Source organism: Tropicibacter sp. S64 (assembly GCF_049803835.1).
In the GTDB taxonomy this organism is placed as follows: Bacteria; Pseudomonadota; Alphaproteobacteria; order Rhodobacterales; family Rhodobacteraceae; genus Pacificoceanicola.
This window is the reverse complement of the sequence record NZ_JBNAGK010000007.1, coordinates 163,594-221,264: the sequence shown is the minus strand read 5'-3', so window position 1 is coordinate 221,264 and position 57,671 is coordinate 163,594. Positions and strand designations below refer to the sequence as shown.

Sequence of the window (57,671 nt, the reverse complement as noted above, 5' to 3'; positions counted from 1 at the left end):
GTGCCCCTGCCCGGCGGGGACTTCCCGGTCGACGGGGTCGCTGCGCTGGTCTCGGACCTGAAGGGCCGCTACCCGTTCCTGACCGATTTCTGGGCCCGGCGGCTGGTGCGGGCCTATGGTACGGAAGCGAAAGGCGTTCTCGGCAAGGTTGAAGACCCGGCCGACCTCGGACGGGACTTCGGAGCCACGCTGACGCAGGTGGAGGTTGCCTGGCTGATGGAACACGAGTTTGCGCGGACGGCCGAAGACGTGGTCTGGCGCCGCAACAAGCTCGGCTTGCGGCTGACGGGCGAACAGATTCGCGCTCTAGACGACTGGATGGCGGCACATCGCCAATCCACGTCCGCAGCAGCAGAATGAGGAGGAGGGCGCGATGACGCTGGAACTTAAGGGCGTATCGAAGACCGTCGAGGGGCAGACGCACATCCACCCCACGGATCTGACGCTGGAAAAGGGCACGATGAACGTGCTGCTCGGGCCGACCTTGTCCGGGAAGACCTCGCTGATGCGCCTGATGGCCGGTCTCGACGTGCCTGCGACCGGCCAGGTTTTCTGGAACGGCGAGGATGTGACCGGCATGCGGGTGCAGGACCGCAAGGTCGCCATGGTGTATCAGCAGTTCATCAATTACCCGTCGATGAGCGTTTACGACAACATCGCCTCCCCCATGCGCCTGATGGGCGTGGCAAAGGCGGAAATCGACCGCCGCGTCCGCGAGACCGCCGAGCTGATGAAACTCACGCCGATGCTGTCCCGCAAGCCGCTGGAGTTGTCGGGCGGCCAGCAGCAGCGCTGCGCCCTCGCCCGGGCGCTGGTCAAGAACGCCGGTCTGGTGCTGCTCGACGAGCCGCTGGCCAACCTCGACTACAAGCTGCGCGAGGAACTGCGCGTGGAGATCCCGAAGATCTTCGAGGCCTCCGGCTCGATCTTCGTCTATGCCACCACCGAACCGGAGGAGGCGCTGCTGCTCGGCGGCAATGTCGCCACGCTCTGGGAAGGCCGGATCACCCAGTTCGGGCCGACGCCGACGGTCTACCGCAAGCCGGTGGATGCCACCACGGCGCGGGTCTTCTCCGATCCGCCGATGAACTTCCTGCCGATCGCCAAGACCGGCTCCCGCCTCATGTTCGGCGACGGACAAGGCACCACCGCCACCGGCAAGTTGGCCGAACTGGCGGATGGCCGCTACACCGCCGGGTTCCGCCCCAACCATCTGGAGATCACCCGCCATTCGGCGGATGCCATGCAGTTTTCCACCACGCTCTCGGTCACGGAACTGACCGGCTCGGAGACCTTCGTGCACCTCGATCATGCGGGGCAGCGCTGGGTCGGGCTGATCCACGGGGTGCATGACCTCGACCTCGGCGCACCGCTCGATGTCTATCTCGACCCCCGGCATGTCTACATCTTCGGCGAGGACGGGGCGCTTGTCTCCCCTGCCGCCTACGCGCTCGCGGCCTGAGGGAGGACGCCATGGCCAAGATCACCCTCGACAACCTCGCGCACTCCTACCTCGCCAATCCCGCCGGCGAGGACGACTTCGCGCTGAAGGAACTGAACCACGATTGGGACGACGGCGCCGCCTATGCCCTGCTCGGCGCGTCCGGCTGTGGCAAGTCCACGCTGCTCAACATCATTTCCGGGCTGCTGCACCCGTCGCAGGGGCGCATCCTGTTCGACGGCAAGGACGTGACCCACGCCCCCACCGCCGAACGCAACATCGCGCAGGTGTTCCAGTTCCCGGTGGTCTACGACACCATGAGCGTGCACGACAATCTCGCTTTCCCGCTGCGCAACCGGGGCCGGGACGAGAAGTATGTCGCGGAGCGCGTGCAGGAAATCGCCCGGATGATCGGCATGGAGGACATGCTGCGCAAGAAGGCGCGCGGGCTGACGGCGGATGCCAAGCAGAAGATTTCGCTGGGCCGGGGCATGGTCCGCAAGGACGTCAACGCCCTGCTGTTCGACGAGCCGCTGACCGTGATCGACCCGCACATGAAATGGGAGCTGCGAACCCAGCTGAAAAAGCTGCACCGCGATTTCGGTCATACGATGATCTACGTCACCCATGACCAGACAGAGGCGCTGACCTTCGCGGACAAGGTAGTGGTGATGTACGATGGCCGCGTGGTGCAGATCGGCACGCCCGAGGAACTGTTCGAGCGGCCTGAACACACCTTCGTCGGCTATTTCATCGGCTCGCCCGGCATGAACGTGATCCCGGCGCGCGTCGAGGGGGACAAGGCCTATATCAACGGCTCCCACGTGCAACTGGCTCAAGGCTACGCGCCGCCCGAGGGCAAGGTCGCCATTGGTGTGCGCCCGGAATACGCCCGGCTGTCCCAGACCGAGGGCCTGCCGGTAAAGGTGCGCCGGGTCGAGGACGTTGGCCGCCACAAGATCATCCGCGCCGAATTCTTCGGCTTCGACATCAACATCATCGCCGGTGAGGACGAGGCGGTCAGCGCCGACATGAACCGTGTCACCTTCGATGCGCCCCATGTGAACGTCTATGCCAACGACTGGCTGGTCACCCCGCAGGGGCACGCTCAAACCGCGGGAGCCGCATGATGGAAAAGACCGTCAACCAGAAAGCCTGGTTCCTCGTTCTGCCGGTACTGCTGCTCGTCGCCTTCTCGGCGGTGATCCCGCTGATGACCGTGGTCAACTATTCGGTGCAGGACACCTTCGGCAACAACCAGTTCTTCTGGGCCGGGCTGGAGTGGTTCTCCGAAATGCTGGACTCGGAGCGCATGTGGAACGCGCTTGGCCGCCAGCTGATGTTCTCCGCCATCATCCTCGCCATCGAAGTGCCGCTCGGCGTCTTCGTCGCGCTCAACATGCCGAAATCCGGCTTCTGGTCCAGCTTCTGCCTCGTGCTGATGTCGTTGCCGCTGCTGATCCCGTGGAACGTGGTCGGCACGATCTGGCAGATCTTCGGACGGGTCGACATCGGCCTGCTCGGCCATACGCTCGACGCGCTCGGCATCAGCTACAACTACACGCAGGACACCCTTGCCGCGTGGATCACCATCGTCGTCATGGATGTCTGGCACTGGACCTCGCTGGTGGCGCTGCTGGCCTTCGCCGGGCTCAAGTCCATCCCCGACGCCTATTACCAGGCGGCGAAGATCGACCAGGCGTCGCGCTGGAAGGTCTTCCGATACATCGAGCTGCCCAAGATGATGGGCGTGCTGATGATCGCGATCCTGCTGCGCTTCATGGACAGCTTCATGATCTACACCGAGCCCTTCGTCGTCACCGGCGGTGGCCCCGGCAACGCCACGACGCTTCTGTCCATCGACCTCGTCAAGATGGCGCTGGGGCAGTTCGACCTCGGACCCGCCGCCGCCTTCTCGATCATGTACTTTCTCGTGATCCTTCTCATCAGCTGGGTGTTCTACACCGTGATGACCAACCTCGACAAACGGGAGGGCTGAGCGATGGCCGACGTTTCCGCACCCCGCACCGCATCGCGCGGGCTGTCCCTGCCGAAGATCAACGGCCGCGCCGTGGTGATGACGCTCTACCTGCTGTTTCTGCTGCTGCCGATCTACTGGCTGCTGAACATGAGCCTGAAGACCAACACGGAGATCCTCAACAGTTTCACGCTCTGGCCGCGCGATCTGACCTTCGACAACTACGCCACGATCCTCACCGATCCCGCGTGGTACATGGGCTATGTCAACTCGCTGATCTACGTCAGCATGAACACGGTGATCTCCCTTGCCGTCGCCCTGCCCGCCGCCTACGCCTTCTCGCGCTACAGCTTCATGGGCGACAAGCACCTGTTCTTCTGGCTGCTGACCAACCGCATGGCGCCGCCAGCCGTCTTCGCCCTGCCCTTCTTCCAGCTCTACTCCTCCGTGGGCCTGTTCGACACCCACATCGCCGTCGCGCTGGCGCATTGCCTGTTCAACGTGCCTTTGGCGGTGTGGATCCTGGAAGGCTTCATGCGCGGCGTGCCGAAGGAGATCGACGAGACCGCCTATATCGACGGCTACGGCTTCGGGACGTTCTTCGTGAAGATCTTCACGCCGCTCATCGCGTCCGGGATAGGCGTCGCGGCCTTTTTCTGCTTCATGTTCAGCTGGGTGGAGCTGCTGCTCTCCCGCACCCTGACGACGGTGGATGCCAAGCCCATCGCCGCCATCATGACCCGCACCCAGGGCGCCTCCGGCATCGACTGGGGTGTGCTGGCGGCGGCGGGCGTGCTGACCATCGTGCCCGGCGCACTCGTGATCTATTTCGTGCGCAACTACATCGCCAAGGGCTTTGCCCTCGGGAGGGTGTGATGAGCGACTCAATACTGAACGAAAGCGAGCGGATGATCGCAATGATAATCGGCCATCTTGCAGATGGCGGTGTCACTAGGCAGACATTTTCTGTGAGAGAACTTGGGTATGAGGCAAACGATGACAGTCACCGGCTGTTTCGGGACGCAGTGTTGTGGCTTGGATATGAGGGTATAATCGCCTCAGGCTATACCGAGCGAAAAAACCAGTTTTCTCAGAAAGACAACACAATCTTCGCCCGAAGTTTTTTTCTAACTTCAAAGGGCTTCAAACTGCTTTCTGAAAAGTTTGACGGTGAGCTGACCTTAGGTGCGGCGGTGAAGGAAGCCAACTCAAATGGCACCGGGTATGCTAACGCCGGAACGTTCTTTGGAGGCATTCTGGGCGGCTTTACGAAATCTATCAGCGGATAAAGGAGCGCATAACATGGACTGGATGGCCTGGACCCTGCCGACCGCGATCTTCTTCGCCGTCATCGCCGCGTTACTGATCACCTTCACGGTGCTGGCGATCAAGTTTCCGGAGACGCCGCGCACCGGCGTGCTGCGCATCGAAACCACCAGAGGCGACCGCCTCTTCATCACGCTGCTCGGCAGCGCGTTCATCAATCTCGCGTGGCTCGGCCTTGTCGGCCCCGACACGCAGCCGTGGGCCCTGGCGGTCTGCGCGGTCTACGCGGCGGCGGTGTTCCGCTGGGTATGACAGGAAACGGCGGCGCCCCCGAAACAGGGTCAGGAGAACCCCGGGGACGCTACCCAACACAACCAAAGTTCGACAATGGGAGGACCAACATGAACTTGGCATTGAAATCGACCACCGCATTGGCGGTGGCGCTCGCCCTCACGGGGAGCGGCGCGTTTGCGGACATGGAGGCGGCGAAAGCCTTCCTCGACGCGGAAATCGGCGATCTGTCGTCGCTGTCCCGCGCCGAGCAGGAAGCGGAGATGCAATTCTTCGTCGACGCGGCCCAGCCGTTCCAGGGCATGGAGATCAAGGTCGTCTCCGAAACCATCACCACGCATGAATACGAAAGCCAGGTGCTCGCGCCGGCCTTCACCGCCATCACCGGCATCAAGGTCACCCACGACCTGATCGGCGAAGGCGACGTGGTGGAGAAACTCCAGACACAGATGCAGTCCGGCGAGAACATCTACGACGGCTACATCAACGACAGCGACCTGATCGGCACCCACTGGCGCTACCAGCAGGTGCGCAACCTGACCGACTGGATCGCCGGAGAAGGCGCCAGCGTCACCTCGCCGACACTGGATCTCGACGACTTCATCGGCCTGAGCTTCACCACCGGCCCGGACGGCAAGGTCTACCAGCTGCCGACCCAGCAGTTCGCGAACCTCTACTGGTTCCGCTACGACTGGTTCAACGACGAGAAAAACAAGGCCGACTTCAAGGAGAAGTACGGCTACGACCTCGGCGTGCCGGTCAACTGGTCGGCCTATGAGGACATCGCCGAATTCTTCACTGGGCGCGACCTGTCGCACATGGGTGTCGAAGGCGAGGTCTTCGGCAACATGGACTACGGCAAGAAGGACCCCTCGCTCGGCTGGCGCTACACCGATGCGTGGATGTCCATGGCCGGCATGGGCGACGTGGGTGAACCGAACGGCCTTCCGGTCGACGAATGGGGCATCCGCGTGAACGAGCAGTCCCAGCCCACCGGCTCCTGCGTGGCCCGTGGTGGTGCGACCAACGCCCCCGCTGCGGTCTATGCCGTGACCAAGGCGATCGAGTGGCTGCAGAAGTACACGCCGCCCGCCGCCGCCGGCATGACCTTCTCCGAGGCAGGCCCGATCCCGGCGCAAGGCAACATCGCCCAGCAGATGTTCTGGTACACCGCCTTCACCGCCGACACGGTCAAGCCGGGTCTGCCGGTGATGAACGAGGACGGCACGCCGAAGTGGCGCATGGCCCCCTCGCCGCATGGCGTCTACTGGAAGGAAGGCCAGAAGGTCGGCTATCAGGATGCAGGCTCCTGGACGCTGATGAAGTCCACCCCGGTGGATCGGGCGCAGGCGGCCTGGCTCTATGCCCAGTTCGTCACGTCGAAGACCGTGGACGTGAAGAAGTCGCACGTCGGCCTGACCTTCATCCGCGAGTCGACCGTGCAGCACCAGAGCTTCACCGACCGCGCGGACAAGCTGGGCGGTCTGGTCGAGTTCTACCGCTCACCCGCCCGCGTGGCCTGGTCGCCGACCGGTACCAACGTGCCGGACTACCCGAAGCTGGCGCAGCTGTGGTGGCAGAACATCGGCGACGCGATGTCCGGTGCCAAGACCCCGCAGGAAGCGCTTGATGCGCTCTGCGCGGACCAGGAACGGGTTCTGGAGCGTCTGGAGCGTGCCGGCATCCAGGGTGACATCGGTCCGAAGCTGAACGAGGAGCGGGACGCGCAGTACTGGTTCGACCAGCCCGGAGCGCCCTACCCCAAGCTGGAGAACGAGGACGAAGAGCCCAAGACCGTCAGCTATGACGAGCTGATCGCGTCCTGGAAGTAAGACGATCCGGGCCGGGGCGTTGCGGCGCCCCGGCCCAATCGCGCCGCAGGGCACCTGTCCCGGCCCTGTCCTTCATGACCGGCGCATGATCCGCGGAGCGGACAACCGTTTTCGGGACCGGATCGACACAGGCTTTCGCATCGAAACATGACGGCCCTGCACCCTTTCGGCAGGATACCACCAATGACAATAAAGCCAAACCCACGGGTACCGGTATTCCGCCGCGCCCCGTCCTGTTCGTCACGATGTCATTCTCTGACCTTCCCCTTTCAGGTCTCCGTCCTGTGACGTCGCCGCAGCAATATAGCGGGCGATCATCAGGTCGAGGTGGGCGCCGCCGCCATTCTTGAAGACCGTGATCGCCTCAGGCGACGTCCGTGCCGACGCGCCGCCGTTCACAAGGTCATACAGATCCCCCAACACGCTCGCCTCCGTGATGACGCCGCCGGCCATCGGGATCATCAACTCGCCAATATGCCCGATCGTGGTCTCGCGGCAGTCGACATAGACCGAGGCGCGCGCCATCAGGGTGTCATCCGCCTCGCGCATATCGGGGGTGTAGGCGCCGATCAGGTCGACGTGGGTTCCGGGTTTGATCCAGTCGCCATGCAGCACCGGGGCGCGGGCCAGCGTTGCCGTGCTGATGATGTCCGCCTGCCCGGCCGCGTCGCGCAGGTCGGTGACGGCCTCGACGGTACCGTCGAACTCGGCGGCCAGTGCCTGCGCCTGTTCGGGGCGGCGGGTCCACAGCGAGATACGGTCGAGACCGGGGAACGCCGCCGGGTAAGCCTTGATCAGGCTGCGGGCGACCGGACCGCCGCCAACGATCAGCAGGTGCCGGCTGTCGGGCCGCGCGAGGCACAGAGCGCCGAGCACGGAGTCGGCGGCGGTCTTGATCTCGGTCACCAGACTGCCATCGACCACGGCCTCCAGCGCGCCATTGACAGCGTCAAAGACCAGCATAGCGCCCTGAATCGTCGGCAGGCCGTGCTGCGGATTTTCGTTGAAGATCGTCACGGATTTCACACAAAAGCCCAGGCCCTCGATCCAGGCACCTCGGCTCAGCAGGTTGCCCGTTGCCTCGCCCAGAAACATGTCGGCGATCTGCGCGCGCGGCAGACGGTGACCCGCCCGCAAGGCCTCGACCGCGTCGGGCCAGGACAGCCGCGCAATCGTGTCGTCATAGGAGATGTAGCGCATGGGTTTTTCGCGGGTCAGAGGGCAGGATCGAATTTCAGACGGGCGTGAAAGCGGGCCAGTTCGCTGTCAGTCGGCGCCTGGCCGCAGAACGTCTTCACGTAGCCCGGCGCCCGCGCCATCCGCACGCCGACGCTCTCCCGCACCTGCATCGAGATATAGCCAATCTGCGTCAGGTAGACCGTCCGGGCGCGGACATCCGCCTCGTCCTCGGCGAACCCGAACCGTGCGAACATGGCGCGGATCGCGTCGATCCTCACCTCGTCCGCCGCATGGACCCGCGCCGCCACCCCGTCCGACTGATGCGCCCAGCCCCGGATCGCAAAATCGAGCTGCGGCTCGAACAGCGCCTCGTCTTGGAACACGACGATCAGGTTCAGAATCGCCTCGGAAATGGTCTCGGCATAGGCCGCGCAGGCGTCGACGAAAGCGCCGGTGTTCTTGGCGTCCCAGTCTTCGAGCAGCGCCTCCAGCAGCGCCTTCCGGTCCTTGAAGAACCAGTAGAAGCTGGTGCGCGACAGGGCCAGCCCGGTGGCCAACGGTTGGATTTTGACCGCGTCGACGCCGGACTGGATTAAGGCTTGGCGTGCGGCGGCCAGCCAGACCTCGCGCGAGCCGCGCCAGCCGGTGGTCTTTTCGTCGGAGAGGGTCTGGTCTGTCTGGTCTGTCATGAGGCGCAGCGTAGCCGCCGGGGCGGGCCTTCACAAGGGAAATGGACATGGGTGATCTTTTAATTGACACATGTGAACATTTCTCGAATGATCAGGCCATCACTCCCGAAAGGCACGCCCATGTCCACCGACCCGCTCCTCCAGCCGTACCAGCTCAAGCACCTGACGCTGCGCAACCGCATCATGACCACCAGCCACGAACCGGCGTATCCCGAGGACGGCATGCCGAAGGCACGCTATGCCGCCTACCACGCGGAACGGGCGAAGGCGGGCGTGGCGCTGGCGATGACCGCGGGCTCGGCGGCGGTGTCGAAGGACAGCCCTCCGGTCTTCAACAACATCCTCGCCTACAAGGACGAGGTGGTGCCTTATATCAAGCAACTGACCGATGCCTGCCACGATCACGGCTGCGCGGTGATGATCCAGCTGACGCATCTCGGCCGCCGGACCCGCTGGGACAAGGGCGCGTGGCTGCCCTCGGTCTCGTCCACGCTGCACCGCGAACCGGCCCACCGCGCCTTCCCGAAACGCGCCGAGGATTGGGATATCGAGCGCATCATCACCGATTTCGCCGATGCCACCGAGCGGATGATGGCGGGCGGCATGGATGGCATCGAGTTGCAGGTCTACGGCCACCTGCTCGATCAGTTCTGGTCGCCCCTGACCAACGATCTGGACGGTCCCTATGGTGGGCAAAGCCTCGACAGCCGGATGAAGCTGCTGATGGATGTGCTGAGCGGCATCCGCAAACGGGTGGGCAACGACTTCATCGTCGGCATCCGCTACACGGCAGACGAGGCCGAGGCGGGCGGAATCACCGCCGAAGAGGGCATCGAGATTTCGAAGAAACTGGCCGACTGCGGCATGGTCGACTTCCTCAACGTGATCCGCGGACGCATCCATACCGATCCGGCGATGACGGACGTGATCCCGGTGCAGGGCATGAAGAACGCCCCGCATCTGGATTTCGCCGGGGCGGTCAAGGCGGCGACGGGCATGCCCACCTTCCATGCCGCCAAGATCCCCGACGTGGCAACAGCCCGTCACGCGGTGGCCAGCGGCCTGCTGGACATGGTCGGCATGACCCGCGCCCACATGGCCGACCCGCATGTGGTCAAAAAGATCATGGAGGGGCGCGAGGACGACATCCGCCCCTGCGTCGGCGCGACCTACTGTCTGGATCGCATCTACCAGGCAGGTGAGGCGCTGTGCATCCACAACCCGGCGACGGGCCGCGAGTTGACCATGCCGCACACCATCACCCCCGCCGCAGAGGCAAAGAAGGTGGTGATCGTCGGCGCCGGTCCCGCCGGTCTCGAAGCCGCCCGCGTGGCCGCCGAGCGCGGCCATGCCGTGACGGTCTTCGAAGTGCAACCCGATCCCGGTGGCCAGGTCCGTCTGACCGCGCAGAACCCGCGCCGCCGCGAGATGATCTCGATCATCGACTGGCGCATGGCGCAATGTGCGGCGCGCGACGTGACCTTCCACTTCAACACCTGGGCCGAGGCGGCGGACGTGACCGCGCTGAACCCCGATGTGGTGATCGTCGCCACCGGCGGCCTGCCGAACACCGGCCTGTTCGAGGACCGCAGCGAACAGCCGCTCGTGGTCTCCGCCTGGGACCTGATCTCGGGCGACGTGAAGCCCGGGCAGGACGTGCTGATCTATGACGAGAGCGGCGACCATCCGGGCCTGATGGCGGCGGAAGTCGCCGCCAATGCCGGGGTGAAAGTCGAGGTCATGACCCCGGACCGCACCTTCGCCCCCGACATCATGGCCATGAACCTCGTGCCCTACATGCGGGCGCTGCAGGACAAGGACGTGACCTTCACCGTCACCCGCCGCCTCAAGGCGGTGGAGAAGGACGGCAACCGGCTGAAGGCCACCGTCGGCACGGATTACAGCGGATTCACCAGCGAGAAGACCTACGATCAGGTTGTGGTGAACTACGGCACGCTGCCGCTGGACGACCTGTATTTCGACCTGAAGGACCTGTCGTCGAACGGCGGCGCGGTCGACCATGACGCCCTGATCGAGGGCCGCCCGCAGACCGTGATCCGCAACGCGCAAGGCACCTTCCAACTGTTCCGCATCGGCGACGCCGTCAGCGCCCGCAACACCCACGCCGCGATCTACGACGCGCTGCGTCTGGTCAAGGACATCTGACGATGCGGTCGTTCAGGACCACTCATGTCCGAAAGCATGGCGGCGTGAAGCGTCCGATTTGGCGCAAGATACACACAGGGATCGACGAGGAACCGCTGGATGTCGGGACCATGGAGGTGACGACGCGCCACATGGGCGATGCGCCCCTGTTGCCGGAGTCTCGGTCAAATCCCGTCCCGTCCGTCCATCGAGTCAGGCCATCGGATCCGTGACCCCCGGGTAGCCTGCGACACACGCGGACGCCGTGACGCGATTGCTGGCGCGGCACCGCTGCCATCATTCCTCCGCGCAAGAACGCCAAACCTTGGAAACCATCAGCGCCGGGGCCGTTGCCCGCGACGAGGCCGTCAAAGCATCGCGATACCCCGGCCCCGCCGCCCGGCGGGGGTGGAGCGGATACTTCCGAAGACGCCGTGTGACCACCAGGACGCATGGCATAAAGTTGCCGGGGCGAGGTCTCACATACGGGACTTCGAGCGTCAGGTCGCGGAAATCCAAACCGTGTCGGCATCCCTGATAGGGACACAGCCCCTGGCATACCCGTTGCCGAGGTCATCGGCGAAATCCACCCGGGGACTGGGACGTATGCTCACCCGTTTCTTTGCGCAACAGCGCTCTGACTGGTGATTGATTTCGATTTCTCGTCGTTCGTTACGCTATCCGGGCGAACAGCCGCGACTGGCATGGGATGTTCTGCAGGACATGGACGGGCACTTTCGGCGAACCGGATAAATCAATTCGCCAGATGCCTGCGGAGTTGCGTCTCTGGCCAGAAAAATCGGCATCACGGAATTCGCAGACCCGGCCACAGCGGTTTCGACTCCCCTGTGCCGTCCTTCGCGGCGGCCGCGAAACACCTCTGGCGGAGGGGCCGCGCTACCGCGGTGGTCAGCCTTTTTGCAACAGAACCACACGCCTGCATAATACCCCTGGCAAGACATTCGCGCATTGATTGCACACGCTCCAACGGCTCGCCCAGATGCCCTCCCGGGGCGCCCAGTCACGCGGCACGGGATATCGTTCCAAAAACATCATTTGATTCAAAGTATTGACAATCCATCCTCTGCACCCCGATCGGGGCAGCCCTGACCCTCACGACCCACGAAATGCGGGATCTCTCCCGGAAATCGGGAAACCCCATTTTTTTTTGACGCAACGGCAAGCGGCCATGGTAGCATTTTCGAAGACATTTCAAATATTGGGGGGTGGTGTCATGGGTTTTCCGTTCAGCTCTTCGTTTTTCTCGACCGTATCAGCCGGGCAATCCGGCAAGGGTCCGGACATTGCGACATTCCGGTTTCAACTTCCATGGAATTCTGACGGGACGGCGTCGGTGCCGGACGTCTTCAAGGCATCTCAGGGCGGATCGTCTTCCGGTGAAGAACCGGGCAGCGCGACCCAAAGCGTGTCGGTCGGTCAGAACGCCTTTCTCATCGCGGGGGACGCCGGGGGCAACACGCTGACCGGCACGGACGAGGACGACAGGATCCAAGGCAAGAAGGGCAATGACTCCATCCTTGGTCTGGACGGCGACGACAACATCTCTGCCGATCAGGGCGACGACACCGTCAAGGGTGGCCCGGGCGACGATTTCATCGACGGCGACAAGGGTTTCGACACGGCGGTCTACGACGGCTCGATCCTCGACTTCGTGTTTTCACCGCCGAGCGGCGGCACGAACACCGTCTTCATCACCGACCTGAACACCACGGACGGAAACGAGGGTACGGACGAGCTGAAGAAGGTCGAGGCGCTGCAGTTCGACGACTTCCTGTACCTGATCGGGCAGGACAACGCCCCGCTGATCACCAGCGCGGGCGGCAACACGAACGAGGACAGCCCCGGGACCTTCATCGTAAACGCCTACGACTTCGAGGGGGATGCCCTGCAGGCCCCGGTGGTGACCTACGCCGGTCCCGGCACCATCACGCTTGTCTCCACGACGCCGCTGACCCCGGCAGTCGGCAGCGGTTCGGCCTTCGAGTTCCAGTTCGATCCGGCGGGCCAGTTCGAGTATCTCGCGGCGGGCACCAGTGCCGTGGAACTGATCAGCGTCCAGATCGCCGACGCCAATGGCAATACTTCCATGGTCGAACTGGCGGTCACGGTCACCGGCGTGAATGACGCGCCCGTCGCGGAGGATGACGCGGCAACCACCGACGAGGACGTCGCCACCCTGATCGACGTGCTGGGCAACGACAGCGACGTGGACCTGGGCGACATCATCGGCGTCACCGCGGCCAGCGCCGCCAACGGCACTGTCGTGGTCCAGGCGGACGGGCAGTTGCTCTACACGCCGGACCCGAACTTCAACGGCACCGACACCATCACCTACGAGATCACCGACCTCGGCGGCCTGACCTCCACCGCCACGGTGACCGTCACGGTCAACCCCGTGCCGGACGCGCCGGTGGCGGAGGATGACTCGGCGACAACCGACGAGGACACCGCCGTCACCTTCGCCGTGCTCGGCAATGACTATGACGTCGACATCGGCGATACCATCAGCGTTACGGACGCCTCCGCGGCGAACGGCACGGTGGTGATCGAACTGGACGGCCAACTGACCTACACGCCGAACCTGAACTTCAACGGCACCGATACCATCACCTATGAGATCACCGACAGCACCGGCCTGACCGATACCGCCACGGTGACCGTGACGGTCAATCCGGTCAACGATCCGCCGGTCGCCCAGAGCGACACGGCGACGGTCAACGAGGACACGCCGACACTGATCGACGTGCTCGGCAATGACAGCGACGTGGATATCGGCGACACGCTGACCGTAACCTCGGCCACCGCGCTCAACGGCACCGTCGCGGTACAGGCAAACGGGCAGTTGCTCTACACGCCCGATCCGAACTACTTCGGCAGCGACACCATCACCTACGAGATCACCGACAGCGGCGGGCTGACGTCGACGGCCACCGTGGCGGTCACGGTGAACCCGGTCAACGATGCGCCGCAGTCGCTCGACATCCCGGTGACAATCAACGAAGGTGATGGCGTCACGATCATCGACCTGAGCACGCAGGCCACGGACATCGATGGCGACGCGCTGACCTTCTCCAACATCGTCCTGACCCGGGACAGCGCGCCCATTCCCTTCACCCTCGTCGGCCCCGGGCTGATCCGGATCGACCCGGCGGACCTCGGGCTTTCGGATGGTCAGAGCGTCTCGGTGACCTTCCAGTACCTCGTGACCGATGACAGCGGCGCGGCCAACAACAGCGATAGCGGGATCGTGCCGGTGACGGTGAATGGCGGCGACACCCCGCCACCCGTGAACGCGCCGCCGGTCGCCTCGGCGATCACGGTCGTCGCCGACGAAGGCGACGGCCCCGTGTCCGTCTCGCTCGCCGGACTGGTCTCCGACCCGGACACCGCCACCGGAGACGTGCTGACCATCACCAGCCTGACCCGCGACATCGGCGGAACGCCGGTTGCGGTGCCGTTCAGCGGCGGCATCACCGCGGGCGACGGCGGCACCCTGTCCTTCGATCCGGCGATCTTCGGGCTGGAAGAAGGCGAAACCGGCACCTTCGTGCTGACCTACGTGGTGCGCGATGCCGCGGGTCTGACCGCGACGAACACCATCACGCTGGATCTGACCGGGGACACGCCGGGGACCGGCAACACGCCGCCCACCGCGATCAGCCTGCCCACCGGGCCCGAGCCGACGGACATCATCATCGACGATCCGGCGTCGACCACGCTGACCGTCGACATGTTCGCCCTGATCGCCGATGCCGAGACCGCCGACGCTGACCTCGTGGTGACCATCGGCGGGCTTCAGATCGGCTTCGACGAGGCGACCGGCCAGCCGATCCTCGCCGATGGCGCGCTCAGCTACAACGATGTCACCGGCATCCTGACCGTCGATCTGACGGCGATCCCGGTGCCGGATGGCGATTCCCGGATCGGGGTGATCGGGTACACGGTCTCGGACGGCACCGCCTCTGCCGCCGGTCAGATCGTCTACAACTACGTGAACCCGGCGGACGGCCCCGCGCCCGACACCACCTACGTGCTCGACTTCGAGGAGTTCCAGTTCGCCGATCCGGAGTTCCAGGGCCCGGTCCCCGGGAGCATGGGCTTCGACTTCAGCGGCGTCGCCACGGCGATCGAGACCGACGAACTGGGGGGCGACGGACGTGCGCCAACCGGCATCGTCGGCGGACAGACCACGAGCGGCGGGGGCAATGTGCTGGTCGGGACCTACTCGACCCAGACCGTCGTGACGCCGGTACTGGACGAATTCGGCCAGCCCGTGCGGGACGAGGAAGGCAACCCGGTGCTGGAAGTGGTCGAAGTACCGGACGAGGATTTCGCAATCCTCGCGCCCGGCCTGCCCTTCGGTGTCGGCGGGCCCGGTCAGCTCATCGGGACCACCCTGCCGGGACAAAGCATTCCGGTGCCGGCGATTGCGGCCACGGCGTTCGACGTCAGCAGCCTGTCGCTCAACCCGGTGGCCGGTGACGGGGTGACGGTGACGATCACCGTCTACACCATCGGTGTCGTGGAGACGGCGAACACGAACAACCCGGGCCTCTCGGACTACTTCGCCTCGCTCGTCGCGGTCGACAGCTTCGACTTCATCGTGGACGCTTCGACCCCGGCAAGCCAGATCGACTTCACCGCCCTCGACTTCGGCCTCGGCCTCACCGGCGCGAACCCGGACCCGACGATCTTCGACGACATCTACGCGATCAGCATCACCACCGCGGACGGCACCGCCATCGTGCTGGACGATGTCGTGCTGACCGCCTGACCCGACAGGACAGAAGGGCCGGTTTCCCGGACCGGCCCTTCTGTCCGCAGTTGCCTCCACAGGCCGCGATCGCTCCCACGATCGGCAACCGGCCCATGTCCCGGTGTGCCCCAAACCGTCCCGCGCCCCGCGACGAAACCGCGCTGCCAGTTGGTGGCGGGCGTCACGCGCCCGGCGGAGCATTGACCCGCATGCGCCTTTGGACCAACCATCGCCCCGACGGCGCCGGGCCAGGCCCAGAGACGGAAGGGCACAGATGAAACAGACCACGCGTGCCCCCGGGGCTACCCTGCGCCTGCCCGCGGGGATCTGGGTGCTCGGCTGTGTTTCCATGCTGATGGATGTCTCCTCCGAGATGATCCACGCACTTCTGCCGGTCTACCTGACAGCCGGTCTCGGGGCGACGGCCCTCGCCGTGGGCGTCATCGAGGGCATCGCCGAAGCCACCGCCGCGATCACCAAGGTCTTTTCCGGTGCGCTCTCGGACCGCATCGGGCGGCGCAAGGAACTGGCGGCACTCGGCTACGGACTCGCGGCGCTGACCAAGCCGGTGTTCCCGCTGGCGTCCTCCATCGGCTGGGTGATCGCCGCCCGTTTCATCGACCGCATCGGCAAGGGCATTCGCGGGGCGCCCCGCGACGCGCTGGTGGCCGACCTCGCGCCGGAGGGCCTGCGCGGCGCCGCCTTCGGTCTGCGCCAGTCGCTCGACACGCTGGGCGCCTTCCTAGGGCCGCTGCTGGCCATCGGACTGATGGCCCTCTTCGCCAATGATTTCCGCAGCGTGTTCTGGGTGGCGGTGATTCCCGCCGTCCTCGCGTTTGTCCTGATCCTCACCGCCGTCCGCGAACCGCCGCGCAGCCCGGACCTGCGCCCCGTGCGCCATCCGCTGTCCCGGGCGGAGCTGCGCCTGCTCGGCAAACCCTACTGGTGGATCGTCGCCGTCGCGGCCCTGTTCACGCTGGCCCGGTTCAGCGAGGCTTTCCTGATCCTGCGGGCCGAGGACAGCGGCCTGCCGCTGATGCTGCTGCCGCTGGTCTTCGTCGGCATGAACGCGGTCTACGCGCTCTCCGCCTGGCCGGTCGGGGTGGTCTCGGACCGGACCGGACGCGCCGGGCTGCTCGCCGTGGGGCTGGGCCTGCTGGTGGTGGCCGACCTCGTGCTGGCGCTGGCGCAGGGGCTGCCCGGGCTCGCCGCCGGGGTGCTGCTCTGGGGGCTGCACATGGGCTTCACCCAAGGGGTGCTGGCCGCCCTCGTGGCCGAATCCGTCCCAGCCGAACTGCGCGGAACCGCCTTCGGCATGGTCAACCTCGTCACCGGCCTTGCGCTGCTGCTCGCCAGCGTGATCGCCGGGGCGTTGTGGCAGGGTTTCGGCGCGGAATGGACCTTCCTCGCGGGCGCCGGCTTTGCCGCGATCTCCCTGGTCGCGCTGCTGCCGCTCTCGCGGCGGCTGGGCACTGCGGGCCGCAAGGCCTGACCCGACTCGCGCCCCGCATCGCAGATCGGGGCGCACGGGCTTTTGCGCAAGGAAGTCGGCCTATCCCGCAATGATGCTTTCCATTCCGGCACGGGACCGGGTAACCACACCCGGGCAACGACCTGGCAAAAACGATGCGGAGTGCGGGATGGCCCGACTGACCCTTCAATCCCTGCGACACGCGGCGCCCATCGCAATTGGCGCGGCGCTGTTCGCGGCCGGTCTCTACGCGCTCTACCACCTGCTCAGGCCCGTCGACCCGGCGGACATCGCGGCGCAGATCCGCGCCACGCCCACCGCCACGCTGGCCGCCGCCCTCGCCGCCACGGCGGTCGGCTATGTGGCGCTGATCTTCTATGACTGGTTCGGGCTGCGCTTCATCGGCCGCTCGCTGGATCGCAGCGTCGTCGCCTTAGGCGGCTTCCTCGGCTACGCCTTCGGCAACACCATCGGCGTCAGCGTGGTGTCCGGCGGCGCGGTGCGTTACCGGATCTACTCCGCCTTTGGTCTCAACGGCTTCGAGGTGGCGGCGGTCTCCGGCTACATCGGCCTCGCCCTCGGCACCGGGCTGACCCTCGTCGGAATCGCGGCGCTGGCCGTGCATCCCGGCGCGGTCGGAGTCTGGCTGCCCTACAGTCCGGGGACCATCCGTCTGGTCGCCGCGGCGATCACCGTGGTCTCGGTGCTCGCCATCGGCTGGCTCTCCGTGTCCCAGCGCAGCATCGGCATCCGTGGCCACCAGCTGCGCATGCCGCCGCCCGCCGACCTCTTCGGCCAGCTGGTGGTCACCCTGATCGACGTCGCCGCCGCCGCCTTCGCGCTCTGGGTGCTGCTGCCCGCAGGAAAGCCCGATTACGCCACTTTCATCGCCGTCTATGCCGCCGCCATGATGGTCGGTGTCATGAGCCACGTGCCCGGTGGCGTCGGCGTCTTCGAGACCGTGGTGATCGGCACCCTGCCCGCCTCCGTCCCGGTCAGCGACGCCGCCGCCGCGCTGCTGCTGTTCCGGCTGGTCTATTACCTCCTGCCCTTCGCGTTCGCCTTCCTGATCGTCACGCTCAACGAGGCCCGGCTGGCCAGCGGCATAGGGGCGCGCCTCTGGGCGCGGGCCCCGGGGATCCAGCCCGCGATTGCCACCCTGCATGGCCTCGCGCCCGGCCTCGTGGCGATCGTCGCCTTCGGGTTCGGCGCCTACCTGCTGCTCGTCACCATGATCCCCGCCGTCCGCGCCGACGCCATCGCCGAGCGCGATCTCGTCGGCGAGCTGCTGCTGGAGGGCGGCACCCTCGCCTCCGCCGTCGCGGGCGTGGTGCTGCTGATCACCTCGCACGGGCTCGCCCGCAAGGTCTCCTCCGCCTGGTGGTTCGCCATCTGTGCACTGCTGGTTGGCACCGCCGCCTCGCTGCTCAACGACTTCGGCATCGAGAATGCGGCGATCCTGCTGATCGGTGCACTGGCGCTGCTGCCGTTCCGGGGCGCCTTCGACCGTCCCGGGCGGCTGACCTCGGGGGTGTTCGAGCCGATGTGGTTCGTCACCGTCATCGGAACCGCCATCGTGGCCGCCGCCTTCTTCTTCTTCATGCACAAGGCGGTCCCCTTCTCCAGCGACCTCTGGTCTGAGTTCGCACACGATTCAAGCACGCCGCGCACGCTGCGGGCGGCGCTGGCGGCAACGGCGGTGCTGCTGTTCTTCGGGGTCTTCCTGCTGACACGCCCGATCCGCCGGACGGCCCCGGTCGATGCCGGCGCGGATGTCCTGTCGCGGGCGGCCAGCCTCTGTGCACAGGCCGACGATCCGCATGCCTGGCTTGGCCTGACCGGCGACAAGCGCTTCCTGTTCTCCGAGACCGGACGCTCCTTCATCATGTACGCCGTGCGCGGTGCATCCTGGGTGGCGCTCGGCGATCCGGTGGGCGATCCCGCCGAGTTCGAGTCCCTGGCCTGGTCCTTCGCCGAGCAGGCAACCCGCGCCAATGGCCGCCCGGTGTTCTACGAGGTCAGCGGCCGCAACCTCGCGCTCTGGCCCGAGCTTGGCCTGACACTGCACAAGATCGGCGAGGAAGCCGTCGTGCGCCTGCCGGAGTTCAGCCTCGCGGGCGGGCGTTTCAAGACCATGCGCGCCGCCCTGAACAAGCGGCGGAAGGATGGCTTCGACTGCACCCTGCTGCCCGCGCCGCATGATCCGGCGCTGATCGCAGAACTGCAAACCATCTCCGAGGCCTGGCTCGGCGGCAAGACCGGCAGCGAGAAGGGCTTTTCCGTGGGGCAATTCGACGCCGCCTATCTCGACCGCTTCGACATCGCCGTGGTGCGCAAGTCCGGCCGCATCGTGGCCTTCGCCAACATCCTCACCGCGGCGGACGGCACCAAGGTCGCCATCGACCTGATGCGCTACCTCCCCGAGGAAGCCTCCGGCCTGATCGAGTTCATGTTCCTGTGCCTGATCGAGCACTACAGGGACGCTGGTGCGGCGGAGTTCAGCCTCGGCACCGCGCCGCTCTCGGGCCTTTCCGAACGCTCGGTCGCGCGATCCTGGAACCGCTTCGGGCGGCTGATCTACCGCCACGGCGGCGCGTTCTACAACTTCGAGGGCCTGCGCGCCTTCAAGCAGAAGTTCCAGCCCGAGTGGCGCCCGCGCTATCTCGCCCTGCCGCCCAACGTCTCGCCGATGCGCGCGCTCGGGGACGTGGCGCTGCTGATCGCGGGCTCGGCGCGGGGGCTGATCGGCAAATGAGCACCGTCACACCCGGAGCCTGACCCGTCCGTAAACGGGTTCTGCCAGACCTGCCCGGTCACCAGCGCCGGCCTAGCCAGGCCGCGCGGCGCATCACCGGGCGCCATACGCCTCGAGGTCCGCGGCGATGGCCTGCCGCACCTGCGCCACGGCCTCCGCCTTCACCGGACCGAAGCCCCGGATCTCCATGACCCGTCCGGCAATCCGCGCGGCGTCGGCGGCATTGCCGGGTGTCAGACCGCCAGTCAGCCGGTCCAGCACGCCCCGGTATTCTTCGATCAAACCCCGCTCCATGCGCCGCTCCGCGCTGTAGCCGAAGGGATCGAACGCCGTGCCGCGCAGACGTCGCCCCTTCGCCAGAACCCGCAGCACCGGCTGCACCCAGGCACCGAACCGACGCTTCATCGGACGCCCTCGCGCATCCCTGCCCGGCAGCATCGGCGGCGCGAGGTGGTGAATGACGGTGAACTCTCCCTCGAACCGATCCTTGAGGCCCGCTCGGAACCCGGTCTCGCTGTGCAGCCGCGCCACCTCGTATTCGTCCTTGTAACTCATCAGCTTGAACAGACCCTTGGCCGCCGCCTCCGTCAACGGCCCCGCCGCGCCGGTGACCCGCACCTCCGCGTCCCGCACACCTGCAATCGCATCGCGATACCGCGCCGCCCATGTCGCGTCCTGATACTCCGCCAGGAACGCTTCCCGCCGCGCGATCTGCTCCTCCAGCGAGGCCACCGGCGCGGGCGTCAGCCCTGCCGCCGCCTCCACCGCCGCCGGGTCCTGCACCACGATCCGGCCCCAGCCGAAGGCGCGTTTGTTCAACTCCGGCTTAACCCCGTTCAATTCGATCGCCCGCATCAGCGCGTCCAGCGACAGCGGCACCAGCCCCGCCTGCCAGGCCGCGCCCAGCATCATCACGTTGGCAAAGACCGTCTCGCCCAGCAGCGCCTCCGACAACGCATTGGCATCGAGTGTCCGCAGCGCCCCGACCGCATCGGCCACCGCCTTGACCCGCGTCTCCACCCGCAAATCCGCATCCCGGTTCCGCACCAGATCCCCTGTCGGCATGACAGCGGTGTTCATCACCGCGCGGGTGCCCTTGTGGACCGTCTGCGAGGCCTTCGGCGAGGACGAGACCACCACATCGCAGCCGATCAGCGCATCCGCCGAACCCGGCTCCACCCGCACCTGGTTCACCCCGCCTTCGCCCATGCGGATATAGCTGATGACCGGCCCGAACTTCTGCGCAAAGCCCATGAAGTCGAGCACCGAGGCCGCCTTTCCCTCCAGGTTGGCCGCCATGGCGATCACTTGCCCGACCGTGACAACCCCGGTGCCGCCAACCCCGGTGACGACGATGTCCCACGGCTCTGCCAAGGACGGCAGCACCGGCTCCGGCAGCGCCTTCGACAGCCGTGCAAACGCCGCCTCGCCGCGCTCCACGCCTTTCTTCAACGTCGCCCCCTCGACCGTCACGAAACTCGGACAGAACCCGTTCAGACAGGTGAAATCCTTGTTGCAGGTGTTCAGGTTGATCTTCCGCTTGCGTCCGAACTCCGTCTCCAGTGGCTCCACGCTCAGACAATTGCTCTCCACCGAACAATCGCCGCAGCCCTCGCAGACCAGCGGATTGATGACCGCGAACCGCTTCGGATCGTCCATCTTCCCGCGCTTGCGCAACCGTCGTTTCTCCGTGGCGCAGGTCTGCTGGTAGATCAGCACCGTGGTCCCGGGAATCTCCCGTAACTCCCGCTGCACCCGGTCCATGTCGCTTCTGTCAAACGATTGAACACCGGGCAACGTCGGCAGGCCCTGTGGCTGATCCGACACCATCACCACCCGCTTCGCCCCCTCCGCCAGCACCGAGCGCGCAATCGCCTCGACCGAGATCGGCCCGTCCACATGCTGCCCGCCCGTCATCGCAACCGCATCGTTGAACAGGATCTTGAAGGTGATGTTGGTCCCCGCCGCAATCGCCTGCCGGATCGCCAGCGAGCCGGAATGGTAGTAGGTGCCCTCCCCGAGGTTCTGGAACACATGCCGGTTGCCGTTGAAGCGCGAGCGGGACACCCAATTCACTCCCTCGCCACCCATCTGGATCAGCGAGGTCGTGTTCCGCCCCATCCAGCTGGCCATGAAATGACAGCCGATACCGGCAAAGGCCTCCGACCCCTCCGGCACCTTCGTGGAAGTGTTGTGCGGGCAGCCCGAGCAGAAATACGGCGTCCGCGTCGCCCCCTCGACCAGGATCGGCGCCGGCTCCGCCGCCACATGGGCCGCCCGTTCCGTCAGGTCCACGATGCCGTTCCGCGCCAACCGCGCCGCGATATGCCGGGCCAGCATCACCGGGCCGAGTTCTGCCGTCCAGGGGATCAGCCGAGCCCCGCTCTCGTCCCGCTTGCCGACCATCCGGCGCGGCTTGCGGCCCGGGAAGTCATAGAAATACTCCTTCAGCTGGCTCTCGATGATGCCACGCTTTTCCTCGACGATCAGCAACTCGTCCTTCTCATGCGCAAAATCCAGCGCCCCGTCATGCTCCAGCGGCCAGACCATGCCGACCTTGTAGACGTCGATGCCAAGCGTCGCCGCCCGCGCCTGGTCGATCCCCAACAGCCGCAGCGCCTCCAGCACATCGAGATGCGCCTTGCCCGTGGTCACGATCCCGAACCGTGCGTCATGCCCCCATTCGGCGCGGTCGATCGGGTTGGCGCGGGCAAAGGCCAGCACGGCGTTCTTCTTGTGCTCCAGCCGTGCCTCGATCTGTGGCCCGGGCAGGTCCGGCCAGCGATAGTGCAGCCCATCCGCGGGCGGTGTGAACTCCGGCGTCACGAACGCCCGCTCGGGCGCGAGGTCGACGGCCATGCCGCTCTCCACCGTCTCCGAGATCGCCTTGAAGCCCACCCACATGCCGGAGAACCGCGACAGCGCATAGCCCCACTCGGCGAAAGGCAGGAACTCCGCCACATTCGCCGGATTCAACACCGGCATGAAGAAATTCATGAATGCGACGTCGGACTGATGCGACATGGACGACGAGACGCAACCGTGGTCGTCGCCCGCCACCACCAGCACCCCGCCATGCGGCGAGGCCCCGTAGGCGTTGCCGTGTTTGAGCGCATCCCCGGCCCGATCCACGCCCGGCCCCTTGCCGTACCACAGGCCGAACACCGCCTGACAGGTCTTGTGCGGATCGGTCTCCACCTGCTGCGTGCCGATCATCTGCGTCGCGCCGAACTCCTCGTTCACCGCGGGCAGGAAGGTCACGCCCGCCTCTTCGATCAGGGCGCGGTTGCGCCCGATTTCGAGGTCGATCCCGCCCACCGGCGAGCCGCGATAGCCCGAGACGTAGCCCCGCGTATCCAGCCCCCGCGCCCGGTCCCGCCGCGCCTGATCGAGCGCGATGCGCACGATGGCCTGCGTGCCGGTCAGGAACACGCGGCCCGAGGTCCGGGTGTAACGGTCGGACAGGGCGTAATCGCGCAGGATCGGGGTCTGATCGGTCATGGCGGGTCCTCCGGATTGGACAGGTTTGACGACCATCTTGCCCGAAATCCTGTGAAAAGGGCTTTCAACATTGTCACCAAACCGACACTCTTTGAACGCATCCCTTCACGAAACACCGACATCATGACATCATCCGATCACATCTCCGACTCCGACGCGAAACTCCTTTCGATCCTGCAGCGCGATGCCTCCGCCAGCACCGCCGAACTGGCGGAGGCCACCAACACCTCCCCCGCCACCGTCTGGCGCCGCATCCGGTCCCTCGAAGAGCGCGGCATCATCGGCCCGCCGGTGCGCCTTGTGGACCCCGCCAGGGTCGGGCGCGGCATGGATGTCTATTGCCAGATCCGGATGAAATCGCAGGACGCGGACAGCCGCGCCGCCTTCCAGCGCACCGTGGATGCGGAGCCGTCGATTCTCGAGGTCTACTCGGTCACGGGCGAGTGGGACTACATGCTGCACATGGTCGTCCGCGACATCGCCGATTTCGAGGCCATCCTGATGCGCCGCCTGCTGGAGCTCGACTGCGTCGCGGGCACGTCGACGATCTTCGCCCTGCGCCGGATCAAACACACGCGGGAGGTGCCGCTCTGATCGGGCTCGCTTGATTCAATCAAACGATTGATTTATTCTTTCACCCATGCCCGAGTCCTTCCAAATCCCCGAAGACGCCCCGCAGGGCACGCCCAAGGCGCTGCTCGACGCGGCACTCGACCTGTTCGGGCGCAAGGGGTTCGACGCCACCTCCACACGCGAGATTGCCGCGCAGGCGCAGACCAACATCGCCTCCATCGCTTATCATTTCGGCGGCAAGCAGGGCCTGCACGAGGCCTGCGCCGCCGAAGTCGCCCGCCGTCTTGCCGAGGCCGCCGCCCTCGGTCCGCTGCCGCAAAGCCTGCCTGCCGCGCAGGCCATCAACCTGCTCGAAGCGCTGCTGCGCCGCATGGTCTATTTCCTCCTGCTGGGCGAGCCCGGCGCGCCCGTCGTCCCCTTCATCCTGCGCGAGATGAGCAGCGGCAGCAGCGCGGCGCTCGACGTGCTCTATGACCGCGTGATCGCGCACAAGCACCGCGAGCTCTGCCATCTCTGGGCCGCCGCCACAGGGCAGGACGCGGGCAGTCCGCAGACCCGTCTCGCCGTCTTCGCCGCCCTCGGGCAGGTGATCTATTTCCGCATCGGCCTGCCGGTGATCCGCCGCCGCATGGGTTGGGACACCCTCGGTCCCACCGAGGCAAAAGCCATCGCCGACACCGTCGTCCACAGTCTCCGCGCTACAATCGAAGCGAGCCGCACGCCATGATCGACCTCATCTGCGCCCTGCCTTTCGCCGCTGCGCTCCTGAACCCCTGCGCCCCGCCGGGCCCCTTCGCCACCGGCTATGTGGAGGGTGATTACACCCTGATCGCCCCGGTCGCCGCCGCCCAGATCGAGCAGCTTCACGTCCGGCGCGGCGACGCGGTGCAGACCGGCGACCTGCTCGTCTCCATGCAATCGCGCGACGCCCGGATCGCCCTGTCGGAGGCGGAGGCCGCGCTTGCCCGCGCCGAAAGCCAGGCCGCGAACCTGACCGAGGGCAAGCGCGAGGCGGAGATCCGCGTGATCGAGGCCGCCCTCGCCTCCGCTACCGCGCAGGTGGCGCAGGCCGAGCGCGAGGCGGCCCGCTACGACACCCTCGTTCAACGTGGCGCCGCCACGCAGGCGCAGGCCGACGATGCCGACACCGCCGCCGATGTCGCCCGCGCCAAACGGGCGGAGATCGAGGCCAACCTCGCCGTTGCGCGGCTCCCGGCGAGACCGCAGGAAATCGCCGCCGCCAAGGCCACCGTCGATGGCGCCCGCGCCGCCCGCGATCAGGCGGCCTGGAACCTCGAACAACGCGCCCTGCACGCCCCCGGCCCCGGACGGATCGCCGATGTCATCCGCATCGAGGGCGAGATCGCCGGGCCGACCGCCCCGGTGCTCTCCTTCCTCGGCACCGGCGCGGTCAAGCTGCGGCTCTATGTGCCGGAAACCCAGCTCGCCCGCATCGGGCTCGACACCGTGCTCGACGTCCATTGCGACGGCTGCGCCGAGGGGCTGACCGCCCGCGTCACCTATATCGCCGACGGGCCGGAATTCACCCCGCCGGTGATCTACTCGCTCGAAAGCCGCCAGAAGCTGGTCTACCTGATCGAGGCCCGCCCGACCGAGGGCGCGGAGCTCAAGCCCGGCCAGATCATCGACGTCGCCCTCCCGGACACGCCGCAATGACCGCCGAGCCCGCCATAGACGTGCATGGCCTGACCAAGAGTTTCGGCGGGCGCACCGTGGTGGACGACGTGACGCTGACCGTGCAACGCGGCGAGATCGCGGGCTTCCTCGGTCCCAATGGCTCGGGCAAGACCACGACGATCCGCCTGATGTGCGGTCTGCTCTCGCCAGACGCCGGAACGGGCCGCGTACTCGGCTATGACATCCTGAGCCAAGGCCGCCGGATCAAGCTCGAAGTCGGCTACATGACGCAGAAGTTCTCCTTCTACGAGGACCTGACCATCGAGGAGAACCTGCGTTTCGTCGCCGGGCTCTACCGGCTGAAACCGGAGCGCCAAAGCGTCGCGGATACGCTGGCGGACCTCGGTCTGACCAGCCGCAAACACCAATTGGCAGGCTCGCTCTCCGGCGGCTGGAAACAGCGCCTCGCGCTCGCCGCCTGCATCATGCACCGCCCCAAACTGCTCCTGCTGGACGAGCCGACTGCAGGCGTCGATCCGCTGGCGCGACGCGAATTCTGGGACGAAATCCACCGCCTCGCCGGTGACGGCCTGACGGTCCTTGTCTCGACTCATTACATGGACGAGGCGGAGCGCTGTCACCGGATCAACTATATCGCCTACGGCCGGCTGGTGGCCTCCGGCACGGTCCCCGAGGTCATCGCCGAAGCGGGCCTGGTCACGTTCACCCTCTCCGGCCCCGGCACGGCTGAGGCTGCCAAACGGCTCAAGGGCATGCCCGGCGTCGATCAGATCGCCCCCTTCGGCACCACGCTGCACGTCGTCGGCCGCGACGGCGCGGCACTGGAGGCCTCCGCCCGGCAGGTCGCGCAGGCGACCAAAACCGCGCTTGTCAAATCCGAAACCTCGCTCGAAGACGTCTTCATCAAGCTGATGAACGCATCGCCGGACAACGCCTGATGGTCCGCTTTCTCTCCCCCCGCCGCCTGCTGACCCTCCTGCGCAAGGAAAGCATCCAGATGCGCCGCGACCGCATCACCTTTGCCATGATGCTCGGCGTGCCCTTGCTGCAACTCCTGCTCTTCGGCTTCGCCATCAACACCGACCCGAAGGAACTGCCCGCCGCGCTTGTCGCGCCGACGCAGGACCGCTTCACCCGCGCCATGGTCACGGCGCTGGAGCTGACCGGCTATTACCGCTTTATCGTCCCCGATGCGACGGCGGCACAGGCCGAGGCGATGATCGCCCGGGGCGATGTCGCCTTCGTCGTCACCGTGCCCTCCGACTTCGGCAGGCGCGTGGAGCGCGGCGAACAGGCGCAGATCCTGATCGAGGCCGACGCCACCGACCCTTCCGTCGCCTCCGGCGCCGTCTCGACCCTGAGCACCGTGGCGCAGCAGGCGCTTGTCCGCGAGACCGGCGCGGCAGCCACCGCGCCGCCCATCGAAACCGTCGTCCATCGCCGCTACAACCCCGAAGGCGTCACGCAATACAACATCGTGCCCGGCCTTCTGGGGGTGATCCTGCAGCTGACCATGGTGATGATGACCGCCATGGCGCTGACCCGCGAGATCGAGCGCGGCACCATGGAGACCCTGCTCTCCATGCCCGCAACCCCGCTGGAAATCATGCTCGGCAAGGTGCTGCCCTATTTCGTCGTCGGTGCGGTGCAGGTGGTGGTGGTCCTCGTCGCGGCCCGGCTGCTGTTCAGCGTGCCCTTCGTCGGAAAGCTGCACGTGATCCTCGCGGGCATCTTCCTGTTTGTCCTTGCCCTCGTGATCCTCGGCTATCTCATCTCCACCGCGGCCCGGACCCAGCTGCAGGCCATGCAGCTGACCTTCTTCTTCTTCCTGCCCTCGCTCATGCTCTCGGGGTTCATGTTCCCCTATCGCGGCATGCCGCTCTGGGCGCAGCGGCTCGGGGAGATCTTCCCGCTGACGCATTTCCTGCGCCTGATCCGCTCCGTCATGCTCAAGGGGGCCGACGCCACCACCGTGGCCGCCCCCTTCGCCGCGCTCACCGGCTTTGTCCTGGTCCTCGCCGCGCTGGCCCTGACCCGGTTCCGCCGGACGCTGGATTAGGGCCTCACAGGCAGCCGGCCAAAGCCACCGCCAGCCCCCGCAGCATGTCGCCATAAAGGCCCGGCCCCGGCTCAAGCCCCGATCCCATCGGGTCCAGAACCCCGGTCCGCGCGCCGCTGCCGTCCATCACTGCCGCGACGATCCCCGGATCGAACTGCGGCTCGGACAGCACGCAGGTCACCCCTTCCGCGGCCACGCGGCCCCGGATCTCCGCGATCCGCGCCGGGCTTGGCCGCGCCGCATCCGACAGGGAAATCGCGCCCGTGGCAGGCATGTCGAACGCCGCTTCGAAATACTGGTAGGCATCGTGGAAGACGATGAAATGCCCGCCGCGCACCGGGGCGAGGATGCCGTCGATCTCTGCCTTCAGCGCCGCCAGCTCCGCCTTCCCGGCCTCCGCATTGGCGGCATATGCCGCCGCGTGCTCCGGATCGGCCTGCGCCAGCACCGTCGCAATCGCGTCCAGCCAGACCGCGCCATTGTCCGGCGACAGCCAGGCATGCGGATCATGGGTGCCGTGCCCGTGGTCATGGTCATGGTCATGGTCATTTTCGTCGTCATGATCGGTGTCATGGGCGTCGCCGCCGTGTTCATGGGCCTCGAAAGACGCGCCCTCGCGCAGAGGCAGTTCCACCGTTCCGTCGGTCTCCAGCAACTCCAGGCTTACCGCCCCTTGCGCCAGGGACTCCATCGCCTCGCCCAGCCAGGGCGTCAGGTCCGGGCTGACCCAGACCACCACGTCCGCGTCCTGCAAGGCACCCGCCTGCGAGGGGCGCAGCGAGAATTCATGCGGGCTCGCCCCCGGCGAGACGATCAGCGACGGCTCGCCCACCCCTGCCATCACCTGCGCCACCAGCGCATGCACCGGGGCGATGTCCACCGCCACGCGCGGCACGTCAGCCAGGGCGGAACCGGACAAGAGCACGCCCGCGAGGGCGGAGGGCACGAGGTTTCTGGACATTGGCGACTCCATGTGATTTTATAACGTAACGTGCCGATACAGGATATATTATAACATGACAAGTGGCTCAGGCCGGGAAACCGCTGCGCCCGATCCCGTCGGGTTCGGCAAGCACGATCACAGGGGCTGCATCCGTGCCGCGCTTGCCGCCGCCGAATCGCATTGCGAGGCGGAAGGGCTGCGCTTTACCCCCGTGCGCCGCGCCGCGCTGGAAATCCTGCTGCAGGAGCACCGCGCCCTGGGCGCCTACGAGATGCTCGACCGTCTGAAGGAGGCGGGCTACGGCTCGCAGCCGCCGGTGGCCTACCGCGCGCTGGACTTCCTCACCGCCAACGGTTTTGCCCACAAGATCGAGCGCCTGAATGCCTTCATCGCCTGCGCCCACCCCGGCGAGGAGCATGCGCCCGCCTTCATGATCTGCCGCGCCTGCCAGTCCGTGGCCGAGGCGCAGTCCGCCCGCAGCGCCCTGGGCGAGGCCGCCCGCGCCACCGGCTTCACCATCGAGGGAACGCTGATCGAAGCGGTCGGCCTCTGCCCCGCCTGCGCCGGGAAAGCCGCGTCATGAGCCTCGTCTCCGCCCGCAACATCCGCGCCGCCTATGGCGGGCACACGGTGCTGCATGACGTCTCGCTCGACCTCCAGCCGGGCGAGATCGTCACCATCGTCGGCCCCAATGGCTCCGGCAAGACGACGCTGCTGCGCACGCTGATCGGCGCGACCCGGCCGGTCTCCGGCAGCATCACCCGCAAACCGGGCCTGCGCATCGGCTACGTGCCGCAAAAGCTGCACATCGACCCGACGCTGCCGATCACCGTGGCGCGGTTCCTGCGCCTGCCGGGCCGTACCGCCGAGGCCACCTGTACCCGGGCACTGGAGCGCGCCGGGGTGCCGGACCTGGCCGGGCGCCAGATGTCCGCCCTCTCCGGCGGCCAGATGCAGCGTGTGCTGCTCGCCCGGGCGCTGATCGCCGATCCCGAACTTCTGCTGCTCGACGAGGCAACGCAGGGCCTCGACCAGCCCGGCTCCGCCGCCTTTTACCAGCAGATCGAGCAGGTCCGGCAAGAAACCGGCTGCGCGGTGCTGATGATCAGCCACGAGTTGCACGTCGTGATGAGCGCCTCCGACCGGGTGATCTGCCTCAACGGCCATGTCTGTTGCGAGGGCACGCCGGAGATCGTCTCCGCCGCGCCCGAGTATCGCGCCCTCTTCGGCACCGGCACTGGCGGGGCGCTGGCGCTCTACCGGCACGAACACGATCACGCCCATGACGAGACCTGCGGCCACGATCACCCGCACGGCCACCCGCACGGGGCGCATTCCCATAAACCCACTGAGGCCGCCGAATAGATGCTTGACGATTTCATGACCCGCGCCGCCCTGGCCGGTGTCGGTCTCGCCGTGGCCGCCGCCCCGCTCGGCAGCTTCGTCGTGTGGCGGCGCATGGCCTATTTCGGCGATGCCACCGCCCACGCGGCGATCCTCGGCGTGGCCCTGTCCCTCGCGCTGCAGATCTCGATCTTCACCGGGGCGCTGGCCGTGGCGCTGGCCATGGCGCTGACGGTGAGCCTGCTCACCGGGCGCGGCCACGCCATGGACACGCTGCTGGGCGTGCTGGCGCATTCGGCGCTGGCCTTCGGCCTCGTCGCCGTGTCCTTCCTGTCGGGCATCCGCATCGACCTGATGGCCTACCTCTTCGGCGACATCCTCTCGGTCTCCAGGGCCGACCTCGGGGTGATCTGGACCGGCGCGGCGCTGGTCGCCGGGCTGATCGGCTGGCGCTGGTCGGCGCTGCTCACAGCGACGCTGAGCGAAGACCTGGCGTATGCTTCCGGCATCGACCCGCGCCGCGAGCAGCTGATCCTGACGCTGGCCCTCGCGATCACCGTCGCCGTGGCGATCAAGGTCGTCGGCGTGCTGCTGATCGCAGCCATGCTCATCATCCCCGCCGCCGCAGCCCGTCCGCTGTCGCGCACCCCGGAACAGATGGCCCTGACCGCGGCCGGGATCGGCGCGGTCTCAGCCGTCGCCGGTCTTTGGGGCGCCTACGCCCTCGACGCCCCGGCGGGGCCGTCCATCGTCTGCGTCGCGGCGCTGGTCTTTGTCACGACGAGCCTTCTCAAACGCGCTTGATTATCGGGAGAACCGCCCCCACCCTGACCCTCCCCAGAGGGGAGGGAACCCCACCCCCGGCAAACGCCGCACGAAAAAAGGGCGACCCCGCAAGGCCGCCCAGCTGCTCGATTATCCTGTGAAACCGACGCGTCAGAACCCGCCGCCGTCCTGCTGCCAGGGCTTCGCGAGGTTGCCGAAGCGCGTGAACTGGCTTTCGAAGGACAGCTCGACCGTGCCGATCGGGCCGTGGCGCTGCTTGCCGATGATCACTTCGGCCTTGCCGTGCAGGCGCGACATGCGGTCCTGCCATTCGGCCATCTTGTCCAGTTCGTGGTCGCCCGGCTTCTCGCGCTCGACGTAATATTCCTCGCGGAACACGAACATGACGACGTCAGCGTCCTGCTCGATGGAGCCGGATTCGCGCAGGTCCGAGAGCTGCGGGCGCTTGTCCTCACGGTTCTCCACCTGACGCGACAGCTGCGACAGGGCGATCACCGGGATATTCAGCTCCTTGGCGATGGCCTTGAGGCCCATGGATATCTCGCCGATCTCCTGCACCCGGTTCTCGGCGGTGCCGCGCAGCAGCTGGAGATAGTCCACGATGATCAGGTCAAGTCCATGGGTCCGCTTCAGCCGCCGCGCCCGCGCCGCAACCTGGCTGATCGGCAGCGCAGGCGTGTCGTCGATGTAGAGCGGGCAGGCCTCCAGATCCTTGGCGGCCTCGACGAAGCGGCGGAACTCGCTCTCGTCCATGTCGCCCTGGCGGATCTTGTGCGAGGAAATCTCGGAGGCTTCCGCCAGGATCCGCGAGGCCAGCTGTTCGGCGCTCATTTCGAGGCTGAAGAAGCCGACGACGCCGCCCTCCACCGCCCCGGTCGAGCCATCGGGCATCGTGCCCTTCTTGTAGGCCTTGGCGATGTTGAAGGCGAGGTTGGTCGCCAGCGAGGTCTTTCCCATCGACGGCCGCCCGGCGAGGATCAGAAGGTCCGACGGGTGCAGGCCGCCGAGTTTCTTGTCCATGTCGATCAGGCCGGTGGAAATGCCCGCCATGCCGCCGTCGCGCTGGTAGGCGGCGTTGGCCACGTTCACCGCCTCGGTCACCGCCTTCAGGAAGGACTGGAAACCGCTCTCGGTCTGGCCCTGTTCGGCCAGCTTGTAGAGCTTCTGCTCCGCCTCGACGATCTGCTCGCGCGGCTCGGAAGCGACATCGACCTTCGCGGCCTTCTCGGAAATCTCCTTGCCGAGGCCGATCAGGTCGCGGCGGATCGCAAGGTCATAGATCATCTGCGCATAATCGCGCACCGCGAAACTGGACACAGCACTGGCGGCAAGGCGCACGAGATAGGCCGGGCCGCCCAGTTCCTTCAGCCCCTCGTCGTCCTCCATGAACGCCTTGAGCGTCACCGGCGAGGCAAGCGCGTTCTTGGCGATGCGAGCGGCGGCGACCTCGTAAATGCGGCGGTGCACGGGGTCGTAGAAATGCCGGGCGTTGATCACCGAGGCGACGCGGTCATAGATGTCGTTGTTGGTCAGGATCGCGCCGAGCAGCTGCTGCTCCGCCTCGATGGAATGCGGCATGGTATCCGCTGCCTCGACCTGGATGCCTGCCGGGTTGATTGTCGTTATTTCGTTCATATCACTCCCCCAAGTGCTCGGACCTGTGCCCTATCGCAAGGCGCTGGTCTGGGGCAAACTGTATGTTTCTGGGGATAAGCTGTGGGCCTATCCGGCATACCGGATATTGCCACTTCATGCCCGCTCCGGTCAACATCTTGCGCCGGAGCGGGCGGATCGTGGCTTGTTCGCCACTTTGGAATTATTCTGTTTCGTTTATTTATTCGCCTGCGCGGCGCGCCAGGCGTGGGGGTCTTTCAGGAACGACTCGACTTCGCCCAGGACGCCGGCGTGCTGCGCCGGAGCTTCCGCCAGAACCTCCCACCAGGTGCACAGGTGATGCAGCGAAACGCCGTGATCGCCGAGGGTTTTGATCGTTTCCGGGAAGATGCCGTAATAGAAGATGACCGCCGTATGGGCGCAGGTCGCGCCGGTCTCGCGGATGGCATCGACGAAGGACAGCTTGGAGCCGCCGTCGGTGGTCAGGTCCTCGACCAGCAGCACCCGCTGGCCTTCAGTCATCGCGCCTTCGATCCGGGCATTGCGACCGTATCCCTTCGGCTTCTTGCGCACATAGGTCATCGGCAGCGCCATGCGCTCCGCCACCAGCGCGGCAAAGGGAATGCCCGCCGTCTCTCCGCCCGCGATGTTGTCGAAGGCCTCGAACCCGGCGTTGCGCATGACGGTAACCGTGAGGAAATCCATCAGCGTGGAACGGATGCGCGGGAAGGAGATCAGCTTGCGGCAGTCGATGTAGACCGGCGAGAGCTGGCCCGAGGCGAGCTTGAAAGGTTCGTCCTTCATGAAGTTCACCGCCTCGATCTCCCAGAGCATCCGGGCGGTCAGGCGGGCCATGTCTTCTTGGGTCGGGTAAGTCGAGGGGATCATCGGGCAGCACTCCTTTTGCCGATGGCCCTTAGCGGGTTTTGCACAGGCTTTGAAGTCCCCTGCGGCCCGCGCCCCCGATCCGTCGGGGCGGCCTCCCTCCCCTGCAGGGGAGGGTCGGGGTGGGGTACGGGTGGGTGGGCCGAAGCACCAGCCTGCCAAAGCCCGCCCAAAACCGCCGCATCCCGCCCCGATCCACCGGCTTTTGAGAGACAAATTGCCATATCCCCCCGGGAAACGCTCGACATCGCAAAAACTGTGGCGATATGCCCATGCCGAGCCTCTTGCGAGAAAATCGCGTTTGGTATACTGCCGCATACAAACCGCTTCTCCCGGCTATCAGGGCGCGAATCCCGGCCCGGGACACAAGCATTGGTCAACTCTGAACCCGAGGGACAGTCATGAGCTTGTACACCGATTACCTTGCCGAAATCGAAACCCGCAAAGCCGAGGGGCTGCACCCCAAGCCGATCGACGACGGCGCGCTCGTCGCCGAGTTGATCGAACAGATCAAGGACGCGGGTCATGAGCACCGCGCCGACTCGCTCAACTTCTTCATCTACAACACCCTGCCCGGCACCACCTCCGCCGCAGGCGTGAAGGCGGCGTTCCTCAAGGAGATCATCCTCGGACAGGCCGACGTCCCCGAAATCACCCCCGCCTTCGCCTTCGAGCTGCTCTCGCACATGAAGGGCGGCCCGTCGATCCGCGTGCTGCTGGACCTCGCCCTCGGCGACGACACCGCCATCGCCGAACAGGCGGCGGACGTGCTGAAAACCCAGGTCTTCCTCTACGAAGCCGACATGGAGCGCCTCGAGACCGCCTACAAGGCCGGCAACCCCGTCGCCACGGACATCCTCCAAAGCTACGCCAAGGCCGAGTTCTTCACCAAGCTCCCGGACGTCGACGGCGAGATCAAGGTCGTCACCTACATCGCCGCCGAAGGCGATATCTCGACCGACCTGCTCTCCCCCGGCAACCAGGCCCACTCCCGCGCCGACCGCGAGTTGCACGGCAAATGCATGATCTCCGAGCGTGCGCAGAAGGAAATCCAGGCGCTCAAGATCCAGCACCCGGACAAGCGCGTCATGCTCATCGCCGAAAAGGGCACCATGGGCGTCGGCTCCTCCCGCATGTCCGGCGTGAACAACGTCGCCCTCTGGACCGGCAAGCAGGCGTCGCCCTACGTGCCCTTCGTCAACTACGCCCCCGTGGTGGCCGGCACCAACGGCATTTCCCCGATCTTCCTGACCACGGTGGGCGTGACCGGCGGCATCGGCCTCGACCTGAAGAACTGGGTCAAGAAGTTGGATGAGAACGGCAAGCCGCTCCTGAACAACGAGGGCAACCCGATCCTCGAACAGCGCTACTCGGTCGAGACCGGCACCGTCCTCAAGATCGACACCAAGGCCAAGAAGCTGACCTCCGAAGACGGCGAGGAGCTGACTGACGTCTCCGCCTCCTTCACGCCGCAGAAGGTCGAGTTCATGAAGGCCGGCTCCTCCTACGCCATCGTCTTCGGCAAGAAGCTCCAGTCCTTCGCCGCCGAGACCCTTGGCATCGAGCCGACACCCGTCTTTGCCCCGAACAAGGAAGTCTCCCACGAGGGTCAGGGCCTCACCGCCGTCGAGAAGATCTTCAACCGCAACGCCCGCGGCACCACCCCGGGCAAGGTGCTGCACGCCGGCTCCGACGTGCGTGTGAAGGTCAACATCGTCGGATCGCAAGACACCACCGGCCTGATGACCGCGCAGGAACTGGAAGCCATGGCCGCCACGGTCATCTCCCCCTCCGTCGACGGCGCCTACCAGTCCGGCTGCCACACCGCCTCCGTCTGGGACAAGAAGGCCCAGGCCAACACGCCGCGCCTGATGAAGTTCATGAACGACTTCGGCGTCGTGACGGGCCGTGACCCCAAGGGCAAGTATCACGCCATGACCGACGTGATCCACAAGGTCCTGAACGACATCACCGTCTCCGACTGGGACATCATCGTCGGCGGCGACAGCCACACCCGCATGTCCAAGGGCGTCGCCTTCGGCGCGGACTCCGGCACCGTGGCGCTGGCGCTGGCAACGGGTGAGGCCACCATGCCGATCCCCGAGTCCGTGAAGGTCACCTTCACCGGCAAGATGGCCGACCACATGGACTTCCGCGACGTGGTCCACGCCACGCAGAAGCAGATGCTCGAGCAGCACGGCGACAACGTCTTCCAGGGCCGCGTGATCGAGGTGCACATCGGCACCCTGCTCGCCGACCAGGCCTTCACCTTCACCGACTGGACCGCGGAGATGAAGGCCAAGGCCTCGATCTGCATCTCCGATGACGAGACGCTCATCGGCTCGCTCGAACTGGCCAAGCACCGCATCCAGGTGATGATCGACAAGGGCATGGAGCATGAGAACGGCACGCTCGCCCGCCTCATCGCGAAGGCCGACGCCCGCATCGCGGAAATCCGCTCCGGCGAACGCCCCGCTCTGCGCCCCGATGCCGACGCGAAATACTTCGCCGAAGTCGTCGTCGACCTCGACAAGATCGACGAGCCGATGATCGCGGACCCGGACGTGAACAACGCCGATCCCTCGCGCCGCTACACCCATGACACCATCCGCCCGATCTCCTTCTACGGCGCGGAGAAGAAGGTCGACCTCGGCTTTGTCGGCTCCTGCATGGTGCACAAGGGCGACGTGAAGATCGTGGCGCAGATGCTGCGCAACATCGAGAAGGCCAACGGCAAGGTCGAGTTCAAGGCGCCGCTGGTCGTCGCCGCGCCGACCTACAACATCATCGATGAGCTCAAGGAAGAGGGCGACTGGGAGATCCTCCAGAAGTACTCCGGCTTCGAGTTCGACGATCTCTTCCCGAAGCAGCAGGCCCGCACCGAGTACGAGAACATGATGTATCTCGAACGCCCGGGCTGCAACCTGTGCATGGGCAACCAGGAGAAGGCGGCAAAGGGTGACACCGTGCTCGCCACCTCCACCCGCCTGTTCCAGGGCCGCGTGGTCGAGGACTCCTCCGAGAAGAAAGGCGAGTCGCTGCTCGCCTCCACACCGGTCGTCGTGCTCTCCGCCATCCTTGGACGCACCCCGAGCGCGTCGGAGTACAAGGCGGCGGTCGAGGGCATCGACCTGACCAAGTTCGCCCCGCCGCTCGCGGCCCCGGCGACTACGCAGTCGGCGCACTTCTGATCCGGCTCACGGGTTGACAACCGAAACGCCCCCGCAGGCAGCTGCGGGGGCGTTTTTGTATCCGCTCGTGCACCGCAGTCCCGGACCTGCTCCGGGACCTATCCCCCGGAAAATCCGTCCGTTAACCCTACGCGCCGCAACGTCACCGTGTCAGCCAGGATGGTATCGATACCATAATATCAAATCTGTACGAAAATCGGGGGGTGTTTGTACCAAACTCCGCCATTCCGGCCCGCAGGCAGGCCCGGGCGGCCCTGCGCGTTTCGGAAAGAAACCCGGCGAGGCCACAAGATGCGGCAAGCGTCCGACGCGTTAACCACAACGCCCGGGGCGTTAACCTATCCGTTCCACCGCACCGCGCCGAAGGCGCTGACGTCATAGCCCCCGAGACTGGCCGCACGGGCCCGGAACGCATCACCTGAACAAAACGCCACAAGCCTCTGCAAAGGCGCATCAAAATACGCCTTTCGATCCACGAGAAGCGCGAATTCCTCCTCCAGAACCGGGCAAAACTCCAGCCCATAGCCCCGCGCCACCGCCTCCAGCCCGAAGGCCACATCCCCGAGCCCGCGCCGCACCTGTTCCACCGCCTCATCCTCCGTCCGCGCCAGCTCTCCGAAGCGCAGGTCTTCGAGCGCGATCCCCTCTTCGGCGATCAACTGACGGAACAGGCAATCGGTGCCGGACTGGCCCTGGCGCGGCACCACGATCTTGCCCGCAAGATCCTGCAAAGACGTGATTTTCTCGCCGCTGCGATACACCAGCCCGCGGGCCCGCGTGGCAAACTGCAGCAAGACCGCATCCGTCCCGGCGGCCTTCTCCCGCACCACCGGCACGTTCCAGACGCCGCTCGCGCCGCGCACATGCAGCCCTGCCGCGACGCCCTCTCCCGCGACGAATCGCGCGACGCCGTCCAGGCTGCCGTCGAAGTAATGCGCGAGTCCGCAGCCCGACTGGCGCAAGGCCCAGTCCAGCAGCGGGTCGTGACTGCCGAGGACAACCCCGGGCCGGACCGTGACTGCGGCCTGGCCAGAGGTTTCCCGCTCAAGCCAGGATCGTATTTCTTCTTTCGGGAACAAGAGCTTGCCGGTTGCTCTTGAACAAGGGACCGCACCGGACGCAGCCAGATCGTAGACCTTCCGCTCCTTCAGCCGCAGTAAATCGGCCAGTTCCCTGACCGTCAGGTAGTCATGCGGCGGAAAATCGGTGTGGCTCATGTCACCCGGCAATGTTGGCGGGGAAATCCGTTCCCCGCCAAAGGGTTATATCACTGCTTCGGCGCGTTCGGGAAGAAAAGCTGCTGATCGGCGATCTTGTACCCGGCAATCGCCTCCTGCCCCTCGGCGGACACCAGCCAATCCGAGAACGCCTGCGCCGCCTCGACCTTCACCGCAGGGCACTTCTCCGGGTTCACCGGGATCACGCCGTACTGGTTGAACATGTCCTCATCCCCTTGAACTTGCACGGAATAATCCTGCTTGTTCTCGAAGCTGATCCAGGTCGCCCGGTCGGTCAGAACGTAGGCGCCCATGCCGATCCCGGCGTTCAGCGTCGCGCCCATGCCCGAACCGGTCTCGCGATACCACTCGCCCGACCCGGCCTTCGGATCGACACCGGCATCGGCCCAGAGCGCCACCTCCTTCTTGTGCGTGCCCGAATCGTCGCCGCGCGAGGCAAACAACGCACCGCTCTCCGCAATCTTCGTCAGCGCCCCCTGCACGTCCTCCATGCCATGCACGCCAGCAGGATCGCTTTCCGGGCCGACGATGACAAAATCGTTGTACATCAAATCGGTACGGGTCGTTCCGTATCCAGCCGCGACGAATTTCTCCTCCGACGGCTTGGCATGGACAAGCAGCACATCGCCGTCGCAATTCTCCGCGTTCTTGATCGCCTGCCCGGTGCCCACGGCCACCACATTGACGGTGATGCCGGTCTTGTCGGTAAAGATCGGCAACAGGTAATCGTACAGGCCGGAGTTGGCGGTCGACGTCGTGGATTGCACGATGATCGACTCCTGCGCGAAAGCGGGGCTGGCCAAGGCCAGCAGCGCCAGGGTCGTCAGGGTCTGTTTCATGGGTCTCTCCCTTTTGGTCCGGTCAGACAGACAACCTGCCCGCCAGGTAATCCCGCCCCGCCGCGCTGCGGGGGGCCTCGAAAAACTGTTTTGCATCCGTATGTTCCGCGACGCGGCCTTTGCTCAGGAACACCACGTCGTCGCCCATGCGCCGGGCCTGCCCGAGATCGTGGCTGACGAAGATCACCCGCAGATCACGGGTCAGCGCATCCCGGACGATGTCTTCGATGGCCCGGGTCGAGGCGGGATCGAGGCTGGCGGTTGGCTCGTCGAGGAACAGCACCTCCGGCTCCACAGCCAGCGCCCGCGCCAGAGCCAATCGCTGCGCCTCCCCGCCGGAGAGCAACCGCGCGGGCTGTTTCGCCTTGTGCAGCAAACCGACGTGATCGAGGAGCGCATCGCGGCGGCTGCGGTCCTTGCCCCGGCTGCGCAGCACGAAGTCGAGGTTCGCGGCAACGGAACGGCGCAGCAGAACGGGCTTCTGGAACACCATGGCCTGCCGCGTGGCCACCGCTGCGGCGCTCTGACCGCCCCAGAAGACCGTGCCGGAGTCCGGGTCAAGAAGCCCGTGCAAGACCCTGAGAAGAAGGGTCTTTCCCGCGCCATTAGAGCCCATGATCATGGTGCAGCCACCGGGCATCAGGTCGAGCGATACGCCATCCAGAACCGCTGTCCCGCCCCGCATCAGCCGCAGGTCACGGACTGTCAGCGGCAGAAGCCCCCGCGCCGATTCCGTGTCAGCGATCCGGCTCGTATGATGCAGCGCGAGGTCAGACATAGGCCTGCCGCACCGCACTCATCCGGACGGAGAACACCGCCGCATTCACGCCCAGCGCAATGACCAGCAGCACGATCCCCAAGGCCAGCGCCATGCTCAGGTCCCCCTTGGAGGTTTCCAGCGCGATGGCCGTGGTCATCACCCGAGTCAGGTGGTCGATGTTGCCGCCGACGATGATCACCGCCCCGACCTCCGCCACCGCCCTGCCAAAGCCCGCAAGGCCCACGGTCAGCAGCGAATAGCGCGCATCCCAGAGCAGAGCCTGGACGGTTTGCGCCGTGGTCAGGCAAAGCGAACGGAACTGTTCGGCGTATTCCGTGTGCAGGTCTTCGAGTACCTGCCGCGAAAGCGCGGCGACGATGGGCGTGATCAGGATGGTCTGCGCCACGATCATGGCGGTCGGTGTGTAGAGCAAGCCGAGGAAACCAAGCGGCCCGGAACGGGAGAAATGCAGGTAGACGAGCAGGCCGACGACCACCGGCGGCAGCCCCATCAGCGCGTTCAGCAGGATCAGCGCCGCACCGCGCCCCCGGAACCGCGCGATCGCCAGCCAGGCGCCGAGCGGCAGACCGATGAGGCAGGCCAGCGCCGTGGCGGTGAGACTCACGCGAAGCGATAGGCCGACGATCTCGAACAGATCGCCGTCGCCGGACAACACCAGCGCAACCGCAAGGCCGAACGCCTCTCCCAGATCTTGCAAAATTTCCCTCCCGCCCGGTTCGAGTCCGGTATTTCGGGAAACTTTGCAACAGGGCAACCGGGTCTGCAACCCTATTGTTTGGGGTAAAAGCGCTCCATCGCCCCGAAAACGCGCGGCAGGACGAGATTTCCGGCTGGAGATCACTGCATAATTTCCGACACCGGACCAGGGCCCGAATTCAGCGCAGGATCACGATCGCCACGGCGAGCCAGACCGCCCCGAGCGTGTAGAACAACCCGTTCCAGCGCCAGGCGATCTCGAAGGAAGTCTCCTTCGAGTATTGCGACATGAACAGCGTCGTGCCGGACAGGGGCGAGACCGAGGTGCCCATGCCCCAGAGCGTCATGAACACGCCGCCCAGCATCGGCAGCGGCAGGCCGAGCGCCACCGGGTCCGCCACGGTGGTGAAGACCACCAGCAGGATGATGGGGTGAAACCCGAGCGCGCAGACCGCGAGATACACCCAGATCATCAGCAGGATGTCCAGCATGTCGACCCCGGTCGACAGCCCGGCCCAAGGCAGGGCGCTGGTGGTGTCATGATCCCGCGGCAGCGCCGTCGAGATGGCTGTGCCAAAGATGTTCGCGGCCACGAAAAGCGTGCTTTCGGTGCGCATCCCGGGATAGCTCGTCACCACGCTGCGTGCGACCTCCGCAATGCGGGCGCGGCCGGCGAGGCCGTGGATCAGCAGCAGCCAGACCAGCCCGAACCCCGGCGCCGCGAGGGCAATGGCCGTGGTCAGCCGCAGGCCAGCGACGTCGATCAGGGTCAGGGTCGTCGCGAACAGCAGCAGGATCGCCAGCAATGTCCGCCCCGCCGCACCCCGAAGCGCCGGCATCGGCTCCAGCGCGGCCCGCGGCGCACTCCTTGTCCGGCGCTGGGTCAGCCGGTCAAAGACCGTGGCCCAGACCAGGAATCCAAAGGCGATGAAGGCGCCGTAGGGCGCCATCTGATACCACGATACGCCCGGCAGGCTGGCCAGCACCACGGCGGTGCCGACGAGGAAGGGGGACCAGCTTGCCGCCGTGCTGAAGCCCCAGAGGATCGCGCAGCGCATGCGGCGTCCGACCTTCGGGTCGTCGTCGACATCATCGAGGATCGGCGTCAGCAGCGCCATTCCGGCAAGGTTGAAACCCGCCCCGAGGACATGCGCCGCACTGTTGACCGCCGTGAAACGGTGGCCCGGCTGCATCCGTCCAAGCCCCCGGCGCAGCGCCAGCAGCGACGGGCTTTCCCCGGCGGCCGCCCGCAGCCAACCGACCGAAGCGAAGATCAGGATGAAGGGCAGCGTCTTCAGCACGCCCTGCGACAGGATCGGCCAGAGTTGCCCCTCCCGCAGGCCGACCCCCACGGCGGCCAGCAGCAGCAGGCTCGCCGCGATCTGTTGCGGGCGGCGGATGCGGGTGAACTCGAGCAGCACAAAGCCGACGAGCGCGACCCCGGCCAACGCCAGCAGCGCCCGGATCGACAGCAGGTCGCCCAGCGTCGCCAGCACCGCCGCCGCCGTGAACAGCACCAGCGAGACCGGCCGCGGCGCCGATTGCGCGAAGACGGTGGACAGCTTCATGCGCCGCGGCTTTCATCACGCGGGCGCACGGAACGGCATCGGGCAATCGCTTGCGCCGCAACGGACATCTGGAAAAACACGCCTCCGGGGTTTCCTGTGCCTGCCTGTGGCAAATGCCGGCGCGGCAGGTCATCCCATGCTGCGCCGGATCGCCCGGAGGGACAAGACCCCCGGCGCGGATCAGGTGCGGAACAGGTCTCTGTACGTCTCGCGCAGCACGTTTTTCTGCACCTTGCCCATGGTGTTGCGGGGCAGCTCCGGCAGGGTGATGTAGCGGCGCGGGTGCTTGAACCGGGCAAGGCGCGTCTCGCAGGCCGCCCGCAGCGCCGTCTCCTCCGGCTCCGCACCCCTTGCCGGGACAACCACCGCCACCACCGTCTCGCCGAAATCCGGGTGCGGCACGCCGATCACGGCGGTTTCCAGCACCCCCGGCACCTCGTCGAGCACCAGCTCGATTTCCTTGGGATAGATGTTGTAGCCGCCGGAGATGATCAGGTCCTTGCCCCGCCCGACGATGGTGACATACCCATCCTCGCCCTGCGTGCCGAGATCGCCGGTGATGAAGAAGCCATCGTCGCGCAGTTCGGCGGCGGTCTTCTCGGGCATCTGCCAGTAGCCCTTGAACACGTTGTCCCCGCGCACCTCGATCACGCCGACGTCGCCGCGCGGCAGTTCCGCGCCGGTCTCGGGATCGCAGACCTTCAGCTCCACCCCCGGCAGCGGCAAGCCCACCGTCCCCGCGCGGCGCTCGCCGTCGTAGGGATTGGAGGTGTTCATGTTGGTCTCGGTCATGCCATAGCGTTCGAGGATGCGGTGGCCGGTGCGCTGCTCGAAACGCACATGGGTTTCCGCCAGCAGCGGTGCGGAGCCGGAAATGAACAGGCGCATGCCCCGCGTCAGATCGCGGTCGAAGCGGGGATCGTCGAGCAGGCGGGTGTAGAAGGTCGGCACCCCCATCAGGCTCGTCGCCTCGGGCATCCGGGCGATCAACTGATCGACGTCCGGTTTCGGCAGGAAGATCATCGCCCCGCCCGCCAACAGCATGACGTTGGTGGCCACGAACAGCCCGTGGGTGTGGAAAATCGGCAGCGCGTGCAGGAGCACATCCTGCGCCGTGAACCGCCAGTGCGCCACCAGCGTTTCGGCGTTGGACAGCAGGTTCTTCTGCGTCAGCATCGCGCCCTTGGAGCGCCCCGTGGTGCCGGAAGTGTAGAGGAAGGCGGCGAGGTCGTCCTCACCCCGCGCCACCGTGTCGAACTGCTCCGGCCTGTCCTTCGCCGCCTGCGTCAGCGTCCCGCTGCCATCCGCCGCCAGCGTCATCAGCGCCGCGCCGAGGCCCTCGACCATCGGGCGCAGGTCGCCCTCCTTGCGAGGATCGCCCACCACCAGCCGCGCTCCGGAGTTCTTGATGAAATAGGACAGCTCGTCCCGCGTGTAGGCGGTGTTCAGCGGCAGGAAGACCACGCCCGTCTGCGCACAAGCGGCATAAAGCGCCAGCGCCTCCGGCGATTTCTCCACCTGCGCCGCCAGCCGGTCCCCGGGTGCGAGCCCCTGCCCCACCAGCACATGTGCCAGCTGCGCCACGCTCCGCAGGAAGGCGTCGTGGCTCAGCGTCTCGCCCGAAGGCAAGTGCAGGAACGGCGTGTCCCGTCCGGCATGGGCGCCGAACAGGCGGTCATAGAGCGGGTTCATGGGCTGTCCTACGTTACATCTCGGCTGAGTTGGTTTTGCGCCACTTGCGTCCCATCGTAAAGATGCATGTGCCGGAACGGAAATCCGGCACCAAAGGCATCAAAACCGACTGGCGGCGGAAAACGAGCAGCCCAGAACTCGGAACGATCCATGCCAAGAGCCAGGACCTTGCCGATCTGTTTCATGCACGGTGCAACGTGCAGTCCGGATTTGCCGAAATTGAAAAGGCTCCGGCATATGCCCATTCGGAGATCGCCAACACGCCACGTCTGGCAGCCGCAGCCAACACACTCAAAGGATGGACGGGTCTGGCGGAGTATTCGATGGCGCGAAGAAACGCGTCAAAGGAGGGGAGAGATCTGCTGGGCGCGTATTTGGCCACCCGTTCCGCAGGGTATCTCTTTGAATTCAAGATGGCTTGGATGAAAGATGGAAAATCCCAGCTTGTGCATTACAGCGGAGACCCCGTGTTTCAAGCCAAGGATCAAATTGCAGCGCTCGATCACCCTGATGGCGATGCTCAGAACCACGGATATTCGTCGTTTTTTGGCACATTCCTGGTGCCGTCTCTCGACAAGGACAGCGCGCGCAAACGAAAAGACGTTTTCAATGATCTATGTGAATTATGTAAGGACAAGGGCTTTTATGCTTATGCGGTGTTCTCTCCCGCACTTCCACGGAAGGCACTCCTGCGCGGGCCGAATCGAGAATTCAGACCCGCCATTGCAATCGACGTGACGAAATACCGTTCGAATAATCAATGAACGCTTCCATCACGCCGCTGTCGCCCGGCCCCGTTCAGTCCTTCACCAGCATCTTGCGCGGCATGTCGCAGAAGACTTCCGGCGCGCCGTCGGTGATGGCGATGGATTCCGTGGTCTCGTAGCCCCAGCTCTCCATCCACAGGCCGGTCATGAAATGGAAGGTCATGCCGGGCTTCAACTCGGTCATGTCCCCGCGCCGCAGCGACATGGTGCGCTCCCCCCAGTCCGGCGGATAGCTCAGCCCGATGGAATAGCCGCAGCGGTTGTCCTTGACGATCCCGCGCTTGTCCAGGGAGTTGAAGAAGGCGTCGGCGATGTGATGGCAGGTGTTCCCGGCCCGCGCCGCCTCCAGCCCCGCGTCCATGCCTTCGAGCACCGCCTCTTCCGCGTCGAGGATCTCCTGCGGCGGCTTGCCGAGGAAGATCGTGCGCGACAGCGGCACGTGGTACCGCTGGTAGCAGCCGGCGATCTCGAAGAAGGTGCCCTCGTTCGCCTTCATCGGCAGGTCATCCCAGGTGAGATGCGGCGCGGCGGCATCCGGCCCCGACGGGAGCAGCGGCACGATGGCCGGATAGTCGCCGCCATGGCCATACCATTCGTCATACCGCAAACCGGCGTCATAGATCTCCGCCACCAGATCGCACTTGCGCACGCCAACTTCTACCTTCTGCGCGATGCGGTGATGCATGCGCTCGACGATCCGCGCGGCCTGGCGCATGTAGTCGAGTTCCTTCTCGGACTTCACCGCCCGTTCCCAGTTGATGAAGCCGGTGGCGTCCTTGAACTTGGCATTCGGCATGCCCGAGGTCAGCCGCTCGTGGGCGCGGGCGGAATACCAGTAGTTGTCCATCTCCACGCCGATGGTGCCCTTGGCGAGCCCCATGTCGGTGAGCTTTTCGCACAGGTACTCCATCGGATGGCGCTCCGTGGACTGCACGTAGTGATCGGGATAGCCGATGACATTGTCGCGGGAGACCCAGACGGTCCGGTAAGCTCCCTGCGCATCCTGCCCCCGTCCGAACCAGATCGGATCGCCACTCGGCGGAACGATGACGCATTGGTGCACATAGAAGGACCAACCACCGTAGCCGGACACCCAGGACATGTTCGACGGGTCCGACAGGATCAGCATGTCGTAGCCCTGCGCCTCCATCCTGGCCCGGATACGGGTCAGGCGTGCGCGATACTCCTCGGTGGTGTAGCGTTCGGGGGTGCGTTGCAGCTTGTTCATGAGAGGTCTTTCCAAGGCCGCCGAAGCGGGTTGCCGTCCCGTGATCCTGTCAATCCGCGGCGCCGCGTGCAAGGGTCCGTGTTCCCTCGCTCCGGGAAATCCCGTGTTTGCCCTTCCAACCCGCGCGGTCCTGACGGAATATGCCGCCGGAGCCGCGACTTGGGAGGGCCGCCGACATGACCGACTTTGCACGTTACCCCAGCCTCAGGGGCATCCCCGTGCTCATCACCGGCGGCGCGTCCGGGATCGGCGCGGCCATGGTCGAGGCCTTTGCCAGGCAGGGATCGAAGGTCGGCTTCGTCGATTTCGATGTGGCGGCGGCCGAGGCCCTGCTGAACCGGCTCGCCCCTTTGCAGGCCGACATCGCCTTCGAGCCCTGCGACCTGCGCGACATCGACGCGCTCCGGACAGCCTTTGCCAGGCTCGACGCCGCGCTCGGCGCGCCGCTGGTGCTGGTCAACAACGCCGCCCGCGATGACAGGCACGGCTGGGACACGGTGACGCCCGAGTTCTGGGACGAGCGGATGGCCACCAACCTGCGCCACCAGTTCTTTGCCATCCAGACCGTGGCTCCGGGCATGATCGCGGCAGGGCGCGGCTCCATCATCAACCTGGGCTCGGTGAGCTGGATGATGCCGCAAGGCGGGATGCCGGCCTATACGACGGCGAAGTCGGCAGTGCACGGGCTGACACGCGGCCTGGCCCAGGATCTCGGCAAACACCGCATCCGGGTGAATGCGATCCTGCCGGGCTGGGTCGTGACAGAGCGCCAGCGTCAGCATTGGCTGACGCCGGAAGCGGAAGAGAAGCACTTCGAACGGCAGCTGCTGCCCGACCTGATCGAGCCGGAGTACCTTGCGAACATGGCCCTGTTCCTGGCGTCCGACGATTCGGCCATGTGCACCGCGCAGAGCTTCATCGTGGACGGCGGCACGGTCTGAGGGATTTCGCCTCGCTTGCGCGAGGCGACCGGCCGCCCTTCGGGCGGTAAAGGCGCCCGCGGCGCCTGCAGGGGCTCTGCCCCTACGCCCCTGCGGGGCTACCCCGCGGTATTTTCGGACCAAAGAAGACAAGGCGTGGCGCCTGGCATTCCAATTGCTGCAAATATCCCGTGGGAGCCCCGCAGGGACGTGGGAGCGGAGCTCCCGCAGGCGCAGCCTGTTCAGTTCACCGGGGTCTTGAGCGGCTTGCCTTCGAGGCAGGCCGTGACGTTTTCCAGCTGAAGCATCGCCATGGCGCGGCGGGTTTCGACCGTGCCGGAGCCCTGGTGCGGTTGCAGGTGGACCTGATCCAGCGCGAAGAAGCGCGGGTTGACCTTCGGCTCGCCGACGAAGACGTCGAGGCCCGCGCCAGCGATGCGGCCCTGTTCGAGCGCGTCGAGCATGGCGTCCTCGTCGATGGTGGTGCCGCGCGAGATGTTGACGATGACACCGCGGGGTCCGAGGGCGTCGATGGCTTCGCGGCTCACGGTGTTCACCGTCTCCGGGCCACCGACGATGGCGACGACGAGGAAGTCTACCGCGCTGGCGAGGCTGACCACGTCATTGCCGTGGTAGGTCCAGCCCGGCGTTTCCTTCTCGGAGCGCGAAGTGTAGTGAATCTCCATCTTGAAGGCTGCCAGACGGTCCGCGATCTCGCGGCCGATGCGCCCGAGGCCGACGATCCCGGCCTTGTTCCCCGACATCTTGCGGTTCAGCGGCAGCTCGCCTTTCTGCGGCCATTCGCCCCTGCGCACCCGCGCGTCGCCTTCCACCATGTTGCGGCATTGCGCCAGCAGCATGGCGACGGCGAGGTCGGCCACGTCGTCGTTCAGCACGTCCGGGGTGTTCGTCACCTTGACACCGCGCGCCGTGGCGTCGGCGACGACGATCTGGTCGTAGCCCACGCCGAAGTTCGCGATGACTTCGAGGTTCGGCAGCAGGTCCATGCCTGTGCCGTCGAAGCGGTAGTGGCCACGGTAGGCCACGGCGCGGACTTGCGCGCGGGTCTCGGCGTCCATCGCGGCCAGTTCGTCGAAGTCCTTGGCAAACACGGAAGCATGCGCGGCCTCGAGGCGGGCGCGGTCTTCGGCGGTGGTGCCGCCGCCGAGGATCAGGAGGGGGGTGCGGCTCATGTCGGTCCCTTTCAGAGCAGTTTCGCGATGCGGTCCAGCGCTTCGCGGATGTTGTCGGCGGAGTTGGCGTAGGAGAAGCGCAGGTAGCCCTCCCCGTATTTGCCGAAGGAGGTGCCGGAGACGGTGGCGACACCGGCCTCGTCGAGGAAGCGGTTCTGCGCCTCCATGGAGGTCAACCCGGTGCCTTCGATGTTCGGGAAGGCATAGAAGGCCCCTGCCGCATCGGCGCAGCGCACGCCCGGCAGGGCGTTCAGGCCATCGACGATGATCCTGCGGCGTTCATCGAAGTGCCTAAGCATCTCGTGCACAGCGTCCTGCGGGCCTTCGAGCGCCGCGATCCCGGCGAACTGGGTGGCGGCGTTGACGCAGGAGTGGTCGTTGATGCACAGGCGCGTGACATGGTCGACGCAGGCGTCGGGCCAGACCGCGTAGCCGAGGCGCCAGCCGGTCATGGCGTAGGTCTTCGACCAGCCGTCGAGCATGATCAGCCGGTCGCGGATTTCCGGATACTGCAGCAGCGAGACATGTTCGCGGCCACCATAGAGCATGTTCGAATAGATCTCGTCCGACATCAGCGCGACATTCGGATGCGCTTCCAGCCCCTTGACCAGCTTGTCCACCTCCTCGCGGGGCGTAACGCCGCCGGTCGGGTTCGCGGGCGAGTTGATGATGATCAGCGAGGTGCGCTCGGTGATCTGGCCGAGGACCTCTTCGGCGGAGAAGGCGAAGCCGTTCTCTTCCTTCAGGGCGATCGGCACCGGCGTCGCGCCGGAATACTTGATGACGGATTCGTAGATCGGGAAGCCCGGATTGGGGTACATGATCTCCGCGCCCGGCTGGCCGAACATCAGGCAGGCGAAGAACATCGTCGGCTTGCCGCCGGGCTGGATGACGACGTTGTCCGGGTTCACCTCAACGTTGTGACGGCGGTGCAGGTCAGCGGCGACGGCTTCGCGCAGCTTCGGCAGGCCGTTGGCCGGGGTATAGCCGTGATGGCCGTCCCGCAGCGCCTTGATCCCGGCCTCGACGATATGCTCCGGCGTCTGGAAATCCGGTTGGCCGATGCCGAGGTTGATGATCGAGCGGCCTTCGGCGGCGAGCTTGCCGGCGCGGGCCAGCACCATGAAGGCGGATTCGGTGCCGAGCCGGGACAGGCTGTCGGCGAACTTGAGTTGTGTCATTGATGTCCTCCCGGGGCGCATGTCCCGCCCGCTCGGCAATTTGGTATACCAAAGTTTTCGCTGGGGCCAGAGGCAATGGTCCCGGTCAAAGCGTCAGCTTTCGCCGCCAAAGACCAGCCAGTCGGCGGCGCTGATGTCGTCGATCTGCAGGGCGTGGGCCTTGGCGATCCGGGCGACGGCGCGGTCGTGCTCGGCGGCCTCCATGGCCAGCCAGTCGAGGAACAGCCGCACGGCGCGGCGCGAGAGGTTACGCTCCGGGCACAGCGCCCAGTAGGCCGGGAAGCGCAGCACCGGCAGATGCGGTGTGACAGGCACCAGCCTGCCCTCCTCCACTTCCTGCGCGGCCAGGGCGAGGGATTCGAGGCAGACCCCTGCCCCGTCCAGCGCCAGTTGCAGCGCCATGGACGAGCGGTCCATCAGGATGGACTTGCGGTTGGACGTGGTAGAGACGCCCATGCGCCAGAGCCAGACGTCCCACTGGCAGAGCGCGCGGGCGCTGTCGATCAGCCGGGCCTTGCCCAGACGCTGCGCCGGGTCTTCGGGCAGGCTTGCGAGGTATTCCGGGCTGCACAGCGGCAGGACGCAGTCGTGCAGGACGGCCCGTTCGGGGTAGCCCTGCCAGCCGCCGGGGCCGTAGCGGATGTCGAGATCCATGATCTCGCGCTCGAAGTCTGACGGGTCCGGGGCGGCGTCCACCCGCAGGTCCCAGTCGGGATGCTTGGCAACGAAGCCCGAAAGCCGGGGCCCGAGCCAGCGCACGCCGAAACTCGGCGTCACCCGAAGATTGAGCCGCCGCGCGTCACGGCTCTGGCCGAGATGCGCCTGCGCGTCGCGCAGCATCCGGATGGCGGCGGAGGAGGCCTGGAACAGCTGTTCGCCTTCGAGGGTCAGGCGCAGCGCCCGGCCCTGCCGCCGGAACAGCTTCACCCCCATCTGCTCCTCGAGCTGGCGGATCTGCTGGGAGACGGCGGAGGGGCTGACGGACAGCTCCTCCGCGGCGCGGCTCAGCGAGCCCCGCCGCGCGACGCATTCGAAATGCAGGTAGGCGTTGAGACTGGGCGGGCGGGCCATGTCAGCGGTCCGGGCGGGACGGTGAGCAGAATTTTAGCCTAAAATTCTGCTCACCGTCTGCGCCGGTCATTCTGCGGCGACGGCGGTCTGCTTCTGGCGGCCGAGGCCATGGACCTCGATCTCCATCACGTCGCCCGGCTTGAGGAAGCGCTGTGGCTTCATGCCCATGCCGACGCCGGAGGGCGTGCCGGTGGCGATGATGTCGCCCGGCTGCAGTTCCATGAACTGGCTCATGTAAGAGACGATCTCGCGTACGGAGAAGATCATGTCCGAAGTGTTGCTGTCCTGAACGGTCTCGCCGTTCAGATCGAGGCTCACGCGCAGGCTCTGCGGATCGCCCACCTCGTCGGCGGTGACGAGATACGGACCGACAGGGCCAAACGTCGGCGCGGACTTGCCCTTGATCCACTGGCCGAGCTTCTCGATCTGGAACTCGCGCTCCGACATGTCGTTGATCGTGCAGTAGCCCGCGACGTAATCGAGCGCGTCTTCCTCGGAGACGTAGGAGGCTGTCTTGCCGATCACCACGCCCAGCTCGACTTCCCAGTCGGCCTTGGTCGACTTGCGCGGGATGATGACGTCGTCATAGGGGCCGGAGAGGGCCGAAGTCGCCTTCGAGAACAGGATCGGCTCCGCCGGCGCGTCCATGCCGCTTTCCTTCGCGTGCAGCGCGTAGTTCAGGCCGACGCAGAAGAAGTTCGGCACCCAGGCGAGGCAGGACCCGATCCGGCCCGGCTCCTCGACCACCGGCAGCGCGTCGATGTCGAGCGCGCGGATGGCGTCGATGGCCTCCAGCGAAATGTCCTTGCCCGCGAAGTCCGGCACCTGCCCCGTGAGGTCGCGCACCTTTCCGTCGCTGCCGAGCACGCCGTGTCTTTCCTGTCCCTTCGGGCCAAAACGCAGAAGTTTCATGTCGATTCCTGTCCTTGCAGTTGAGTGTGGTTCGACGCCAGCGGCCGCCCGTCAGGCGGCGGGGCTGGGCAAATCGGGGTCGGGCCGGAGCGGCGCGGTCGCGGAGGGCGCGATGTCGTCCCGGTGCTCGAAAAAGTCCTGAACATTGATCAGCAGATGTTCGAGATGGCTGGAGAGATGACGGTGCACCGCCTCCGTGTCCCGGGCCTTGAGCCCGTCGACGATGCCGTTGTGCTGCGCCAGCACCCGGTCGCGCGAGCGCTTGCGGCTGGCCGACAGATAGCGGGCCCGCCACAACCGCGACAGGATGGCGCCATGCACCTCCGCCAGCACCGGGTTGTTGGCGCCGCGCACGATGGCCTTGTGGAATTCCATGTCGAGCTCGAATACGTCGATCATGTCGATGTCGTCGTACAGCCGTTCCATGCGGCTCTGGATCTCGACGATCTCCTCGATCTGCGCGGCACTGGCCCGTTCCACGGCGAGCCGTCCCGACATCATCTCGAGCGCCGTCAGCACCTCGATGTTGTCGGCCACCTCCTGAAGGCTGAGCTGGGCCACGACCGGGCTGCGGGCGGGGCGCAGGATCACCAGGCCTTCCTTGGCGAGAATCCGAATCGCCTCGCGCATCGGTGTGCGGCTCACCCCCATCTCGGCGGCGTTGTCGCGCTCTTTAACTTGTGCCCCAGGCGCGAGTTTCCCGCGCAGGATGTCCCGGCGCAGTTGATTCGCGATCTGTTCCGGCAATGTCTCTTCCGGCATTCGGCTGCCTTTTCGGCTATTGTTCCAACACGGTTTGACCGTGTTCGCCCGCCCCCGCAAGGGCGACCTCCCATGAGCGAAATTTGGTATACCAAAAATCCTTGCCTGTCGACTGTGGTTTGGTTAGCTTGCCTCCGCAAGATGGTATACCATCTGGGAGCGACAGGGATTCTTCCCTGTCAGACTGTAAAAACAGGGTCGCTTGAGGAGGTGGCCCATGGGGAGGAAAACATGAAGCTCAAAACCCTTTTGAAGTCCGCAGCCGTGGCTGCGGTTGCCGTCACCGGCACCGCCGCTTTTGCCCAGGACGTCACCCTGCGCATCCAGACGCACTATGCGACCGAGCACCCGACCGGCAAGATGCTGGCCCAGTGGATCGACGACGTGCAGACGATGTCCGGCGGCGAAATCGCCATCGAGATGTTCTATTCGTCCTCCGTCGTCGCAACCACCGAAACCTTCGACGCGGCGATCAACGGCATTCTCGACTGTGACGCCACCGGCGGCGCCTACCAGACCGGCAAGAACCCCGCGTTCCAGTTCGTCGGCGACATCATGGGCGGCTACGACACCCCCTGGCAGCAGTACTCCTGGCTGTACTACGGCGACGGCTACGCCGCCGCGCAGGAGCTGTACAACGCCCAGAACATGCAGCTGATCGGTTGGTCCATCTACGGCCAGGAATCGCTGTCCTCCTCCAAACCGCTGCGCGGCTTCGAGGACCTCAAGGGCTGGAAGTTCCGTTCGCCCCCGGGCATGGAAACCGAGATCTTCGAAGGCATGGGCGCCTCGCCGATCGTGATGGACTTCACCGAGATCTTCACCGCGCTTGAAACCGGCATCATCGACGGCGCCGACGCCTCCGGCCTTGCCAACAACGTCGGCCTCGGTCTCTACGACATCGTCAAGCACGCCACCTACCCCGGCTTCCACTCGATGCCGTCGGACCACCTGGCGTGTAACCTCGACGTCTGGAACGGCCTGTCGGACAAGCACAAGCGCATCATCGACACCGCCTGGCAGAAGCTGTCCTTCCAGATCGCCCTGTCCAACGAAAAGGCCAACGCCGAAGCGGCGGCCAAGCTGCAGGAAGAGGGCGTGACCCTCTACAACTGGAGCGCCGAGGACCGCGCCGAGTTCCGCAAGGCAGCGCAGGTCGCCTGGGCGGATTGGGGCACCCGCTCGCCGGAAGCCGCAGCGCTGCTGGAAAGCCACAAGACGTACCTGACGCAGCTGGGCCTGATCAGCGAGTGATCTGACCGGCCTGTCATGCAGGTCCGAAGACATGCGGCGGGCCCCAGACCGGGGCTCGCCATTTTTTCACACCATCGAGAGCAGGGGGGAGGCAAATCCAATGACGGAAAACAGCCTCTGGTTGGGATCGCTCCGAGGGCCGGTCAAGAAGGCCGCCATCGGATTTGCGGGGCTCACAGCAGTAATCTACGTCTGGCTGGTGGCGAACCAGCTTCTGCGCGAAGGCGCAATCGGCATGCATGAGATGATCCGCCCGTCGCTCGGCGGTCCCATCGTGACGGTCATGCTCCTGTGCATCGCCGGCACGATGCTGTTCACATCGCTCTACCTGTCCGACACCCAGGGCGCGATCGAGGACAAGCCCGACGGCTTCTTCGACATCCTGTCGCTGGTGCTGTCGCGGATGGCGATGGTCTCCATCGCGCTGGTGGTGATCGTGATGTTCTACGAGGTGGTCTCGCGCTACGTCTTCTCGCGCCCGACACTCTGGGCCAACGAGCTGTCGCTCTGGATCGCCGCCTTCGTGTTCCTGCTGGCGGGTCAGTATGCCATGCAGCAGCGCAGCCACATCCGCATCTACGTCATCTACGACATCATGCCCCGCTGGGCCCAGAAGACCTGCGACGTCATCTCCGTCGCGCTGATCTGCGTCTTCACCTTCGCCCTGATCTGGGGGGGGTACAACGACGCGCTGCGCCGCATGCTGCGGATGGAGACCTTCGGCACGGCCTGGGACCCGGCCATTCCCGGCACCATCAAGCCCGCAATCCTCTTCTTCATCCTGCTGGTCACCCTCCAGGCGATCTCCAACCTGATCGCCGACTGGAACAAGGACCCGCAGCAGTTCCACAAAGATGACATCGACGAGACCGAGATCGAGAACATCCGCAAGACTCTCGAGGAGCCCAAGTAATGGTCGATATCGGTACGCTCTCCCTCATCCTGCTGCTGGGCATGTTCGCCCTGCTCGCCATCGGGATGCCGCTCGGCTTTGCCTCCGCCTTCCTCGCGGTCGTGACCCTGATCCTCAAGTTCGATGTCGACCTGCTGTTCCGGACCTTCGGGCAAGGCCCGCTTTCGGTGCTCGGCCAGGCGGTCTATCGCCAGATGACCAACTACGTGCTGATCTCGGTGCCGCTGTTCATCTTCATGGCGGCCCTTCTCGAACGATCGGGCATCGCGCGGGACATGTATGCCTCGCTGAACCAGTGGCTCAGCCGGGTGCGCGGCGGCATCGCCTTCGTGACCTCGATCATGGCCGTCATCATGGCGGCGATGTCGGGCATCATCGGCGGCGAAGTCGTCCTGCTCGGCCTGATCGCCCTGCCCCAGATGCTCAAGCTCAAGTACGACCAGAACCTCGCCATCGGCACCATCTGCGCGTCCGGGTCCCTCGGCACGATGATTCCGCCATCCATCGTCCTGATCTTCTACGGTCTCGTCACCGAGACCTCGATCAAGGCGCTGTTCACGGCGTCCTTCCTGCCGGGCTTCATGCTCGCCACCTTCTTCATCATCTACATCTTCGTCCGCACCCGGATGAACCCCTCGCTCGCGCCGCTGCCGCCCGAGGACCCGAACGATCCGCGCGGCCTGACCAAGGCGACGCTGTTCCTCGCCTTCCTGGCCCGCTTCACGACCTACGCGGCAATCGGCTTCATCGCGCTGATGCTGGTCATCGCGCTGATCAGCGGCGGGAAGATGTCCGATGACGGCGTGACCCCGATCTGGACCGTCATGATGGGCAAGATCACCACGCTTGCCATCGTCGCCGCCATTGGCTTTGCCGCAACACTGGTGCTCGGCAAGGAGCGCACCGCGAAGGGCTGGCACATGGGCAAGGGCCTCGTCGCGCCCATCGTCGTCGTCGGCGTGGTGCTCGGCTCGATCTATGGTGGCATCACCGGCATCACCGAGGCGGCGGCCATGGGCGTGATCGCGGTCTTCGTCATCGGTGCGCTGCGCCGCGAGATGACCTTCGACATCGTCTGGGACTCGCTGATGCGCACGCTGAAGTCGACCGGCACGATCATCTGGGTCACTATCGGTGCCTCGGCACTGGCCGCGGCCTATACCCTCGTGGGCGGCCCGACCTACGTCGCGAACATGATCGTCGGCGCCGACATGCCCACCATGGGCGTCATCCTCGTCATGATGTTCATCTTCCTCATCATGGGGATGTTCATGGACTGGGTCGGCATCGTGCTGCTGATCATGCCGGTGTTCCTGCCGATCGTGTTGAAACTTCCCGCCGAGGAGATCGGCTGGCTCGGCCATATCGAGGCGCGCTATATCCCGATCTGGTACGGCGTGGTGTTCTGCATGAACATGCAGGTCAGCTTCCTGTCGCCGCCCTTCGGCCCCGCGGCCTTCTATCTCAAGTCGGTCGCTCCGGCGCATATCTCGCTGACCGACATCTTCCGCGGCTTCCTGCCCTTCATCTGCCTGCAACTGCTGGCGCTGACGGTGCTGCTGGCCTGGCCGCCGATCGTCACCATCTTCCTGTGACCGCTGGCGCGGGCGGCCCGCCGCCGCCCGCGCCCTCCAAATTCCGTCCACGGAATTCGCAAAAGTCCTGCAAGACTTTTGCCCGCCCCAACCGGAAAGGGTCCGCGCATGACGCTGTTTCTGACCAAGGATCAAATCGGCTTTTTCGAAACCCAGGGCTATCTGGTCGTCGACGACGTTCTGGATGCGACCACGCTGGACGCGGTGAAGGCCGAATACGGCGCGCTCCTGGATGCCATGTACGACGACTGGCACAGGGCGGGCCGGGTGCCCCCCGCAGGGGATCAGGACTTCTTCGAAAAGCTGCTGACCGGCTACAAGGCCGGATGCGAGTGGTTCCAGCCCATGGACATCTCCCTGCCCGGCTCGAAGATCGAGGCCGACACGCCCTTCCACACCGGGCCCGCCGTCTTCGACATGCTGACGAACAGCCGCCTTCTGGACATGGTCGAGGACCTGATCGGCCCGGAACTGACCTCCACCCCGATCCAGCATGTGCGCCTGAAACCCCCGTCGAACATCCTGCGCGAGACCGAAACCACCGCGCATATCATGGCCACCGACTGGCATCAGGACCGCGCCGTCGCGCATGAGGAGGGCGACGAGACGCAGATCGTCACCGTCTGGCTCGCCATGATGGACGCGACGCCGGAGAACGGCTGCCTCAAGGTGATCCCTGGCAAGCCGCGCATGTACCCGCATTGCCCGAAGAAACAGACCTCCATCGCCGACGGCTTCATCAACGAGGCCGACGCCGTGGCGCTGCCGGTCAAGGCGGGCGGCGCGGTGCTGTTCCATCCGCTGACGCCGCATGCCTCCTTCGACAACACGTCGGGCGTCTTCCGCTGGAGCTTCGACATCCGCTACAACGTCACCGGCCAGCCCACCGGGCGGGCGCATTTCCCCGAATTCGTGGCCCGCTCCCGGGCCAACCCGGCCAGCGAATTGCGCGACTGGACGGTCTGGCAGGACAGCTGGCTGACCGCCCGCGCCGAACTGGCTCCGAAAGAGCACATCCCGATCCATCGCTGGACCGGCGACGCCCCCGCCTGCGCCTGACCTGCTGTTTCTTCTTGGTCCAAATACCCCAACGCACCCTCGCCACCCGAGCCTCCGTCAACCCAATGAGCCAGCCATGAAAACCGTTCGCCTGTCCGACGCCGACAATGTCGTCACCGCCATCGCCCCGCTCGAAGCGGGCGAGGATGGCGCAACCCAGCTGATCCCGCGCGGCCACAAGCTCGCCACGACCGACATCCCCAAGGGCGCGCCGGTCTACAAATACGCGCAGGTGATCGGCTACGCCGCCGAGGACATCGCGAAGGGCAGCCACGTCCACACCCACAACCTCGAATTCCGCAACGTCGATACCGAATACGAATTCGGCACAAACCTGCGACCCGCGCCCGTGGCCACCACCCGCGACACCTTCATGGGCTACCGCCGCCCCACCGGCCGCGTGGGCACGCGCAACTATATCGCCGTGCTGACCTCGGTGAACTGCTCCGCCACCGCCGCCCGCAAGATTGCCGAGCACTTCACCCCCGAGCGCATGGCCGCCTACCCGAATGTCGACGGCGTCGTGGCCTTCGTGCACGGCACCGGCTGCGCCATGGGCGGCGACGGCACCGGCTTCGAACTGCTGCAACGCACGCTTTGGGGCTACGCCCGCAACCCCAATGTCGGCGGTGTCCTGATGGCGGGGCTGGGCTGCGAGATGATGCAGATCGACTGGCTGATCGAAGCCTACGGGCTGACCCCGGGGCCGTTCTTCCAGACCATGAACATCCAGGACGTGGGCGGGCTGCGCAAGACCGTGGAACTCGGGATTGCCAAGATCGAGAAGATGCTGCCGCTGGTCAACGAGGCGCAGCGCGAAGAATGCCCGGCGTCCGATCTGATGGTCGGGCTAGAGTGTGGCGGCTCGGACGCCTGGTCCGGCATCACCGCCAACCCCGCCGTCGGCTACGCCTGCGACCTGCTCGTGGCGCAGGGCGGCACCGGGGTGCTGTCGGAGACACCGGAGATCTACGGCGCCGAGCACATGCTGACCGCCCGCGCCTCCTCGCGCGAGGTCGGCGAGAAGCTCATCGGCCTCATCAAGTGGTGGGAGGGCTACACCGCAAACGCGGGCGGCTCGATGGACAACAACCCCTCCCCCGGCAACAAGAAGGGCGGGCTGACGACCATCCTCGAGAAGTCCCTCGGCGCCTCCGCCAAGGGCGGCACCACGCCGCTGATGGGCGTCTACAAATACGCCGAGCCGGTGACGGCCAAGGGCTTCACCTTCATGGACAGCCCCGGCTACGATCCGGCGTCGGTGACCGGCATGATCGCCTCCGGCTGCAACCTCGTCGCCTTCACCACCGGACGCGGCTCCGCCTTCGGCTCCAAGCCCTCACCTTGCATGAAGGTCGCCACCAACTCCGAGATGTATGGCCGCCTGCACGAGGACATGGACGTGAACGCCGGGACCATCCTCTCGGACGGCAAGACCGTCGAGGAGGTCGGCCGCGAGATCTACGAGATGTGGCTGCGCATGGCGTCGGGCGAGAAGACCAAGTCCGAGTTGCAGGGCCTTGGCGATTACGAGTTCGTGCCGTGGCAGATTGGCGCGGTGATGTGAAATCTCCGGGATTTCGGGTCGCCTGACGCGACCCGACCGGGGGGGGGGGGGGGGGG

General features: G+C 65.9%; 46 protein-coding genes (1 of these 46 running past the window's edge). 28 read left to right on the top strand and 18 right to left on the bottom strand.

What is annotated here, in order from left to right; all coding sequences use genetic code 11:
• The 8 genes from glpD to ACP159_RS13220 all read left to right on the top strand — a co-directional run.
• A protein-coding gene (gene glpD, locus ACP159_RS13255; RefSeq protein ID WP_425100204.1) for a glycerol-3-phosphate dehydrogenase crosses the window boundary here: on the top strand, positions 1-360 show its 3' portion. 1,239 nt of this gene lie to the left of the window's left edge; 360 of the gene's 1,599 nt are visible here — the last part of the coding sequence; its start codon lies off the left edge, out of view; it ends in the stop codon at positions 358-360.
• A 13-nt stretch (positions 361-373) separates the two neighbouring features.
• Positions 374-1,462 (top strand): ABC transporter ATP-binding protein, encoded by a 1,089-nt coding sequence (locus ACP159_RS13250; protein ID WP_425100203.1) that lies wholly within the window; start codon positions 374-376, stop codon positions 1,460-1,462.
• 11 nt (positions 1,463-1,473) lie between these two features.
• A complete protein-coding gene (locus ACP159_RS13245) occupies positions 1,474-2,571 on the top strand; it encodes an ABC transporter ATP-binding protein (protein WP_425100202.1) in 1,098 nt (365 codons plus the stop codon).
• On the top strand, positions 2,571-3,440 hold the full coding sequence (locus ACP159_RS13240; protein ID WP_425100201.1) for a carbohydrate ABC transporter permease: 870 nt from the start codon (positions 2,571-2,573) through the stop codon (positions 3,438-3,440). The genes ACP159_RS13245 and ACP159_RS13240 overlap by 1 nt, the downstream gene beginning before the upstream one ends.
• A gap of 3 nt (positions 3,441-3,443) precedes the next feature.
• Positions 3,444-4,295, top strand: coding sequence for a carbohydrate ABC transporter permease (locus tag ACP159_RS13235; RefSeq protein ID WP_425100200.1), 852 nt, complete (start codon positions 3,444-3,446; stop codon positions 4,293-4,295).
• Positions 4,295-4,708 carry a hypothetical protein gene (locus tag ACP159_RS13230; protein ID WP_425100199.1) on the top strand — a complete coding sequence of 138 codons (414 nt, stop codon included), beginning with the start codon at positions 4,295-4,297 and terminating at the stop codon, positions 4,706-4,708. The genes ACP159_RS13235 and ACP159_RS13230 overlap by 1 nt, the downstream gene beginning before the upstream one ends.
• Positions 4,709-4,721: 13 nt before the next feature.
• Entirely contained in the window at positions 4,722-4,997 is a 276-nt protein-coding gene (locus ACP159_RS13225; protein ID WP_425100198.1) for a DUF2160 domain-containing protein, read from the top strand.
• 89 nt (positions 4,998-5,086) lie between these two features.
• On the top strand, positions 5,087-6,808 hold the full coding sequence (locus ACP159_RS13220; protein ID WP_425100197.1) for a carbohydrate ABC transporter substrate-binding protein: 1,722 nt from the start codon (positions 5,087-5,089) through the stop codon (positions 6,806-6,808).
• Between the two features lie 240 nt (positions 6,809-7,048).
• Here ACP159_RS13220 and ACP159_RS13215 read toward each other — a convergent pair whose 3' ends face one another.
• A complete protein-coding gene (locus ACP159_RS13215) occupies positions 7,049-8,008 on the bottom strand; it encodes an ornithine cyclodeaminase family protein (RefSeq protein WP_425100196.1) in 960 nt (319 codons plus the stop codon).
• A 14-nt stretch (positions 8,009-8,022) separates the two neighbouring features.
• Positions 8,023-8,676 (bottom strand): TetR/AcrR family transcriptional regulator, encoded by a 654-nt coding sequence (locus tag ACP159_RS13210; RefSeq protein ID WP_425100195.1) that lies wholly within the window; start codon positions 8,674-8,676, stop codon positions 8,023-8,025.
• 120 nt (positions 8,677-8,796) lie between these two features.
• Here ACP159_RS13210 and ACP159_RS13205 point away from each other — a divergent pair, with 120 nt between their 5' ends.
• The 4 genes from ACP159_RS13205 to mprF all read left to right on the top strand — a co-directional run bounded on the left by ACP159_RS13205 (position 8,797) and on the right by mprF (position 19,824).
• Positions 8,797-10,842, top strand: coding sequence for an FAD-dependent oxidoreductase (locus ACP159_RS13205; protein WP_425100194.1), 2,046 nt, complete (start codon positions 8,797-8,799; stop codon positions 10,840-10,842).
• Between the two features lie 1,333 nt (positions 10,843-12,175).
• The gene (locus tag ACP159_RS13200; protein ID WP_425100193.1) at positions 12,176-15,616 is read left to right on the top strand and encodes an Ig-like domain-containing protein; all 3,441 of its coding nucleotides are present in this window, start codon (positions 12,176-12,178) and stop codon (positions 15,614-15,616) included.
• Between the two features lie 256 nt (positions 15,617-15,872).
• Positions 15,873-17,090: an MFS transporter gene (locus ACP159_RS13195; protein WP_425100192.1), complete on the top strand. Its 1,218-nt coding sequence runs from the start codon at positions 15,873-15,875 to the stop codon at positions 17,088-17,090.
• A gap of 148 nt (positions 17,091-17,238) precedes the next feature.
• On the top strand, positions 17,239-19,824 hold the full coding sequence (mprF, locus tag ACP159_RS13190; RefSeq protein ID WP_425100191.1) for a bifunctional lysylphosphatidylglycerol flippase/synthetase MprF: 2,586 nt from the start codon (positions 17,239-17,241) through the stop codon (positions 19,822-19,824).
• A gap of 93 nt (positions 19,825-19,917) precedes the next feature.
• On the opposite strand, the gene ACP159_RS13185 is transcribed toward mprF, so the two are convergent.
• Positions 19,918-23,325, bottom strand: a complete 3,408-nt coding sequence (locus ACP159_RS13185; RefSeq protein WP_425100190.1) for an indolepyruvate ferredoxin oxidoreductase family protein — start codon at positions 23,323-23,325, stop codon at positions 19,918-19,920.
• Positions 23,326-23,448: 123 nt separating this feature from the next.
• Between ACP159_RS13185 and ACP159_RS13180 the strand changes: the two genes are divergently transcribed.
• From ACP159_RS13180 to ACP159_RS13160, 5 genes are read left to right on the top strand one after another with little or no spacing between them, the layout of a single operon-like run.
• Complete coding sequence (locus ACP159_RS13180) at positions 23,449-23,919, top strand: Lrp/AsnC family transcriptional regulator (protein WP_425100189.1); 471 nt, start codon at positions 23,449-23,451, stop codon at positions 23,917-23,919.
• A 46-nt stretch (positions 23,920-23,965) separates the two neighbouring features.
• The gene (locus tag ACP159_RS13175) at positions 23,966-24,625 is read left to right on the top strand and encodes a CerR family C-terminal domain-containing protein (RefSeq protein WP_425100188.1); all 660 of its coding nucleotides are present in this window, start codon (positions 23,966-23,968) and stop codon (positions 24,623-24,625) included.
• The gene (locus ACP159_RS13170; protein ID WP_425100187.1) at positions 24,622-25,575 is read left to right on the top strand and encodes an HlyD family secretion protein; all 954 of its coding nucleotides are present in this window, start codon (positions 24,622-24,624) and stop codon (positions 25,573-25,575) included. Before ACP159_RS13175 ends, ACP159_RS13170 begins: the two co-directional genes overlap by 4 nt.
• The gene (locus ACP159_RS13165; RefSeq protein WP_425100186.1) at positions 25,572-26,495 is read left to right on the top strand and encodes an ABC transporter ATP-binding protein; all 924 of its coding nucleotides are present in this window, start codon (positions 25,572-25,574) and stop codon (positions 26,493-26,495) included. Before ACP159_RS13170 ends, ACP159_RS13165 begins: the two co-directional genes overlap by 4 nt.
• On the top strand, positions 26,495-27,616 hold the full coding sequence (locus ACP159_RS13160; protein ID WP_425100185.1) for an ABC transporter permease: 1,122 nt from the start codon (positions 26,495-26,497) through the stop codon (positions 27,614-27,616). Before ACP159_RS13165 ends, ACP159_RS13160 begins: the two co-directional genes overlap by 1 nt.
• 4 nt (positions 27,617-27,620) lie before the next feature.
• On the opposite strand, the gene ACP159_RS13155 is transcribed toward ACP159_RS13160, so the two are convergent.
• A complete protein-coding gene (locus ACP159_RS13155; RefSeq protein WP_425100184.1) occupies positions 27,621-28,577 on the bottom strand; it encodes a zinc ABC transporter substrate-binding protein in 957 nt (318 codons plus the stop codon).
• A gap of 55 nt (positions 28,578-28,632) precedes the next feature.
• Here ACP159_RS13155 and ACP159_RS13150 point away from each other — a divergent pair, with 55 nt between their 5' ends.
• Genes ACP159_RS13150 through ACP159_RS13140 form a run of 3 tightly spaced genes read left to right on the top strand, consistent with a single transcriptional unit; the run spans position 28,633 to position 30,707 of the window.
• Positions 28,633-29,142, top strand: a complete 510-nt coding sequence (locus ACP159_RS13150) for a transcriptional repressor (RefSeq protein ID WP_425100183.1) — start codon at positions 28,633-28,635, stop codon at positions 29,140-29,142.
• Positions 29,139-29,924 (top strand): ATP-binding cassette domain-containing protein, encoded by a 786-nt coding sequence (locus ACP159_RS13145; protein WP_425100182.1) that lies wholly within the window; start codon positions 29,139-29,141, stop codon positions 29,922-29,924. The genes ACP159_RS13150 and ACP159_RS13145 overlap by 4 nt, the downstream gene beginning before the upstream one ends.
• A complete protein-coding gene (locus ACP159_RS13140; RefSeq protein WP_425100181.1) occupies positions 29,925-30,707 on the top strand; it encodes a metal ABC transporter permease in 783 nt (260 codons plus the stop codon).
• A 132-nt stretch (positions 30,708-30,839) separates the two neighbouring features.
• Here ACP159_RS13140 and ACP159_RS13135 read toward each other — a convergent pair whose 3' ends face one another.
• Both ACP159_RS13135 and ACP159_RS13130 read right to left on the bottom strand, forming a co-directional pair.
• On the bottom strand, positions 30,840-32,324 hold the full coding sequence (locus ACP159_RS13135; protein WP_425100180.1) for a replicative DNA helicase: 1,485 nt from the start codon (positions 32,322-32,324) through the stop codon (positions 30,840-30,842).
• Between the two features lie 195 nt (positions 32,325-32,519).
• Positions 32,520-33,191 (bottom strand): orotate phosphoribosyltransferase, encoded by a 672-nt coding sequence (locus ACP159_RS13130; RefSeq protein WP_425100179.1) that lies wholly within the window; start codon positions 33,189-33,191, stop codon positions 32,520-32,522.
• Between the two features lie 398 nt (positions 33,192-33,589).
• On the opposite strand from ACP159_RS13130, the gene ACP159_RS13125 reads away from it, so the two are divergent.
• Positions 33,590-36,379, top strand: a complete 2,790-nt coding sequence (locus ACP159_RS13125) for a bifunctional aconitate hydratase 2/2-methylisocitrate dehydratase (RefSeq protein WP_425100178.1) — start codon at positions 33,590-33,592, stop codon at positions 36,377-36,379.
• Between the two features lie 338 nt (positions 36,380-36,717).
• Here the strand turns inward: ACP159_RS13125 and ACP159_RS13120 are convergent, their stop codons facing one another.
• From ACP159_RS13120 to ACP159_RS13095, 6 genes are all read right to left on the bottom strand, one after another.
• Positions 36,718-37,596: a substrate-binding domain-containing protein gene (locus tag ACP159_RS13120; protein WP_425100177.1), complete on the bottom strand. Its 879-nt coding sequence runs from the start codon at positions 37,594-37,596 to the stop codon at positions 36,718-36,720.
• Between the two features lie 50 nt (positions 37,597-37,646).
• Complete coding sequence (locus ACP159_RS13115; protein WP_425100176.1) at positions 37,647-38,456, bottom strand: substrate-binding domain-containing protein; 810 nt, start codon at positions 38,454-38,456, stop codon at positions 37,647-37,649.
• 22 nt (positions 38,457-38,478) lie between these two features.
• Entirely contained in the window at positions 38,479-39,234 is a 756-nt protein-coding gene (locus ACP159_RS13110) for an ATP-binding cassette domain-containing protein (protein ID WP_425100175.1), read from the bottom strand.
• Positions 39,227-39,934, bottom strand: a complete 708-nt coding sequence (locus tag ACP159_RS13105) for an ABC transporter permease (protein ID WP_425100174.1) — start codon at positions 39,932-39,934, stop codon at positions 39,227-39,229. Before ACP159_RS13105 ends, ACP159_RS13110 begins: the two co-directional genes overlap by 8 nt.
• A 178-nt stretch (positions 39,935-40,112) precedes the next feature.
• On the bottom strand, positions 40,113-41,501 hold the full coding sequence (locus ACP159_RS13100) for a hypothetical protein (RefSeq protein WP_425100173.1): 1,389 nt from the start codon (positions 41,499-41,501) through the stop codon (positions 40,113-40,115).
• Between the two features lie 180 nt (positions 41,502-41,681).
• The gene (locus tag ACP159_RS13095; protein WP_425100172.1) at positions 41,682-43,193 is read right to left on the bottom strand and encodes a malonate--CoA ligase; all 1,512 of its coding nucleotides are present in this window, start codon (positions 43,191-43,193) and stop codon (positions 41,682-41,684) included.
• Between the two features lie 62 nt (positions 43,194-43,255).
• Between ACP159_RS13095 and ACP159_RS13090 the strand changes: the two genes are divergently transcribed.
• Positions 43,256-43,957 (top strand): hypothetical protein, encoded by a 702-nt coding sequence (locus ACP159_RS13090; protein WP_425100171.1) that lies wholly within the window; start codon positions 43,256-43,258, stop codon positions 43,955-43,957.
• A 34-nt stretch (positions 43,958-43,991) separates the two neighbouring features.
• Here the strand turns inward: ACP159_RS13090 and doeA are convergent, their stop codons facing one another.
• Positions 43,992-45,188 (bottom strand): ectoine hydrolase DoeA, encoded by a 1,197-nt coding sequence (gene doeA, locus ACP159_RS13085; RefSeq protein WP_425100170.1) that lies wholly within the window; start codon positions 45,186-45,188, stop codon positions 43,992-43,994.
• A gap of 176 nt (positions 45,189-45,364) precedes the next feature.
• On the opposite strand from doeA, the gene ACP159_RS13080 reads away from it, so the two are divergent.
• Positions 45,365-46,129, top strand: a complete 765-nt coding sequence (locus ACP159_RS13080; protein ID WP_425100169.1) for an SDR family NAD(P)-dependent oxidoreductase — start codon at positions 45,365-45,367, stop codon at positions 46,127-46,129.
• Positions 46,130-46,350: 221 nt separating this feature from the next.
• On the opposite strand, the gene ACP159_RS13075 is transcribed toward ACP159_RS13080, so the two are convergent.
• The 5 genes from ACP159_RS13075 to ACP159_RS13055 all read right to left on the bottom strand — a co-directional run bounded on the left by ACP159_RS13075 (position 46,351) and on the right by ACP159_RS13055 (position 51,227).
• The gene (locus ACP159_RS13075) at positions 46,351-47,301 is read right to left on the bottom strand and encodes a 2-hydroxyacid dehydrogenase (RefSeq protein ID WP_425100168.1); all 951 of its coding nucleotides are present in this window, start codon (positions 47,299-47,301) and stop codon (positions 46,351-46,353) included.
• 11 nt (positions 47,302-47,312) lie between these two features.
• Positions 47,313-48,482 carry a pyridoxal phosphate-dependent aminotransferase gene (locus ACP159_RS13070; RefSeq protein ID WP_425100167.1) on the bottom strand — a complete coding sequence of 390 codons (1,170 nt, stop codon included), beginning with the start codon at positions 48,480-48,482 and terminating at the stop codon, positions 47,313-47,315.
• Positions 48,483-48,575: 93 nt separating this feature from the next.
• A complete protein-coding gene (locus ACP159_RS13065; protein WP_425100166.1) occupies positions 48,576-49,553 on the bottom strand; it encodes a LysR substrate-binding domain-containing protein in 978 nt (325 codons plus the stop codon).
• Between the two features lie 66 nt (positions 49,554-49,619).
• Entirely contained in the window at positions 49,620-50,465 is an 846-nt protein-coding gene (locus ACP159_RS13060) for a fumarylacetoacetate hydrolase family protein (RefSeq protein ID WP_425100165.1), read from the bottom strand.
• A gap of 51 nt (positions 50,466-50,516) precedes the next feature.
• Positions 50,517-51,227: a GntR family transcriptional regulator gene (locus tag ACP159_RS13055; RefSeq protein ID WP_425100164.1), complete on the bottom strand. Its 711-nt coding sequence runs from the start codon at positions 51,225-51,227 to the stop codon at positions 50,517-50,519.
• Positions 51,228-51,458: 231 nt separating this feature from the next.
• On the opposite strand from ACP159_RS13055, the gene ACP159_RS13050 reads away from it, so the two are divergent.
• The 5 genes from ACP159_RS13050 to ACP159_RS13030 all read left to right on the top strand — a co-directional run bounded on the left by ACP159_RS13050 (position 51,459) and on the right by ACP159_RS13030 (position 57,615).
• A complete protein-coding gene (locus tag ACP159_RS13050; protein WP_425100163.1) occupies positions 51,459-52,481 on the top strand; it encodes a TRAP transporter substrate-binding protein in 1,023 nt (340 codons plus the stop codon).
• Positions 52,482-52,581: 100 nt separating this feature from the next.
• The gene (locus tag ACP159_RS13045) at positions 52,582-53,394 is read left to right on the top strand and encodes a TRAP transporter small permease subunit (RefSeq protein ID WP_425100162.1); all 813 of its coding nucleotides are present in this window, start codon (positions 52,582-52,584) and stop codon (positions 53,392-53,394) included.
• Positions 53,394-54,989, top strand: coding sequence for a TRAP transporter large permease (locus ACP159_RS13040; protein ID WP_425100161.1), 1,596 nt, complete (start codon positions 53,394-53,396; stop codon positions 54,987-54,989). The genes ACP159_RS13045 and ACP159_RS13040 overlap by 1 nt, the downstream gene beginning before the upstream one ends.
• 108 nt (positions 54,990-55,097) lie before the next feature.
• Positions 55,098-56,048, top strand: a complete 951-nt coding sequence (locus ACP159_RS13035; protein WP_425100160.1) for a phytanoyl-CoA dioxygenase family protein — start codon at positions 55,098-55,100, stop codon at positions 56,046-56,048.
• A gap of 76 nt (positions 56,049-56,124) precedes the next feature.
• Positions 56,125-57,615, top strand: a complete 1,491-nt coding sequence (locus tag ACP159_RS13030) for a UxaA family hydrolase (protein WP_425100159.1) — start codon at positions 56,125-56,127, stop codon at positions 57,613-57,615.
• Positions 57,616-57,671: the final 56 nt, after the last annotated feature.

What these genes read in the sequence shown, in the direction of transcription:
- ACP159_RS13165 (WP_425100186.1), top strand. Translation starts at nt 25,572, where the DNA reads ATGACCGCCGAGCCCGCCATAGACGTGCATGGCCTGACCAAGAGTTTC.
- ACP159_RS13175 (WP_425100188.1), top strand. Translation starts at nt 23,966, where the DNA reads ATGCCCGAGTCCTTCCAAATCCCCGAAGACGCCCCGCAGGGCACGCCC.
- ACP159_RS13160 (WP_425100185.1), top strand. Translation starts at nt 26,495, where the DNA reads ATGGTCCGCTTTCTCTCCCCCCGCCGCCTGCTGACCCTCCTGCGCAAG.
- ACP159_RS13195 (WP_425100192.1), top strand. Translation starts at nt 15,873, where the DNA reads ATGAAACAGACCACGCGTGCCCCCGGGGCTACCCTGCGCCTGCCCGCG.
- ACP159_RS13030 (WP_425100159.1), top strand. Translation starts at nt 56,125, where the DNA reads ATGAAAACCGTTCGCCTGTCCGACGCCGACAATGTCGTCACCGCCATC.
- ACP159_RS13215 (WP_425100196.1), bottom strand. Translation starts at nt 8,008, where the DNA reads ATGCGCTACATCTCCTATGACGACACGATTGCGCGGCTGTCCTGGCCC.
- ACP159_RS13095 (WP_425100172.1), bottom strand. Translation starts at nt 43,193, where the DNA reads ATGAACCCGCTCTATGACCGCCTGTTCGGCGCCCATGCCGGACGGGAC.
- ACP159_RS13155 (WP_425100184.1), bottom strand. Translation starts at nt 28,577, where the DNA reads ATGTCCAGAAACCTCGTGCCCTCCGCCCTCGCGGGCGTGCTCTTGTCC.
- ACP159_RS13090 (WP_425100171.1), top strand. Translation starts at nt 43,256, where the DNA reads ATGCATGTGCCGGAACGGAAATCCGGCACCAAAGGCATCAAAACCGAC.
- mprF (WP_425100191.1), top strand. Translation starts at nt 17,239, where the DNA reads ATGGCCCGACTGACCCTTCAATCCCTGCGACACGCGGCGCCCATCGCA.
- ACP159_RS13135 (WP_425100180.1), bottom strand. Translation starts at nt 32,324, where the DNA reads ATGAACGAAATAACGACAATCAACCCGGCAGGCATCCAGGTCGAGGCA.
- ACP159_RS13140 (WP_425100181.1), top strand. Translation starts at nt 29,925, where the DNA reads ATGCTTGACGATTTCATGACCCGCGCCGCCCTGGCCGGTGTCGGTCTC.
- ACP159_RS13230 (WP_425100199.1), top strand. Translation starts at nt 4,295, where the DNA reads ATGAGCGACTCAATACTGAACGAAAGCGAGCGGATGATCGCAATGATA.
- ACP159_RS13045 (WP_425100162.1), top strand. Translation starts at nt 52,582, where the DNA reads ATGACGGAAAACAGCCTCTGGTTGGGATCGCTCCGAGGGCCGGTCAAG.
- ACP159_RS13110 (WP_425100175.1), bottom strand. Translation starts at nt 39,234, where the DNA reads ATGTCTGACCTCGCGCTGCATCATACGAGCCGGATCGCTGACACGGAA.
- ACP159_RS13070 (WP_425100167.1), bottom strand. Translation starts at nt 48,482, where the DNA reads ATGACACAACTCAAGTTCGCCGACAGCCTGTCCCGGCTCGGCACCGAA.
- ACP159_RS13245 (WP_425100202.1), top strand. Translation starts at nt 1,474, where the DNA reads ATGGCCAAGATCACCCTCGACAACCTCGCGCACTCCTACCTCGCCAAT.
- ACP159_RS13055 (WP_425100164.1), bottom strand. Translation starts at nt 51,227, where the DNA reads ATGCCGGAAGAGACATTGCCGGAACAGATCGCGAATCAACTGCGCCGG.
- ACP159_RS13240 (WP_425100201.1), top strand. Translation starts at nt 2,571, where the DNA reads ATGGAAAAGACCGTCAACCAGAAAGCCTGGTTCCTCGTTCTGCCGGTA.
- ACP159_RS13250 (WP_425100203.1), top strand. Translation starts at nt 374, where the DNA reads ATGACGCTGGAACTTAAGGGCGTATCGAAGACCGTCGAGGGGCAGACG.
- ACP159_RS13115 (WP_425100176.1), bottom strand. Translation starts at nt 38,456, where the DNA reads ATGAAACAGACCCTGACGACCCTGGCGCTGCTGGCCTTGGCCAGCCCC.
- ACP159_RS13100 (WP_425100173.1), bottom strand. Translation starts at nt 41,501, where the DNA reads ATGAAGCTGTCCACCGTCTTCGCGCAATCGGCGCCGCGGCCGGTCTCG.
- ACP159_RS13225 (WP_425100198.1), top strand. Translation starts at nt 4,722, where the DNA reads ATGGACTGGATGGCCTGGACCCTGCCGACCGCGATCTTCTTCGCCGTC.
- doeA (WP_425100170.1), bottom strand. Translation starts at nt 45,188, where the DNA reads ATGAACAAGCTGCAACGCACCCCCGAACGCTACACCACCGAGGAGTAT.
- ACP159_RS13120 (WP_425100177.1), bottom strand. Translation starts at nt 37,596, where the DNA reads ATGAGCCACACCGATTTTCCGCCGCATGACTACCTGACGGTCAGGGAA.
- ACP159_RS13170 (WP_425100187.1), top strand. Translation starts at nt 24,622, where the DNA reads ATGATCGACCTCATCTGCGCCCTGCCTTTCGCCGCTGCGCTCCTGAAC.
- ACP159_RS13210 (WP_425100195.1), bottom strand. Translation starts at nt 8,676, where the DNA reads ATGACAGACCAGACAGACCAGACCCTCTCCGACGAAAAGACCACCGGC.
- ACP159_RS13040 (WP_425100161.1), top strand. Translation starts at nt 53,394, where the DNA reads ATGGTCGATATCGGTACGCTCTCCCTCATCCTGCTGCTGGGCATGTTC.
- ACP159_RS13185 (WP_425100190.1), bottom strand. Translation starts at nt 23,325, where the DNA reads ATGACCGATCAGACCCCGATCCTGCGCGATTACGCCCTGTCCGACCGT.
- ACP159_RS13125 (WP_425100178.1), top strand. Translation starts at nt 33,590, where the DNA reads ATGAGCTTGTACACCGATTACCTTGCCGAAATCGAAACCCGCAAAGCC.
- ACP159_RS13205 (WP_425100194.1), top strand. Translation starts at nt 8,797, where the DNA reads ATGTCCACCGACCCGCTCCTCCAGCCGTACCAGCTCAAGCACCTGACG.
- ACP159_RS13220 (WP_425100197.1), top strand. Translation starts at nt 5,087, where the DNA reads ATGAACTTGGCATTGAAATCGACCACCGCATTGGCGGTGGCGCTCGCC.
- ACP159_RS13080 (WP_425100169.1), top strand. Translation starts at nt 45,365, where the DNA reads ATGACCGACTTTGCACGTTACCCCAGCCTCAGGGGCATCCCCGTGCTC.
- ACP159_RS13065 (WP_425100166.1), bottom strand. Translation starts at nt 49,553, where the DNA reads ATGGCCCGCCCGCCCAGTCTCAACGCCTACCTGCATTTCGAATGCGTC.
- ACP159_RS13145 (WP_425100182.1), top strand. Translation starts at nt 29,139, where the DNA reads ATGAGCCTCGTCTCCGCCCGCAACATCCGCGCCGCCTATGGCGGGCAC.
- ACP159_RS13150 (WP_425100183.1), top strand. Translation starts at nt 28,633, where the DNA reads ATGACAAGTGGCTCAGGCCGGGAAACCGCTGCGCCCGATCCCGTCGGG.
- ACP159_RS13235 (WP_425100200.1), top strand. Translation starts at nt 3,444, where the DNA reads ATGGCCGACGTTTCCGCACCCCGCACCGCATCGCGCGGGCTGTCCCTG.
- ACP159_RS13130 (WP_425100179.1), bottom strand. Translation starts at nt 33,191, where the DNA reads ATGATCCCCTCGACTTACCCGACCCAAGAAGACATGGCCCGCCTGACC.
- ACP159_RS13035 (WP_425100160.1), top strand. Translation starts at nt 55,098, where the DNA reads ATGACGCTGTTTCTGACCAAGGATCAAATCGGCTTTTTCGAAACCCAG.
- ACP159_RS13075 (WP_425100168.1), bottom strand. Translation starts at nt 47,301, where the DNA reads ATGAGCCGCACCCCCCTCCTGATCCTCGGCGGCGGCACCACCGCCGAA.
- ACP159_RS13180 (WP_425100189.1), top strand. Translation starts at nt 23,449, where the DNA reads ATGACATCATCCGATCACATCTCCGACTCCGACGCGAAACTCCTTTCG.
- ACP159_RS13050 (WP_425100163.1), top strand. Translation starts at nt 51,459, where the DNA reads ATGAAGCTCAAAACCCTTTTGAAGTCCGCAGCCGTGGCTGCGGTTGCC.
- ACP159_RS13060 (WP_425100165.1), bottom strand. Translation starts at nt 50,465, where the DNA reads ATGAAACTTCTGCGTTTTGGCCCGAAGGGACAGGAAAGACACGGCGTG.